Annotated in this window: 37 protein-coding genes, 2 tRNA genes and 1 pseudogene; 15 read left to right on the forward strand and 25 right to left on the reverse strand. The window is 46.0% G+C overall.

What is annotated here, in order from left to right; genetic code table 11:
- Positions 1–75 precede the first annotated feature (75 nt).
- The 3 genes and pseudogenes from QUA13_RS20990 to QUA13_RS21000 form a co-directional block, all read right to left on the reverse strand.
- Positions 76–297, reverse strand: a pseudogene (locus QUA13_RS20990) (DNA/RNA nuclease SfsA); the annotation flags it as partial.
- Between the two features lie 99 nt (positions 298–396).
- The gene (locus tag QUA13_RS20995) at positions 397–1110 is read right to left on the reverse strand and encodes a glutathione S-transferase family protein (protein ID WP_333201581.1); all 714 of its coding nucleotides are present in this window, start codon (positions 1108–1110) and stop codon (positions 397–399) included.
- An 81-nt stretch (positions 1111–1191) separates the two neighbouring features.
- Positions 1192–2370: a DUF3095 domain-containing protein gene (locus QUA13_RS21000; RefSeq protein ID WP_333201583.1), complete on the reverse strand. Its 1179-nt coding sequence runs from the start codon at positions 2368–2370 to the stop codon at positions 1192–1194.
- Positions 2371–2438: 68 nt separating this feature from the next.
- Between QUA13_RS21000 and murJ the strand changes: the two genes are divergently transcribed.
- Positions 2439–4052, forward strand: a complete 1614-nt coding sequence (gene murJ, locus QUA13_RS21005) for a murein biosynthesis integral membrane protein MurJ (RefSeq protein WP_333201585.1) — start codon at positions 2439–2441, stop codon at positions 4050–4052.
- Positions 4053–4162: 110 nt separating this feature from the next.
- Here murJ and QUA13_RS21010 read toward each other — a convergent pair whose 3' ends face one another.
- The 3 genes from QUA13_RS21010 to moaC form a co-directional block, all read right to left on the reverse strand.
- Positions 4163–4465: a DUF3181 family protein gene (locus QUA13_RS21010; protein ID WP_333201587.1), complete on the reverse strand. Its 303-nt coding sequence runs from the start codon at positions 4463–4465 to the stop codon at positions 4163–4165.
- 64 nt (positions 4466–4529) lie between these two features.
- Entirely contained in the window at positions 4530–4787 is a 258-nt protein-coding gene (locus tag QUA13_RS21015) for a 2TM domain-containing protein (protein ID WP_333184177.1), read from the reverse strand.
- Positions 4788–4875: 88 nt separating this feature from the next.
- Positions 4876–5397 carry a cyclic pyranopterin monophosphate synthase MoaC gene (gene moaC, locus QUA13_RS21020; protein ID WP_333201589.1) on the reverse strand — a complete coding sequence of 174 codons (522 nt, stop codon included), beginning with the start codon at positions 5395–5397 and terminating at the stop codon, positions 4876–4878.
- Positions 5398–5475: 78 nt separating this feature from the next.
- On the opposite strand from moaC, the gene QUA13_RS21025 reads away from it, so the two are divergent.
- Positions 5476–5549 (forward strand) — tRNA-Arg (locus tag QUA13_RS21025).
- Between the two features lie 95 nt (positions 5550–5644).
- Here QUA13_RS21025 and QUA13_RS21030 read toward each other — a convergent pair.
- The 3 genes from QUA13_RS21030 to QUA13_RS21040 form a co-directional block, all read right to left on the reverse strand.
- Positions 5645–6889, reverse strand: a complete 1245-nt coding sequence (locus QUA13_RS21030) for an MFS transporter (RefSeq protein WP_333201591.1) — start codon at positions 6887–6889, stop codon at positions 5645–5647.
- 189 nt (positions 6890–7078) lie between these two features.
- On the reverse strand, positions 7079–8266 hold the full coding sequence (locus tag QUA13_RS21035; protein WP_333201593.1) for a glycosyltransferase family 4 protein: 1188 nt from the start codon (positions 8264–8266) through the stop codon (positions 7079–7081).
- A 250-nt stretch (positions 8267–8516) separates the two neighbouring features.
- Positions 8517–10205 carry a DUF2079 domain-containing protein gene (locus tag QUA13_RS21040; protein ID WP_333201595.1) on the reverse strand — a complete coding sequence of 563 codons (1689 nt, stop codon included), beginning with the start codon at positions 10203–10205 and terminating at the stop codon, positions 8517–8519.
- Between the two features lie 88 nt (positions 10206–10293).
- Here QUA13_RS21040 and QUA13_RS21045 point away from each other — a divergent pair, with 88 nt between their 5' ends.
- Entirely contained in the window at positions 10294–11532 is a 1239-nt protein-coding gene (locus tag QUA13_RS21045) for a histidine kinase (protein WP_333201597.1), read from the forward strand.
- Positions 11533–11690: 158 nt separating this feature from the next.
- Here the strand turns inward: QUA13_RS21045 and mutT are convergent, their stop codons facing one another.
- The 6 genes from mutT to ald form a co-directional block, all read right to left on the reverse strand.
- Positions 11691–12095, reverse strand: coding sequence for an 8-oxo-dGTP diphosphatase MutT (mutT, locus tag QUA13_RS21050; RefSeq protein ID WP_172187002.1), 405 nt, complete (start codon positions 12093–12095; stop codon positions 11691–11693).
- A gap of 188 nt (positions 12096–12283) precedes the next feature.
- Complete coding sequence (locus tag QUA13_RS21055; RefSeq protein ID WP_172187001.1) at positions 12284–12625, reverse strand: DUF760 domain-containing protein; 342 nt, start codon at positions 12623–12625, stop codon at positions 12284–12286.
- A gap of 223 nt (positions 12626–12848) precedes the next feature.
- Positions 12849–13808, reverse strand: a complete 960-nt coding sequence (locus QUA13_RS21060) for an RNA polymerase sigma factor, RpoD/SigA family (protein ID WP_333097347.1) — start codon at positions 13806–13808, stop codon at positions 12849–12851.
- 783 nt (positions 13809–14591) lie between these two features.
- Positions 14592–15368 (reverse strand): RNA methyltransferase, encoded by a 777-nt coding sequence (locus QUA13_RS21065; RefSeq protein WP_333201600.1) that lies wholly within the window; start codon positions 15366–15368, stop codon positions 14592–14594.
- Between the two features lie 73 nt (positions 15369–15441).
- Positions 15442–15523 (reverse strand) — tRNA-Leu (locus QUA13_RS21070).
- Positions 15524–15787: 264 nt separating this feature from the next.
- The gene (gene ald / locus QUA13_RS21075) at positions 15788–16876 is read right to left on the reverse strand and encodes an alanine dehydrogenase (RefSeq protein WP_333201602.1); all 1089 of its coding nucleotides are present in this window, start codon (positions 16874–16876) and stop codon (positions 15788–15790) included.
- Positions 16877–17574: 698 nt separating this feature from the next.
- Between ald and QUA13_RS21080 the strand changes: the two genes are divergently transcribed.
- The 6 genes from QUA13_RS21080 to QUA13_RS21105 all read left to right on the forward strand — a co-directional run bounded on the left by QUA13_RS21080 (position 17575) and on the right by QUA13_RS21105 (position 22478).
- Positions 17575–19113 (forward strand): DEAD/DEAH box helicase family protein, encoded by a 1539-nt coding sequence (locus QUA13_RS21080; RefSeq protein ID WP_333201604.1) that lies wholly within the window; start codon positions 17575–17577, stop codon positions 19111–19113.
- A gap of 240 nt (positions 19114–19353) precedes the next feature.
- Positions 19354–19815, forward strand: coding sequence for a DUF3598 family protein (locus QUA13_RS21085; RefSeq protein WP_333184155.1), 462 nt, complete (start codon positions 19354–19356; stop codon positions 19813–19815).
- A 15-nt stretch (positions 19816–19830) separates the two neighbouring features.
- On the forward strand, positions 19831–21048 hold the full coding sequence (locus QUA13_RS21090) for a DUF790 family protein (protein WP_333201606.1): 1218 nt from the start codon (positions 19831–19833) through the stop codon (positions 21046–21048).
- Positions 21049–21230: 182 nt separating this feature from the next.
- Positions 21231–21950, forward strand: a complete 720-nt coding sequence (locus QUA13_RS21095; protein ID WP_333201608.1) for a DUF2786 domain-containing protein — start codon at positions 21231–21233, stop codon at positions 21948–21950.
- Positions 21951–22020: 70 nt separating this feature from the next.
- Positions 22021–22227 (forward strand): DUF433 domain-containing protein, encoded by a 207-nt coding sequence (locus QUA13_RS21100; protein WP_333201610.1) that lies wholly within the window; start codon positions 22021–22023, stop codon positions 22225–22227.
- Between the two features lie 50 nt (positions 22228–22277).
- Positions 22278–22478, forward strand: a complete 201-nt coding sequence (locus tag QUA13_RS21105; RefSeq protein WP_333201612.1) for a DUF2281 domain-containing protein — start codon at positions 22278–22280, stop codon at positions 22476–22478.
- Here the strand turns inward: QUA13_RS21105 and QUA13_RS21110 are convergent.
- Positions 22468–23748, reverse strand: a complete 1281-nt coding sequence (locus QUA13_RS21110; protein WP_333201614.1) for a hypothetical protein — start codon at positions 23746–23748, stop codon at positions 22468–22470. The two genes, QUA13_RS21105 and QUA13_RS21110, sit on opposite strands and share 11 nt — an antisense overlap.
- A gap of 83 nt (positions 23749–23831) precedes the next feature.
- Here QUA13_RS21110 and QUA13_RS21115 point away from each other — a divergent pair, with 83 nt between their 5' ends.
- The gene (locus QUA13_RS21115; protein WP_333201616.1) at positions 23832–26438 is read left to right on the forward strand and encodes a dynamin family protein; all 2607 of its coding nucleotides are present in this window, start codon (positions 23832–23834) and stop codon (positions 26436–26438) included.
- A 158-nt stretch (positions 26439–26596) separates the two neighbouring features.
- Here the strand turns inward: QUA13_RS21115 and QUA13_RS21120 are convergent, their stop codons facing one another.
- The 8 genes from QUA13_RS21120 to QUA13_RS21155 all read right to left on the reverse strand — a co-directional run bounded on the left by QUA13_RS21120 (position 26597) and on the right by QUA13_RS21155 (position 33535).
- Positions 26597–27157, reverse strand: a complete 561-nt coding sequence (locus tag QUA13_RS21120) for a Uma2 family endonuclease (protein ID WP_333201618.1) — start codon at positions 27155–27157, stop codon at positions 26597–26599.
- A 184-nt stretch (positions 27158–27341) separates the two neighbouring features.
- A complete protein-coding gene (gene aroF / locus QUA13_RS21125; RefSeq protein WP_172186988.1) occupies positions 27342–28403 on the reverse strand; it encodes a 3-deoxy-7-phosphoheptulonate synthase in 1062 nt (353 codons plus the stop codon).
- 192 nt (positions 28404–28595) lie between these two features.
- Positions 28596–29069 (reverse strand): PAM68 family protein, encoded by a 474-nt coding sequence (locus QUA13_RS21130; RefSeq protein ID WP_333184135.1) that lies wholly within the window; start codon positions 29067–29069, stop codon positions 28596–28598.
- Positions 29070–29164: 95 nt separating this feature from the next.
- Positions 29165–29434 carry a 30S ribosomal protein S15 gene (gene rpsO / locus QUA13_RS21135; protein ID WP_172186986.1) on the reverse strand — a complete coding sequence of 90 codons (270 nt, stop codon included), beginning with the start codon at positions 29432–29434 and terminating at the stop codon, positions 29165–29167.
- 147 nt (positions 29435–29581) lie between these two features.
- Positions 29582–30205: a Holliday junction branch migration protein RuvA gene (gene ruvA, locus QUA13_RS21140; RefSeq protein ID WP_333201620.1), complete on the reverse strand. Its 624-nt coding sequence runs from the start codon at positions 30203–30205 to the stop codon at positions 29582–29584.
- 18 nt (positions 30206–30223) lie between these two features.
- Positions 30224–30586, reverse strand: coding sequence for a type II toxin-antitoxin system RelE/ParE family toxin (locus QUA13_RS21145; RefSeq protein WP_333201622.1), 363 nt, complete (start codon positions 30584–30586; stop codon positions 30224–30226).
- Positions 30576–30830, reverse strand: a complete 255-nt coding sequence (locus QUA13_RS21150) for a type II toxin-antitoxin system RelN family antitoxin (RefSeq protein ID WP_333201624.1) — start codon at positions 30828–30830, stop codon at positions 30576–30578. The genes QUA13_RS21145 and QUA13_RS21150 overlap by 11 nt, the downstream gene beginning before the upstream one ends.
- Positions 30831–30895: 65 nt before the next feature.
- Positions 30896–33535, reverse strand: a complete 2640-nt coding sequence (locus QUA13_RS21155; protein WP_333201626.1) for an AAA-like domain-containing protein — start codon at positions 33533–33535, stop codon at positions 30896–30898.
- Positions 33536–34502: 967 nt separating this feature from the next.
- On the opposite strand from QUA13_RS21155, the gene QUA13_RS21160 reads away from it, so the two are divergent.
- The 5 genes from QUA13_RS21160 (at position 34503) to QUA13_RS21180 (ending at position 37364) form a co-directional block, all read left to right on the forward strand.
- On the forward strand, positions 34503–34712 hold the full coding sequence (locus QUA13_RS21160) for a hypothetical protein (protein WP_333184120.1): 210 nt from the start codon (positions 34503–34505) through the stop codon (positions 34710–34712).
- A 276-nt stretch (positions 34713–34988) separates the two neighbouring features.
- Positions 34989–35561, forward strand: coding sequence for a hypothetical protein (locus tag QUA13_RS21165; protein ID WP_333184117.1), 573 nt, complete (start codon positions 34989–34991; stop codon positions 35559–35561).
- Between the two features lie 232 nt (positions 35562–35793).
- Positions 35794–36510 (forward strand): GUN4 domain-containing protein, encoded by a 717-nt coding sequence (locus QUA13_RS21170; protein ID WP_172186979.1) that lies wholly within the window; start codon positions 35794–35796, stop codon positions 36508–36510.
- A gap of 485 nt (positions 36511–36995) precedes the next feature.
- Entirely contained in the window at positions 36996–37238 is a 243-nt protein-coding gene (locus QUA13_RS21175) for an exodeoxyribonuclease VII large subunit (protein WP_333201628.1), read from the forward strand.
- Positions 37239–37244: 6 nt separating this feature from the next.
- Positions 37245–37364, forward strand: coding sequence for an exodeoxyribonuclease VII small subunit (locus tag QUA13_RS21180; RefSeq protein ID WP_333201629.1), 120 nt, complete (start codon positions 37245–37247; stop codon positions 37362–37364).
- A 330-nt stretch (positions 37365–37694) separates the two neighbouring features.
- Here QUA13_RS21180 and QUA13_RS21185 read toward each other — a convergent pair.
- On the reverse strand, positions 37695–40409 hold a 2715-nt coding region (locus QUA13_RS21185; protein WP_333201631.1), incomplete at its 5' end, for a CHAT domain-containing protein.

Below are 40409 nucleotides of genomic sequence, written 5' to 3' on the forward strand. Positions count from 1 at the left end.
AATTTACAACTCTAAATGCCTACTTTTCTTTGAATTCAGTTTTATTCTCTCGATCCTTTCCTTCAGGGCACTACCAATTAATTCCCAAGTATAAGCCAACTTGCGTTTGGGATTGTTGCTGCTAGATACCAGCACGGGATTTCCGGGAATGCAAACACCAGTCATCGGGCCGGTATTCGGACAGTGTGCGGTGATGATTTCTCCAGTAGTTAGTTCGATTTCGGCAAAAAATCGCTTGTACCGCTTGATGAGAATTCCGGGTAATAAAGCGGGATATTTGTAAATTAAGTCGGTCATTTGATTTTAGATTTTAGATTTTAGATTTTACCTAGAACAGAATACCAAGATTCCCGACTTCTTCAAAAAATTGGGAATCTAACATATATGAATTCTCTGTTATTTATCTTCTTTTCTCAACTCATTTATCTCCTCATTCAAAGGCTGCTTTTGCTTGCCTTTCATCAACTGTTTCATTTGGGCTTTAAAAGCTTCTACTAATTCGGGACTGGCTTGAGTTTTTTGCCAAGAATCGCGGGAATTTAGCCGATCGCACCAAGCCTGTAACTTGGGATACTCGTCCAAAGACACGCCTAACTCCGGCAGCCACGGCACGGAAACTCCCGCTACAACATCGGCTAAACTAATTCCATCGTTGCTGCCCAAAAAAGTTTTATCGCCCAACAAACCCTCAAGAAAGCCCAGTACAGTAGCTACTTGTTGCTGTGCTTTCTCCAACTGCTGCGGGTCAGCTTCGCCACCGAAAGTCTGGCGTACCAAAGGACTCATCGCCGGTGTCAACTCGTTCACTGTTACCATTTGTACCATTCGGACGATCGCCCTTGCTTTCGCATCCTCCGGTAGCAGTGCAGGCGCGGGATACTTAGCTTCCAGATAATCAAGAATTGCCAGCGTTTCTATTAAATGAAAATCCCCATCAGCTAAAACAGGAACGTGGTGAAAAGGGCTAATTACCAGAAAATCTGGCTGAAATTGATCGCCATTTAATTTCATCGAGACCAATTCAAACGGAATATCTTTTTCGAGCAAGGCGATCCAAACCCGGCGGCTGTTAGTCGAAAGCGGATTGTGATAAAGTTTCAGCACGGTCATTCGATTTTAGATTTTAGATTTTAGATTTTAGATTGAGGCATGATAGCACGAAACGACGGTTTTTAGTTTAGGTAGGCTTACTTATTGATTCATTCTTTGTTTCATATCCTTCGCCGCTAAAGCATAACCACCATCAGCACCATCTATAAAATGCACTTGTTGGCCGTTGCGTTCAAACACCAAACAAGTCATCAACGCTCTGTCAGCAACGTGCAAACCGTAAACCAGCTTGCCTTCTAGGTAATTCCTTTCCAAGTACCGCGTCAATTTTTTTCGTCGCCATTCATTGCCCGAAATTACCATTCTCAACATATCATCAAATTTGCGGTAATCCGTAGCTGCGATCGCAATATCTTTATAAACTCCCCAATCTAACTCTTCTGTCTTAACTTTCAAATTCATTAACAGCGAACCAACCGCCGTCTCTAACTGTATTTTTGATAAATACATCTGGCGGTCTAACCAACTAGCACTGCTCGCCCTAACTAGAGTTTCTTTAATCAGCTTGGCGCTATTCAAGGTCAATTTAAGATTTTCACGATCGATTGGATTTAAAGAATTTTCCTTGCCGTAAATGTATTCAATTTTTTTGATAATTTTTCTATAAAATAGATGGCTCTGCTGACCAAAATCTTCTCGCACCATTACCAGCAGCGTGACTATTTCCCCGTACTTGCTGGGAATATCCTGCCACCGGCACTCCAATCCCGAAAAATCGGCTGTTGGAGAAACGCCATTATTTTTATTTTTAAAAGTGTAAATCTTACCAGCAACAGGGTCTTTAATCAATTCAGTAGCACGGGTTAAGCCGCCGCCGATAAAAATAGCTTGGCTGTAATTTTCCGAAACTTTAAACTTAGCTATTTTAACCGGAAAATTAGCTGCAACCACAACTTTAACCGGCACGGCCCCAACTCGCAAATCCAGGTCAAATTCAGTCTTAGCCATTTGTTTAGTCGCCAGCAAAGCAATCTTAGCAGCGGCTAAAAGGGATCGCCCCACTAACAGAGTAGCGCCGTCGCCGCCAAAGACAAAGGGAATTTCAATTTTGCCCGCTACATTCAAAACAGCAACGATCGAACAAGCCCCCAATAAGTTAACTTCTTTGTATTTTCCAGCTTCAATCGCTTTGGTAGAACCGCGAATATCTGTGACAACAATGTACCAATCATCAGGTACGTCAACAAAATTACCCAGATCGGTAATCTTGATAAAATTGTCCAGTAAAGGTAATTGGGAATAGAAATTTTCTGAATTCATGTTATCATTTTCCAGATTTGCTATTAAACTTAGTGAAGCCTTTTAGCACTAGCGTTTGTAACTATATTGTGTCTGAATTACAGAAGCCCTCTCGTTCCCTAGCAGGGATTGCCGGCATTGTCGCAGTCGCCACTCTGATTAGCAAAGTCTTCGGGTTGGTGCGCCAAATTGCGATCGCCGCAGCCTTTGGAGTCGGTGTCGCCGTCGATGCCTACAACTACGCCTACGTCATCCCTGGTTTCTTATTTATTTTGCTCGGAGGGATTAACGGGCCATTTCACAGCGCCATAGTCAGCGTTTTAGCCCGCCGCGACAAAAAAGAAGCAGCGCCCTTAGTCGAGACTATCACCACCTTAGTTGGCGGCTTGCTGCTGTTGGTAACAGTCGCTTTAATTATTTTTGCCGATCCGCTGATTGATTTGGTGGCACCGGGATTAAATAGAACAGCAGAAGGTTTAGAAATTAAAGCCATTGCCGTCCAGCAATTTCGGATTATGGCGCCGATGGCATTACTTTCAGGCTTAATCGGCATTGGTTTCGGCACTCTCAACGCCGCCGATATGTACTGGTTGCCTTCGATTAGCCCTTTATTTTCCAGCGTTGCACTTGTCGGCGGTTTAGGAATTCTTGCATTGCAACTCGGAGACAAAATTATTCAGCCAGAATACGCATTAATTGGCGGCTTAGTGTTAGCTTGGGGAACGCTAGCGGGAGCAGTTTTGCAGTGGTTGGTGCAACTGGCGACACAGTGGCGAGCAGGCTTGGGAACATTGCGCTTGCGGTTTAATTTTAAACGCCCCGGAGTGCAAGAAGTAATTAAGGTGATGGTTCCTGCTACCTTATCCTCAGGAATGCTGCAAATTAATGTCTATACTGACCTATTTTTCGCCTCCTACATCCCTCAAGCTGCCTCTGCGATGGGTTACAGCGGGTTGTTAGTTATGACTCCTTTAGGCATCATTTCTAATGTAATTTTAGTACCATTTTTGCCGATATTTTCTCGCCTCACCGAACCCAAAGACTGGCCGGAATTAAAAAATAAAATTCGTCAATCTTTAGTTTTGACGGGGATTACGATGCTGCCCCTGAGCGCTTTAATGGTAACACTTGCCGCGCCGATCGTCCGCGTTGTTTACGAACGCTATGCTTTCGATCGGTCAGCCTCGGAGTTTGTCACGCCGATATTGATGGCTTACAGTATTGGAATGTTTGTGTATTTGGGACGCGACGTTGTGGTGCGGGTATTTTACGCTTTGGGAGACGGAGAAACCCCTTTTCGCATCAGTATTATCAATATCTTTTTTAACGGATTGCTGGATTATTTGTTAGTAGGAGCTTATGGCGCGCCCGGATTAGTTTTGGCGACGGTGGGAGTGAATCTTATTTCGATGATTATGCTTTTGTACTTATTAGATAAAAAGTTGGGCGGCCTGCCTTGGGGGGAGTGGAGTTTACCTTTTCTGGGGTTAACTTCTGGCAGTTGTCTAACTGCTTTCGTTACCTTGGCTACTCTGCAAGCCTGTCAAAGAGTTTTGGGTACTGAAGGTTTGGTAATTCAATTAGTGCAGTTGAGTGTAGCAAGTTTTGTAGGGTTAGGAGTTTTTGCCCTGTTTGTCAGTCAGATGAAGTTGCCGGAAGTTGATATGTTTGTCGATCGCATTCGCGGCCGTTTTCGCAAATAAATATCGGAAATTTGCGCCTGATTTAAGGAATCAACAAAAGTGCGATCGCCCCTTCGATCAAAAAAGACCAAAAAAGGCGATCGCCCTTAAATCCAAATCAACAATTGAGATCACATATTCCGCTGAAATTCCTCAAGCACATCCATCAACTGAACTTGACACTGCATCGGAATTAAATCTGCCAGTGGCACTTCTCGCTTGCCGCCTCCCAACTTGACTGGAATTCCTTGCAAAACTTGTCCCACTCTGTCAGCATCTATATTCCCATCTTCCAGCATCGGGTAAAGTTGTTGAGCAACAACGGTATGCAGGTGGGCATCACTGAGATACAAATGCCACTTGGCAATATCAATGTAGACATTTTCGCCGATTTCAGCGGCTAAGGATTCGATCGCCTGTGTAGTATTAGCCATATCAAAAAAGCCGAAAGTTATTTGTTATCAATCAAAAGACTTAACAAATCGCCCACCGCTGCCTTCAGCCAGAATCTTTGGTGAGGGGCGAATAATCGGCGATCGCGAAAATGTAAACCGCGTGGGCCAAAACTACTAGAGCCCATGCACCCGTTACCGAAATTGCCCAAGGCCAATCAGCCTTTTGCAAATTGTGAACAAACCACAAACCAGAATTTGTAGCAGAAAAAAGACCGACGTGGATAGCAAAATTCATCCGGTCATCTAAACGGCGGTACTCTGGATCATTGCGATCGGGTTTGCGGGGCCAACGAGGAGGCATAGTTTTTCACTTGATATTAGTAGTTCTTTGCCTATTTTAATCTTAAGTGCAGCTTTTTGAATTCTGTATCCCTCTCAAGGCAGGAAACTTATGCCTCTAAATTTTCATAGTCTCCTGACTTGCCGCCACTTTTACTCACCAGTCGAATCGATTCAATGGCGATCGACTTTTCCAATCCTTTCGCCATATCGTACAGAGTCAGCGCCGCCACCGAAACAGCCGTCAGCGCCTCCATTTCCACCCCAGTTTCCGCCTTAATTTTCACCGTCGCCCGAATTTGATACCCCGGCAACCCAGCATCCGCTATCACCTGCACTTCCACACTACTCAGCGGTAAAGGGTGGCACAGAGGAATCAAATTCGCCGTCTGTTTCGCCGCCATAATTCCAGCCAACCTGGCAGTGCCCAACACATCACCTTTCGGCGCATTCCCCGCTTCAATCGCCGCAAAAGTCTCCGGTAACATCCGTACCCTCGCAGCGGCCACAGCTTGTCGCACAGTCGGCATTTTCGCCGAAACGTCCACCATTTGGGCTTCCCCGCTGTTGTCGAGGTGAGTTAGCTGTGCCGCATCGGGCAATTTAGAAAAAGTTGGCGAAAGGTCTTGCATTATTTTGGTAATGGTGTTACTGTTAGATTCTGTGAGAAAAGAACTTAATCAATTTTAGATTAAATCTGAACTCAGCAGGGGCTTGTAGCTTAGTTGGATAGAGTGCATGGCTACGAACCATGAGGTCGGGGGTTCGAATCCCTCCAAGCCCATTATCAAAAGTTATGAGTTTTGAGTTATGAGTTTTGAATTAAGAAATTAATTCAACTCACCACTTAAAACTCATAACTTTTTTAATTTGGTACGTTTACTGATTCAAAGCATAAATATCTTTGCCTCGACCGATCGCAAATTTCATCGAATTAGACAAGCCCTTGCTAGACAGAGTAATAAAAACCAGCAAAGCCAAGCCAGCGAGTCCAGCCGCAAAACCAAACATATTTCTGTAGCCAACTTGTTCAGCAACAAAGCCTAAAGTCGGCCCAGCAATAGCAATTCCCAAATCAAATCCGCCAATACAAAGCGAAAACAAGCGGCCCCTTTCATGAGGTTCGCACCTGTCAGACATCAGCGTTACCATCATCGGCAAAACCATACCGCCGGCACAACCTTCAACCAAAGCTGCGATTAAAAAAGCACTGCTGTTGTTAGCAAAATACAACAATAACATAGATACGGCATAACAGATTAAGCCTGCAGAAATAAACAAGCCGCGGCCGTATTTGTCCGAAGCCCGTCCCGTGACTAAGCGAATACCAAAACTGGCGATCGCCGCCGTAGAATAAAATAATCCCGGATTCAAATTAGCCTTGGTTTCTTGGATAAACAAAGGCATAAAAGTGCTCAAAGTTCCAAATACTAAACCAACCACCAATAACACTAAAGCCGGAATCCGCACTCTAGGATTCCAGAGCATTTTCCAGTATTTTTGGCTATTTTTGTCCTCAGATAGCGAGTCCGATTTTGTTAAACCTACAAAATTAGGTTCCGCAATTTTGCTGGTAAAAAATATAGCCGTTGCAGCGAAAGCCGCCGACATCGCAAACAAAGGAATATAACCAACCCAAGCTTGCACAAATCCGCCAATAGCCGGCCCAACTGCTAGACCAATAGGGTTCACCAAGCTCATGTAACCGATTAATTCGCCCCGCTTTCCTGGCGGCGACAAATCTGTTACCAAAGCGCTGTAAGCTGTGGTAAAAGCGGCAATGCTAATGCCGTGAAAAACGCGAATAAGTAAGAGTAAGGGGATAGATTGAGCTAACAGGTAGCCCATCGGGGCGATCGCAGCGACTGCCGCGCCTAGAAGCAAAACTTGTTTTCGCCCCTTGCTGTCGGCTATTTTACCCAACTGCGGCCTCGATAGCAAAAGTCCGATCGCAAATGCACCCATCACAAAGCCAATTTGCTGTTTTGTGCCGCCCACATATTGAACGTACAGCGGCAAAGTTGGCAGCAGCGAAGCCAAACTCGACCAGAATAGCAGGCCTGCGGTGAATAAAGTCAGCAAGCCGCGTCTGGGTTGGGGATCTATGTCCCTAAAAATATTCAAGATGCTAATTCCCTTTAAATTGTCTGAATGCACTCAAAGTAAGGTATACTTCGGCAGTTTTATTTCCTGCCTTTTGATTGCCGAATTCGGTTTAAATACCCCTTTATATTTTAGTCTCTTAGAGAGGGGCAGAAATTTGACTCTCTGCAGCGGTTTCAACTGCCGAGTCTAATTTTCAACCTGGCAGTTTCACCAATCAACCTCAGCCCTTTCTTCCACCACCCGGTCATAAACCCACTGGGTTTCCATCGCCAACTTCTGCCAACTAAACCGGCGTTCCAAATCCTCATAAGCATTGTCAACCAACCACTGCGCGTAACCCGGATTTTTCAGCACCTCCAAAATTCCCCAGGCCAAAGAATCCCGATTGTTGGCCTCAGTAACAACGCCTGTTTTAGTGTGCAGCACCACCTCTGGAAGTCCGCCCGCATCCGAAACCACCACCGGCACCCTTGCAGCAAAGCTTTCTAACGCTACAATCCCAAAAGGTTCGTAAAGACTGGGGAAAACCGCGCAGTCAGCCACCGTCTGGAATTTGTCGAGATGTTCCTCAAACATGAAGCCTGTAAAATAACACTTATTCCAAATTCCTAAATGCCAAGCCAACTGTTTTAGATGGTCTGTATTGCCGCCGCCAACAATCACAATTTTCGCTTTGCCACCCATTTCCCAAATTACTTTAGGTGCAGCATTTAGAAATACAGCAATGCCTTTTTCGTAGCTAATTCTTCCTACATAATATACTATTTTTTCGTCGTCTGTCGCAAACTGTCGGCGGAAGTTCATCGCGTCAAATTCGTGCCAGCGCGGCTTTTTTTCCGACCTGATTCCATTGTAAATTACCTCTATTTTGTTCCACGGAGTTGATAGTACCCGTTCCGCTTCCCGTCGCATATAATCGCTGCAAACAATTATCCGCCAAGCGTTGTAAGCGAGGTCGTTTTCCTTGGCGTTAATGTAGCGCTGCCCCTCATTGTGGATGCCGTTGAAGCGCCCGTATTCGGTGGCGTGGATGGTGGCAATTAGCGGTACTTTAAAGGTATGCTTGAGGGCGATCGCCGCATCTCCCACCAACCAATCGTGAGCGTGGATGATATCAAAGGGGCCTTCCTCCAGCATTAGTTTGCCGCCTTGTTTGCCCATGCTTTGATTGAGGTTCGCTACCCAGTGAAAAAAGTCCCTGGCGTGTCCCACCACCACCCGATGCACCCGTATGCCTTCCACCACTTCATACATCGGCGCGTGGCCGAACTCGACTGTAATTAAGTGAATCGAGTGGCCCAGCTTCACTAATTCTGGATACAGTTCCGCTACGTGGCGGGCGATACCGCCTACGATTCTGGGAGGAAACTCCCATGCCAATACCAAAATTTTCATCTTTCTCCCCTCCAAAGATTTTATATATCTTAATGTTTAGAATTGACAGATTTATTGTATGATAATCAGCCTCAAATTTTAGTCGATCGCAAGTTTATGGCCAATGCCTGACTTGTGGCAGCAACAAGGACGGAAAATCATGCAGAAACCGGGTTTTTGCAGGAAATGGCTCGATCGCCATTGCCTGAAAACACAGGTTTCCTCAAGATTTGTGCCACAGAAGGAAGCAATGGCGATCGCGTCTATCCGCCTACCCTTTCTTCAAAATCGGCTCCAATTCACGGCGAAAACCGGTCCAAGCAGCAGCCGATGCAGAGTTAGAAACAGCACCCTGACGCATCAAAATCGCGCCGTCTTCAAAGCCAACAATTCCGTACTCTCCTGATTTGGACATTCGATCGATCGCCGGTACGATCTCCCGCAACTGTCCCCGTTCACCGCGAAACGCAGCCTGATACTGCTGCAACTGCCAGACATCGGCAATTACATATTCCATCTTCACGGCCTTCCCCGCATCATTGCGCAGTTCAAACATCGGAAACCTGAGAATTTCCCGGCGGCTTGACAAAATCGGCACAATAGTATTCGTAGCTGCCACGCTAGCATCAGCAGGAATTTGAGCCAACAGCGGCCGCACTTGAGATACGTGCTGCCACTGTCTGACGAGAGGAACCTGCACCCAAGGATCGATCGCATCGGGCAAAATCCAAGAAAAAGTCCGATTTGGGTTAGACGTGAAGGTAAAAAATAGCGACAAGCAGATGCAAAACGCCCAAAAGCGGCGAAACTTTGAAGACGAAGGCAGAGGAAATAAAGCAGAAGGAAAACGCAAAAACATTCTTTCCTCTTTCACCATTCTATCTTCTTCCTTTTGACGCTGGGCCCACCACAGAATTGCCCCATAAAAAAGCCCTGGAACCACAGTCATCGCATAGCGAATATTAATCGCCAGCACCGACTCTCCTTTCGCTAAAAATAGCTTCAGCAGCGGAAATCCAGCTATCATCCAAGACGCAGGCGCGAAAGCTGGAACCAAAGCTAATGGCAACCACTGGCCAAGCAGGTATCTAATCTTACCAAAAAACGGCGTAAATAATTGAGCCACCAAGCGCCCGGGATTGCTAACCATTCCCCAAATAATTTCAAGAGTCGAAGCTTCATCTCCATCGGCATATTGACCGAAGCGCTCCATCATAAACCGCTGGGATATATCAGCAGAAAACAAAGGCATAATCAGATTGGTCAGGACGATCATATAACCAAAACTGAGTATGCAGACTGCTAAACCAGTCCGAGGGTAGCGCCGGCTCAAAATCATGTAAACTCCGACGCCAAATAAAACAACTCCCCCATCTTCTCGCACGGCCAAAATTAAAGTTGCCAGAATCCCAAACAAGGGCCACCAGCGCTTCTCCATCGCCAGCAGCAAGCCAAATACATACAGCGGCATTTGACAAATATCGTGAAAATTGCCCAAAGTAGGGCCGATGACCGCGTTAGCGCAGTAATAGCTCACAACAATTGTCGCCGACAGCCTCGGTTCCAGATAGTGTCTGGCGAGAGCCCAGAGCACTCCTCCAGCCACCGTAATTAAAGTCACCTGCAATACAGTCAAAGTGACGGGGGAGGGAAACAGCGAGTAAATTGGCAGCCACAGCATCAGCGCCGGAGTGAAATGTTGTCCCAACCGATAGTAAGATACTTCCGGGAGCTGGTTTTCGTGAACCACATTAGTGGACAAAGCCGAAGATAGGGAACTCTCAAACAAGTGACCCCGAGTGCCGTTCCAAAAAAGTTGATTGAAAATGCCTTGGTCGTAAGTAGCGTAAAAGCTGTAGTAGCGGTGCAGCGTCAGCAACAGGCACAGCACAAAAAAGGCGGCCGCCACTTGAACCACCACCCGCAGCGACTCATTTTTCTTCCATCTCAAAAATATCATCTGCCCGCCGTAATGAAATTATCGGACAATAGCATAAATCTAAAGTAAGTATTAAATTAAAGTAGAAGTGAAATAACTCGGCTCGGCAATGCTCAATTATTTTCACCCGATCGAAAAGCTCAACAACGTCCATCCAACACCAGGCACCAGCGGCACTGACTGTTCTCCCGAACAGCCGGGCAATTCCGCACCGCTTTTACAGCTTTTGCTGTTCGTAGACAAGCGTCCCTCTTCCAGGGAACAGACCAGACACATCCGCAAGTCCCTAAAGGATTTGAAGGCAGAGTGCGACTTTGAGCTTCAAATCATCGACGTAGGAGAACAGCCCGATTTAGCCGAACACTTTAAACTTGTAGCAACTCCTTCGCTGCTCAAAATTCATCCCGAGCCGCGACAAACTCTCGCCGGCAGCAATTTGATAGCCCAACTCGAACACTGGTGGCCCCGCTGGAAGCGTTCTGTAGAGGAATACGCAGCTCAGCAACAGTCTGCCCCAGCTCTTGCTGAAGCCATGACTGACCCAAAACCCATCTATTCGGTTGCTTGCGCCGCCGAAATTGTGCAGCTTTCTGATGAAGTTTTTCGCCTCAAACAGGAAAAAGAACACCTGCAAGAGCAGTTGCAGTTGAAAGACCGAATTATTGCGATGCTAGCCCACGACTTGCGCAATCCCTTGACGGCCGCATCTTTGGCTTTGGAGACTTTGGAGTCTAGTCAGAAGGTGAAACCGGGAGAAAAGTCGCGTTTGACACCGAGTCTGGCGGCTCATTTGATGAAACAAGCCCGCCGCCAAATCCGGATTGTCGATCGTATGATTACAGATATCCTGCAAGCAGCCCGGGGTACAAACGCTCAACTCCACATTGAACCAAAAAGAATCGAACTGGGGGCGATTTGTCAAGATGTAATCTTGCAGTTTCAAGACAAATTTCAGGCGAAAAGTCTCAACTTAGAAACAGACATTCCCGCAGATTTGCCCTTGGTTTATGCCGATCCCGATCGCATCAAACAAGTCATAGTCAACCTGCTTGACAACGCCAGCAAGTACACGCCAGACCGAGGAACTGTTAATCTTTCAATTCTCCACCGCACCGCTTATAAAGTTCAAGTCAGCATTTGCAACAGCGGCCCGGGAATTCCTGAAGAAGATTGCGCGAGCATTTTTGAAGACAGCTTTCGCTTGCAGCGAGATAAATCAACAGACGGTTACGGTATTGGACTGTCTCTGTGTCAAGGCATCATCCGCGCTCACTACGGTCAAATTTGGGTAGACTCCGTACCCGATAGAGGCAGTTGTTTTCACTTTACTCTGCCCGTCCAAAAATAAAAGTTAGCTGTCAATTGTCAGTTAACCGTTGTCAGTTGTCAGTTAACCGTTGTCAGTAGCAACCGAATTTGATATTACAGCAACCGCGCCCGACGGTTAGGACGTTCTTAATTCCTAAAACCCTTGCGGAAGATTGCTTCTTACTTCTGTTATACAGCTCAACTTTTCCGCAGTGCAGCAATAATCTGTGCGTTTGCCTTGGGAAAAGTAAATTGGTCAATTTCGTCGAGTGTCACCCAGCGAATTTCATCGCATTCGATCGTTTGCGGTTCCCCGCTGATGTGGCGGCAGTGGTGCACGTATAGTCTAACTGTGAATTTAGTGTAGTCGTGGTCGATTGTAATCAGGCGATCGCCAACTTCTACGACAATCCCCAATTCCTCCATAATTTCCCGTTCTATGCAAGCTTCGATCGTTTCCCCAGGCTCTATTTTACCGCCCGGAAACTCCCAGAAACCCCCGTGCAGTCCGTGTTGTCGGCGCTTGTCAATCAAAATTTGTTGGCGATCGTTCCAGATTGCAGCAACGCCGATAACTTTGTGGGCAACAGGAGAAAGAGACATATTAATTAGGAATTGGGAATTGGAAATTGCGAATGGCGAATTTAAGAATAATATCAATAATTATTCAATTATTTAATCTAAAATCTAAAATCTAAAATCTAAAATCTAAAATCTAAAATCTAAAATATTAAGCCCCCATCTTGCGAGGGGGGGCTTGACATTTTTAGCACTTAAATGTTAAGAATCTACTAATCGTCTGAGCCGTGTCTCTCACTGGCTTGTATGGACTTTTCAAAAGTCATTCGCTGTTCGGCATTTTTGAGAAAATAACCGCTAATCATAGCGGAGGCGAGTAATCTACCCAAATGTTCGCGACTGGTAGTCACTGTCACCCCGAAGTGTTCCGAAGGCAAATTCCCCAAAAGTCCAACAATATTTCGCTCCATTACTTGAAACACTTCGTGAGAAGTCGGCTTAGACAACTGAGAAACTGTGTCGGGAGCCATGGACTGCACGTATTGCCATAATAAGTTGGCATTTTCTCCGTCTTCTTCAAAGAATTCTGGGGATTTATTAGATGAGTTGCTCACGAGTACCTCCGTTGCAGAGACAGCTTGTTATGTTAGACGCGGGCGGTTAAATTAAATAACCTTTATCCGATCGCTGCTGATCTTTATTACTAAGTAATTACTAATGTAGCAGGACATTTGTAGCAACCAAGTGGGCACAACCGAATTAAAAGCGGCGGTTTTTACGATTTTAGATTGGGGATTGCGAGTGGGCGAAATGTCCGATCGCCAATCCCCAATCTAGCTAGCTGGCGAGATAATCGTTGATATCTTGCTTGCGCTTGCGGAGTTTGGTCAAAGCTTCGCGTTCTATTTGCCGCACTCGTTCCCGACTGATGTTGAGACGATCGCCTATTTTGGCCAAAGTTAGGGTTTGCCCGTCTTCTAAACCGAACCGCAAGGCGAGCACTTCTCGCTGTTGCTGAGTCAGTTCCGCCATCAGGTGGTCTAAGTCAGTCCGCAGGGAAGATTGCAGGGCAAAATCTTCTGGCGTAGTACCCGTATCTTCCAACAAATCGCCCAACTCTGTATCTTGATTGTCTCCCACGCGCAAGTCCAGGGAAAGTGGCAGGCGCGCGCGATCGAGATATTCGCGAATCTGTTTGGGAGTCAACTCTAGCTCTGATGCCAATTCAGCAGCCGTGGCCGCGCGACCGAGCTGTTGAGCAAGTTGGCGCTGAGCCTTTTTAATTTTGTTGAGCTTTTCGGTGATGTGGATCGGTAAGCGGATGGTGCGGCCTTTTTCGGCGATGGCCCGAGTAATTGCCTGACGAATCCACCAATAAGCATAAGTAGAAAATCTGTAACCCTTAGTCGGGTCAAATTTTTCTACTCCCCGCTGCATCCCGATCGTGCCTTCCTGAATTAGATCCAGTAAATCTACGTTGCGCTTGATATATTTTTTGGCAACAGACACTACCAGGCGGAGATTCGCTTCCACCATTTGGCGCTTTGCCCTTTCCCCGTTTTCGATCGTCCGCTGCAACTGTGCCTCAGACAGCCCAACTGCCTGTGCCCATTCAGCCGCCGTCGGGTCGCGGCCTAACTCTTCGGCTAAAATATTTTTCTCCTGATGCAGTGCGGTTGAGCGCTGTACCTGTTTCCCGTAGAGTATTTCTTGCTCATGGGTCAACAAGGGAACGCGGCCGATTTCCCGCAAGTAAGCGCGAACAGAATCTGTATCTGAGGACTTAAGAGTTTTCATGAGCTTTTCCCGCTGAGGATCTGTGCCTCTAAAGGTTTGCGGTAGTCGCAAACCCCTAGCTTTAGCTGGGAAGGAAAGCGGGCGGGGACTTGCGCTTTCCTTCCATTTAAAGAGGCTTAATTTTATGGTAGCTAGCTACTACTCCCAGTCAGCACCGTCTCAGGTTAGGTTTTGGTTGGGGTGTGCACAATACTACGTTATGTTAAGAATCTTAACATTTGTGAGAGCAGTTGCCTACATTTCTTCATATTTATTTCAGGCCAGGCTGGACTGTTGATACGAGAGTATCCGCTTTCCTGGCTTTACAGTTTGCATCAATATAAACAAAATCCGCCACATCTCAGAGGGGGAGATTGGTAGAGGGGGAAGAAACGCTGGGGGCACAGCGAAGTGAAAAATACAATTTAAAGGCCCGGCAGCTTCAGTTGACGATCGCACAAAGTACCCAAAAAACCGGGCTTTTTAACGAATCGGCGCGCTGTAAGGAGGTATTTTGGTTGAAAAACCGGGTTTCAGGCCACCCGTCTGTCCAAGGGTATAAATTTGAAGTTAGAGATATTGATGAACCCGCCCTACAGATAATGACCAATTAACAATTGACCCATAGACTTGAATTGCAAGCATTCGCTCTCCAATCTTGAAATGAATCGGCGTTGCATCTGCATTTATCTGCGGTTTCCCTATCAATCAAAAATTTATGCAATAAGTCTAATCAGTTCTTTGCCGTTGAGCTTCGTAATTTATCTGCGGTTTCCCGATCGATCAAAAATTTATGCAATAAGTCTAATCAGTTCTTTGCCGTTGAGCTTCGTACAAGATGAGGGCTCCGGCGATCGACACATTTAAAGATTCTACGCCACGACTGAGGGGAATTTGAATTTGTCGATCGGCCAAACTCCTCAATTCTTCCGACAAACCAGAGCCTTCGTTGCCCAAAACTATCAGAGTCGGGACTCGCAAATCTACTTCCCAATAACTTAAACTGGCCCCGGCGACGGTTGCTAAAATTTGCATTCCTCGATTTTTATACGCGGAGACTTCGGCGGTTAAATCTGGACTGACTGCCATTGGCAGCTTAAACCAAGCTCCTGCGGAGGCGCGCAGCACTTTGGGATGGTCTAAATCGGCGCTGTCTGCGCTCAGCAGCAAACCGTCGGCATTAGCAGCCGCAGCCGTGCGGACGATCGCCCCCAAGTTGCCGGGATCTTGGATTGTTTCTAGGGCTATTCCTAAAGTTGACAATTTTGCGGGATCTGTTGCGGTGCGGGGTGCGGTGGCGACAATGCCGTCGGGTTGGACTGTCGTGGCGATCGACTCTAACACTTTTGCACTTACTAATTCTGTGCGATCGGCTAAATTACCAACTTGCTCCCAAAGTTTCCCGTGCTCCTCCAGCCATTCGGGAGTGCAGCAAACAGTTGCTAGCGGGTATTTTGCCGCGCAAGCTTCTTCGAGCAAGTGCGTCCCTTCGAGTAAAAATAATTGTTGTTCCCTGCGTCCCTTCGAGCTGTGCAGCTTGCGGATTTCTTTAACTAGGGGATTTTGAATACTTGTCAGCATTGTTTAATTCAGCAGAGCGAATGGGGTTATTGCCTGTATCGGGTTAACCCCAAACTTACTTCTGCCTTTGGAATGCGGAACCCGGGACTTGAACCCGGAAGGCTTGCACCACATGAACCTGAATCATGCGCGTCTACCAATTCCGCCAGTTCCGCATCGGTCACGAATTACTACATTGCCATATGTTCGCCAGTTTGTCAAGTGTTTTGAGGAATTTATTTTTTTTCTGGGCTGCGAGTAATATTTTGCACAAATTACTGTTCGGGTTGAGAAATGCTTTAGTTTCGAGGATTTACTATTAGCCAAACATCGCAAAACGCTGTGTAGTTGAGTAGGGAGCGTCAGATCGCGTTCGGTTATTAATAATCCACAAGCTTTGATCTGACGCACCCTACGAGATTTGCTGAAAAAAGGGGAATCTAATCGGCCAAATCGGGGAAAACCTCGCGCACGGCCGGATGCACCAATCGGTGATTCTGCACGTTCAATCCCTTCGCCAAACTTGGATTCATTTCCAAAGCTTTAATCCCGTTATTTGCCAACTGCAAAACATAAGGCAAAGTGCTGTTATTCAAAGCTTGAGTCGCAGTCCAAGGCACAGCACCGGGCATATTCGGCACGCCGTAGTGCACAACTCCTTCCTCAACATAAGTAGGATTTGTGTGTGAAGTTGCCCGCAAAGTTTCCACGCAGCCGCCTTGGTCAACGGCTACGTCAACAATCACAGAACCGGGGTGCATCTTCGCAACAAATTCGCGAGAAACCAGCACCGGAGCTCTTTTACCTAAGACCAAAACCGCACCGATTAACAAATCAGCATCGGGAACAACTGCTTCAATTTGCAAAGGACTGCTGTAGAGGTATTCTACTCTGGAACCGAACAGAGTTTCTAAATAGGCTAAGCGATCGACATTTACGTCTAATATCTGCACTCTCGCGCCCATTCCTACAGCAATTCGCGCTGCTTCTGTGCCGACAATTCCGCCTCCCAAAATCACAACTTTACCCGGTCTTACCCCCGGTACACCACCCAAAAGTACGCCCCGGCCGCCTTGCTGTCGTTCCAGAAACCGAGCTCCGAACTGCACGGACAAACGCCCTGCAATAATGCTCATCGGCGTTAGCAGCGGCAATTTTCTGTCCGGGAGTTCGACGGTTTCGTAGGCGATGGCCTGGACTCCGCTGCTGATTAAATGCTCGGTTAATGTGCGATCGGCAGCCAAGTGCAAATATGTAAACAGCAACTGCTCTTTTTGAATCAGCGGATACTCAGCAGGCAGCGGTTCTTTAACTTTAACAATTAGTTCGCGATTCCAGACATCTGAAGCCTTTAAAACAATCTTAGCCCCTGCTTCAACGTAGTCCTCGTCCGCAAAACCTGCCCCAGCACCAGCATTCGTTTCTACAAAAACTGTGTGGCCTTTGTCCGAACAAGCCCGGACACTTGTGGGGCTAAGCCCGACTCGAAACTCTAAATCCTTGATTTCCTTGGGGACGCCTATTTCCATCTATAACCTCTAATCTCAGGCATACATAGATCGAATCTAACCTAAAAACCATCCCCAGCGGGACAATACCATTGTAGATTTTAGATTTGGCAATCCGGCTGGGCTAGGAGAATTTTTGTGGGATTTTCAGCCAGTGCGATCGCAATTTCCCAAATAGGTAATTTTGCATAAGGTCGATCGTCTTTTTAGCTTGTTCCTACTTTATTTGATATGCGTGGTCGGCATTGATATACCCTAGGTCAAAATACTCGTAAATAAAGCCACTTAAAATGGTTACTCTACATTTACCTTTTATACCCCTTTTTTTTTATTTTTTTTGTGACTTACTTTTTATTTAAATGACTCCAAATTATAATCAATGAGGGGCGGTTTTTTGGGCTGGTAAGAGAAATTATTTTTTAGGCAAAGCGCCCGTATTGAGTACGCACCTCAGCAACCATACTATCTTTAGATATTCCAACATCTTCGCCAGACTTTCAACTAACTAGGTAGGTGCAAATGAACTTTTGACATTTAGGGAAACTTATATGCTAAAAAAAATGGTAAAAATCTCAACAAACAACCCGAAACGGTATAAAGTAAATGGTGGTTCTAGAGATTTGCTTAAAAAAGAACTAACTTCTAGAGAGTTTGGTGTCAATATATTTGATGGGTCACTTATAATTTAACAGGCATAACTCGCCCCCCTATCTAAACAAATGCCACGCACACCTACCTTAACATTCGATCGCGGAACTCTATTGCTGCACCCGCCGCCCAAAGGCAGAGACTGGGTGGACTTTGCCACTTGGGACGATCGCGTGGAAAAATACCGCATTCGGGCAATTCACTACCGCCCGCTGGTAGAATGCCTCCAAGCCGAGTGCATTCACTTCACCGACGAAGCTAGGGGATACGAACTACTCGAACTCGTACCCAGCGTAGAAATGCAGCCTTACCCACATCAAGAACAAGCCCTCGCAGCTTGGCAGGAAGCAGGCAGCCAAGGAGTAGTCGTCCTCCCTACTGCTTCCGGCAAAACTTATCTGGCACAATTAGCCATGCAAGTCACTGGTCGCAGTACATTAATTGTAGTACCAACTCTCGATTTAATGCACCAGTGGTATGCTAATTTAAAAGCAGCTTTTCCCGACATCGAAATCGGATTGTTGGGCGGAGGTTCGCGGGACAAAACGCCAATTTTAGTCGCTACCTACGACAGTGCAAGTATTCATGCAGAAACCTTGGGAAATAAATACGGTTTGCTGGTTTTTGACGAATGCCACCATTTGCCAACGGACTTTTATCGAGTAATTTCCGAATATGCGATCGCGCCTTTTCGACTCGGGCTGACAGCTACACCCGATCGCACCGACGGCCGCCACAGCGATTTACATTTTCTGATCGGCCCCACAGTATTTAGCAAAAGACCCGAAGATTTGGCAGGCGATGCTTTAGCCGACCATAAAATAGTTCAAATCATGGTAAAACTGTCACAAGAAGAGGGCGATCGCTACGCCGAATTAATCAACATTCGCAACGACTTCTTAAAACAGTCTAACATCAGAATATCCAGTCTCGAAGGTTGGAAACAGTTTATCATGGCAAGCGCGCGATCGCCCCTGGGACGGCGCGCCATGCTAGCCCACCGCCAAGCCAAAGAAATCGCCCTTTGTACCGAAGGAAAACTGCGAATTTTAGCCCAAATACTAGCAGAACACTCTCCCCAGCGCACCCTAATTTTCACCGGAGACAACGCCACAGTTTACCGAATTTCCCAAGAATTTCTCATCCCCACAATTACCCACCAAACCCCAGTCAAAGAACGCCACGAAATCCTCGATCGCTTTCGCAGCGGCGAATACAAAACCCTCGTCGCCTCCCACGTCCTCAACGAAGGAGTGGACGTTCCCGACGCCAGAATTGCTATCATATTGTCAGGAACCGGCAGCGAACGCGAATACATCCAGCGATTGGGTCGAGTTCTCCGCAAAAGCAGCGATGTAAATAAGTTAGCAATTCTCTACGAAGTCGTCACCGAAGACACCAGCGAAGAAAGAACATCCCAGCGCCGCCGAGGAGGAATGCAGCCTCACAAACCCCAACCACAAACACAAATAGAACCGCCACAGCCAGAATATCAGAAATTAGAAACTGTCAAACCGACACCCATTTACGGAGTCAACCGAGAGACAACCAAAAAAGCAGCAGAATCACCCGCCAAATGGGGAGAAGATAATGATGAAATTCCCTGGTAGCAAGCCTAAATAAGTTAGTTGTGGGATGGTAGTCTTAGTGAAAAGATGGCTATATAATTAAATCACTCCTAGGTCTATTAAAAAACTACCATCTACAATCGATTTACGGAGTCAACCGAGAGGCGACTAAAAAGCAGCAGAATCACATAAAAGTGGGTAAAAAATGATGATTTCAAGAAATCTTGAAGGTTGCCCAATGAGTGTATAATCTGAATATTGACTAATTCACAGTACCGGAAAATGATCGATATCACACAAATAAGTAACTTTAAAGTCTTCCCCAAACATACAGGAGTTTGGGAGGGAACTTGGACAATCCTCAATGCTGATTTCCAAGACACCCAGCGTTTTACAGCAGTGTTAACCCAGAAAATTGTTGATAACCAGTGGAGGCAAACTAACGTTCAAACTTATGCCAATGGCAAGAGTGAAACACAAAACTTTGTGGGTCATGTTGTCGGTGAAGGGCAAGTAGAAATTGAAAGTAATGACTCTATCTTTTCTAACTACAAGACACTAGCCACAGAAGTTGGAGATAATTTAATCGTTTTTCAAGTATGGGACAAAGCAACTGGCATTCTCAGGGCTGTAGAAACCATAAATCTGGTCAGTTGCGATCGGCGAATTCGGACTACCCAAAGCTTGACAGAAGAGGGAAAACTCAGGGGAGTTATGGTGATTGTCGAACAAAAGATTGAGTAAAAGTTTTCACTGCTTATGTTACCCACTGATTTATTAAGTCACCGCCAAAACGGAGAATCAATCGTCCCGCTACGCCTCAAGATAGATGCTAAAAACATAGATGCAGCTACAGAAACGATAAACTGCTTCCAAGAGTCGATCGGCAAAACCCAAGGCGAGCTCGACGGACGCTTGCTAGAATTAGAAGGCGACAGCCCCGATTATCGGCTGAAACGGGGATTAGCGCACCTGCTGAAAGGCGGTTTCTGCACCTTGGAAGTCATCAGTCCCCTAGAACCCTCAGAGTTGAGACAGCGGGTTTTTGCCTTGTCTGCGCGATCGACTCCCAGCCCTCAATCTACCCAATTAACCCTGGAAAAAGTAGCAACTGAGCTCAGCCAAGACTTAAACAGAGAAGTTTTGCCTCACGAAATCACTACAGGTTTATACGCGGATTTAAACGAAAACAAAATCCTCACTGAGTTTAATGCACCAACACCCGAAAACTTGCTTCACAAATACAATCTTTCTCAAGTTCAAGGCATATTTTACCGAGCAAGTCAAGTCCAATTAACCGCCCACCGCAACGATCCGGGAGAATACAAACTCTTATTTCGCTATCTGAAACTATTTCAATTAATGACTTACATCGAAGGCGATGCAGACCACGGTTTTACACTGACAATAGACGGCCCTACAAGCTTATTCAAACCCAGCACCCGCTACGGCTTAGCCCTGGCGAAAATGCTGCCCGCACTGCTGCACGTCACTAAATGGAGTATGCACTCGACACTGCACACAAAAGATCCTTTTAGCGGCGTTTTGAAAACAGGTAAATTTACCCTAAATTCTGACTGCGGTTTAGTCAGCCACTATCCCCCTGGCAAGCCTTATGATAGTATGTTAGAAGCCGCATTTGCTGAGAGATGGAATTCCACAAAAACCGAGTGGCAACTAGAGCGAGAAGTTGATTTAATTCCGATTCCAGGTAGCGTGATGATTCCCGACTTTCGGTTGGTGCATCCCGACGGGCGAGTATTTTTATTAGAAATAGTTGGCTATTGGCGGCCGGAGTATTTGCAAAAGAAATTTGCACAAGTACAGAAGTCTGAATGCGATCACTTGATTTTAGCTATTTCCGAACGGTTGAATTTGGAGAAGGCTGGGGTAAATGTAAATGACGTGCCGGCCAAAGTAGTCTGGTTTAAAGATAAATTGTTGCCCAAATCAGTCCTGGAAGTCCTCGAAGAGTAACCAATCCGCGCATCAGTTGCGAACTTATTTCTTTCTCTCTCTGCGCCCTCTGCGGTTCAAAAAAAGCCTATTATATGAATTAAATTATCCTCAAAAAACATCGCAGATTGCACGCTATACTAAAATGGGAATTTACCCAAATCTTTGCCACCGCGTACTCTCACCCTAAAATCGATTGAAAAATGCCAGACACAAGTATTGTTGAAAGAATCAAAAAGCTTTTAGCCCTCGCCACCTCATCCAATGAAAACGAATCGACTGCTGCGGCAGAAAAAGCTTCCCTGTTACTTGCACAGTACAATCTCAGCCTCGCGGATTTAGGGCCAAATCACCAAGAAGAGATTGACGAAAACTCTGTTGAAACAACATCGAAATTTGTTACTTGGAAAATGATGCTGCTTTCGGGAATTGCCGACGCTAACGGTTGCAATGCCATGCGAAACACTTATAATGGCAGTATGTTTTTGGTGGGAACTTCTACAAACCTGATTGTTTGCAAACATCTTTACGAGTATTTGAGTTCCGCGATTGAAAAAAGAGCGAAGTACCGCAAAGGAAATGGGAGGGGATTGGCGTATCTGAATGCTTTTCGGGTTGGATGCGCGACAAGGTTGAGACAAAGATTGTTGGAACAAAAACAGGAGATGGAAGAGTCGGGGATTCCCGGTTCCGGGGATGTGGCGGCGACTCCAGGGATTGTAGTGCGATCGATGTTTGAGAAAAATCAACAGGCGATCGCCGATTATCTAGAGGGCCGAGGGGTTAAAATTAGAACGAGAACAGATTCTCAAGTCAGCAGCGAGGCGGGTTTTAATTCGGGGTATGAAGTGGGCGACAAAATTAGTTTGCACAAGCAAGTGCAGCCGCAAGGGGATCTGAAACAACTTAATGAATGTCTTTGAGTAGGGTGTGCGATCGTGAAAATCAGCTTCCTAGGTTAGAATTAAAAACAGAAACTAACAGCAGAGAGCCATGTCAGACCAAGATATCGCTAATATAATTACGATCGAACCGGGTAAACGAGGTGGTAAACCTTGTATTCGAGGCATGAGAATTACAGTCTATGACGTGCTGGAATATCTCGCTTCTGGGATGACTTATCAAGAAATTCTAGATGATTTTCCCTATCTCACCCAACAGGATATTTTAACTTGCTTGAGTTTCGCGGTTAAACGGTAATTGGAGCGAGAGCGTTATAGTTAACTTAATAAGATACATAGGGTAAAAACATGACAGTTTACGATCTAACTATTGCTAAAATTAGCCAACTGCCGGAGTCACTTGTTCAAGAGGTGAATGATTTCATAGACTTTTTGCTCCTCAAATACAACAGTGAATTGCCACAGCTTACTGAATCAGACTTTTCTGACTATTTAAAGAATTTAGAAGCCTACGAAGAAAAGTTAGCCCGTGGAGAGATTAAAGGGTAGCAGCTTCGTCTTCCGATTCATCCCGGACTCTGAAATAGTAAAACAGATTAGCAACAGCCAAATCAGACGCTTTTTCCAAGTTCGACGATACTAAACTTTTATGACCCGCTATGTTCCCTTGCTCAATGATATAATCTTCGTACTCTTGACGCTGCTGCGGATCGAGCATCAGTTCCAGTTGAGTGCGAAGTGCATAAAAATGAGACTTGGGCCGCAAATTTTCATAAAGTAACTGTTCATCCGGTATTGCTGAAGCAGTTGTTGCTGATTTTTCATCACCGCTTGATAAAAACTTGGCATTAGTAAAATCTTTACTCTGTAAATGTTTTAGCTCACTTTCGGGCAAAGCTTTAGTCCATTCAATCTGATTAAGCCAAATGTCTAAGGCAGCTAAATCGTGATTGTGAATTCGCGTGATTTCTGGGAATAGAAAATCTAGTTCCTCGTCAGAGTCGCAGCCATCAATTACTGTTAAGCCATCTTGACGGATTTGTTGTTGAAGTTGAGAAAGCCGATCGCCCGCAGCACCAAATTCATTTTGCACCTGATACGTGCCGATAATACTTTGCTCGATCGCCCAACTGCACTCTAACCGCCGCAACTGTCCCGCCGCACAAGTTTCTTCTAATAAATGCGGATTTCTGTAGTCTGCTAAAGCTTCAAACAACATCCCCCGCGCTGCATCAATTTCAGCATTGCGGCGGTTAATATCTTGCAGTTGCAAAGCCGATCGCATTCGTTGAATTGCTTGATTAAATAACCCGTAAGCCCGCACTAAGACTAGGCGATGGTTCTCAAATTTTATATCTGCAACGACTTCGGAAATTAATTGTTTAATTTCCGCGCCTTGACCTTTCAAAAGTTGTTCTAAATTGATGAAACCATTTTCTACTTTAACTTCCAGCCTCTCTACCGCTTTTTTTAGTTTCAATGTCTGGTGCAAATTCACCGCTGATAAGGCTACCCCGGCGAAAGTTCCCACACCAATGACGGCTGTTGTCGCTTGCAGCACCCCCAAAGTGGCTTGGACGCCTTGAAAGCCCATGTGCATTTGCTGCATCTGCAAGCCGCCCATGACAAACTGCATAGGAGACACTAAGGGCGATAGTGAGTTGTTGTTGAGGGCTGCGCCAACGGCATGGGCCATAAACTGTCCCGTTGCTGCATCCCTCGCCATGCCGATCGGCACTCCAGCGGATGTAAACACTTGTGCGTACTTGCCAGCCTCGATCGCAGCCTGTACCGCTGGGGAAAATACAAAGTTCATCATAAATTTTTACCCTGCTAGCATCTCACAGAACAACTGATCTATTATGATCCATTTAATAAAAGAAATATTATTAGGCGCTACAAATGAATACTTCGTTAATTAGTTCCCAAACCGTTGAGCTTATTTCGCTGCTGACACGGCAAAAACTCCGAAAAGAAGATATTTCTCCGCCGATGCTTTTCCTGGCGGGGCTGGTGACGGTGTTGGTGGGAGTTATCTATGCCGACGGTACGGTTGGCGCTGAGGAAACGCAGCGACTGAGCACAACTATGACGGCACTCATCCCCGCTAACAACAGTTTGCGCCAATTGGTAAAGCCGATGGTTAAGGCGGTGCGATATCAGGAAGTTTACAAAAAAATGCACGAGTTGCTGGCCCTCACCTCGTGCTTTTCCGAGGAGGAAAAACTGCTGTTAATTAGTTTTGGCTATCAGATGTCGGCAGCAGATGGAACAATGGACGATCGCGAAAAAGGGTATTTGATACTTATCGGTAACACACTGGAAATTGACTCTCGATACTTGGCAGTTTTGGAAGCGAGTTTTAGCAGTCAAGCAATAAGCGATACAGCAGCTTTAGCAGAAGTCCACTCGTTACTAGATCCCGCACGCTTTCAATCTCTCGATTCTTTGTTTGTCCGTGCTGCTAGTCACATTATCGAATATTTACCAGAAAAACCCAAACAACAAAGCAATCCAAAGCATTCAGTTTCCTCCTATCAGGAGTTGCAAAAATTTCAGGAGTATCAAAAACAACTGGATAGAGTTTGTGGCCAACTACATTTAACTCTGCTAGAGGGAAGCGATCGCAGCGTCTTTTCTCGTACATTAACAGAAGAAGTAACAAAAATATCTCGCAACTTGCAATCTCAGCGTTTCCGCGTGGCTGTTGTCGGCGAGTTTAGTAAAGGCAAATCAACTTTACTCAATGCGTTACTCGGGGAGGAAATCCAACCGGTGCGGGATATTCCCTGTAGCGGGACTGTGACTATTTTGAAATATGGTTCGCAGCGCCGGGTTATTTGTCGCTACAAAGATGGACGGGAGGAAGAAATTTCACCGGCACAATATCAAGAGAAAGCTTCCATTTCGGAAGAGGCGGCTTTGGGTTCTTGCGAAGATGAGATAATCAATTCGGAAATTAAAGAAATTGTTTTTGAGCATCCCGAATTAGAGTTGTGCCGCAATGGGGTAGAAATTATTGATTCTCCCGGATTAAACGAACAAGCGGAACGCACAGCGGTAACTCAGCAAGTTCTAAAAACTGCTGATGCAGTGATTTTCTTGACTCATGCTCAAAATGCTTTAACGGAGAAAGAGCGAGAACTGCTTTTGTACTTGAAAAAAGAACTAAATTATGGTAATAAGGAAGGCGCGAGTAATATTTTTATGGTAGTTAATTTTTTCGATTTGCTGCGGCGGGAAGAGAGTCGCCAGCAGGTACGAAAAAGGGTGGAAAGGATTGTTACAAGTCAAAATTTGATTGCTGGTGAAAACCGGATTCATTTTATTTCTGCTCAATCTGCATTGGAAGCGATTTTAGCAGGCAATGAAAATGATGATTATCTAAAATCTTTTCAGGGTTTTACTGATTCGGTTGAGAAGTTTCTGACTGTTGAACGGGGGGCGATCGCACTTCAGCAGTCGGCATCGGGAATGAAGCAAATCATTGACACTGGCTGCGATGAATTGACTCAATATAGGGAAATGCTAGAAGGAAAGTTGACAGTTTCTGAAGCAGATAAGGCGAAGATTTTTGAACAAATAGCGGAAGTAAGCGGCCGCGATGTTAAGATTAGACTTTTAGCTAATAAACTGAGAGAGGAATCCGTAGGAGAAGCTATTGAATCTTGGAATGAATGGGTGAAAATATTGCCCCATCGCCTCGCTACAAAAAGTAATAAATGGACTTCTAAGTATTCGCATATTTGGAGCCAAGACAAGTTAATCCGAGATTATGCCAATCAATTTGTCTTGGAATTAACACAAGAAATTGATGTCTGGAGCGACCAAAAATTGCACTTTATATTGAAAGAAAAAATAGAAACTTTAGACTTCAAAATTAAGGAAGAGTTTTATGCAATCCGACAAGAGTTTCAAGAGTTCGATCGGCGACTTAACACTAGCCTTGTTACTCAATTCAATAACTTAGGAATAGCAAAAAATATGGGTGGAATTGGCATAGGTGGAAGCGGTATCGCTTCATCAATCAATCCCGATATTGGAGGTCCTGGAGGTTTTCTTGGCGGTTTAGGCCTTGGTGGATTAGTAGCGGCGGGATTGCTGTTTTTCGCAGGACTTGGTATTATTCCAGTTATTTTGGGTGGCTTAGCTGCTGGTGGGGGTGGCGCATTTGGATTGGGAATGCTAGATGTGGATGGAATTCATAACCAAATTAAGCAAAAAATTTGTGAGTTAGGCTTTGAGAAATTTGGCGAATCGGCAGAGTCTATTTTTGAGAAGGTACAACAAAGAATTATTGCAGTATTTGCCGATCGCGCTGATGCGAATAGCGATGCGATGTCAAAAGCGATCTCGCTGTGGGAGAGTTTATTAGAACAGCAGGAAAAGCGCGATCGACAAAATCAAGCAGAATGCGAAGCCCAAAAAGTTTGGCTGGCTGAAAAACGTCGGGAACTCGAACAAGTACAAAATCAAATTGAAGCAATCTTAAATCAGAGCGATCGCTAATTCAATGAGTAACGGGTAAGCGCAAAAAAACCATCGTACCTTGTAAATACTATTGACTGTCGCGGTGCGTGACAGTCAATAGTCCCACCGCCGCGAGTTAAACTTTTCCCGCTGTCACGCACCCTACGACTGATATCTTGCCCAGAGTACGATCGCACTTAATCAATTAATTCCGCTTCTTCAAAAATCTGCCGAGTCGTTAACTCCAAACCAGGCAGCAACTCATCCACAATCGGTGTATTATCCGTATAAACTTGACTCGAACCATCGGGGAAAAAGCTTCTGATTAAAATAGCTTCTGGATCGATTACCCAAACTCGCGGAACACCCGCAGCCAAATAATCTTTCGCCTTCTCTTCAAATTCCTTCATCGTTTGATCGGGAGAGATAATCTCAATCACCAGTTCAGGAATTGCGGGACAAGCTTGATTCCGCCGATAACTCCGCGGTAAACGTTCATAAGAAATATACAGTAAATCTGGTACAGGAGCCCAGTTTCGATCCTGACGCTTTAATAAAACCGCTAATTCTGGAAAGACTCTACCTTTTCCCCGACTCCATAGACGCAATAGGAAATTTAAAGCTCCCTGTAAACTGGAATGAAAAATTTTTGGAGACACTTTAGGAACTGCTTGACCATCTACAAACTCATAATATACATCTCCGTCGGGCAAAGCTAGAAATTCTTCTAAAGTGAGTTTGGTTCCGATGCCTACCATGACTCCTAGCCCTCTCGCTAATTAATTCATATATCTATTATACAAAATTTCCCAACTTTCCTAGAAGTACGATCGCCCCTGGGCCTCTATTCCAAAAACACAATAACAAAATCCCCGACTTCTTAAAGAAATCGGGGATTTATTTAACGGCGATCGCATTTTAGGTTAGGCCTTTCGCCTGTTTTTATGCCAAAACTGGCACTGGCTGCGGCCAACGTCCCATGACTTTACCAATCACCGCCAATTCTTCCATCAACTTGTCGAACTGATCCGGTGTTAAAGATTGCGGCCCGTCAGACAAAGCTTTTTTCGGATTCGGGTGCACTTCAATCATCAGCGAATCTGTACCAGAGGCGATCGAAGCAAACGCCATTGACGGTACAAACTGCGCCCAACCGGTGCCGTGACTCGGGTCAACCATCACCGGTAAGTGAGTCAGGGTTCGCAATACTGGTACTGCGGACAAATCTAGCGTATTGCGCGTATATTGCCTGTCATACCCGCGAATTCCGCGCTCGCACAAAATCACGTTCGGATTGCCAGAAGCCATGATATACTCAGCAGCCATCAACCATTCTTCAATGGTGGCGGAGATGCCGCGCTTCAGCAGAACGGGTTTGTCTTGAGCTCCAACTTTCTTCAACAGTGAGAAATTCTGCATATTTCTCGCCCCGACTTGGATTACGTCGGCTACTTCTACGATCGCACTTAAGTCCGCCGCATCCATAACTTCGGTGATAATTCCCAAACCGCTAGCTTCCCGGGCCGCAGCTAGCAATCCCAAAGCACTCTCGCCGTGGCCTTGGAAAGCGTAGGGGGAAGTTCTCGGTTTGTACGCGCCACCGCGCAGAAAATGAGCTCCTGCTGCTTTGACGCGCATTGCCGTTTCGACAATCATTTCTTCGTTTTCGACCGAGCAAGGGCCTGCTACGATCGCGATCGGGTGATTTAGGCCGATCGTCACAGTTCCTAAAGGAGTAGAAACTTTTACTGCGCTGGGTTCTCCTTGGCGGTACTCCAGAGAAGCGCGCTTGTAGGGTTTTTCCACGCGCAGCACTTCTTCAATCCAGGTGCTCATTTCGCGCAGTTGCAGAGGTTCGAGATCGACGGTATCGCCTACCAAACCCATGACGGTTTTGTAACGGCCGACTATTTTTTCTGGGATCAAACCCCATGTAGTGCGGAGGTCTTCGTCTAGTCGATCGATCTCGGCTTCTGGAGTGCCGGCTTTCATTACAATAATCATATTTTTTTTGCCTTTTCTGTTGGGCTAGACACGGATTATGACACGGATGAACTGAGAAAAATAGATGCAATGGGCGATCGAGAATCTATTTATATCAGTATGATTAGCAATTTTGTGGGGCGGGTTCTTGTTCCCTCCCCAAGGACAAACTCTAGATGGTTAACAGCTTAGTTTTTAGCTAATGACTAATGACTAACTTTTTGGCTTGGCGGCGCGCCACGCTTCTCGCATCCTGCCAAAATTGGTATTAAATTCTTCCCACCCCAGAGTGCTTCCTGAAACTTCTTCATCCCAGGAAGCCGAGAGGACTCCGTAACTCAATCCCAGAACCCCTAGACCAAAACAGCCCATGCTTACCAGCAATACTGCTGTATTGGGCAGGTCAAACAAGCCGTTGCTGACTACCAAATAGCTTACAAAAAATGTGGAAATTCCCAGGAGGGTCGGTATGCCGCAGAATACCGCTATGCGGGATATCATGCGTTTGCTAACTGCTTCTGGGATGGATTGCGCCTGTTTTCCGGTTTTGTTAGCTTTGGGCTGCTTCTCGGCAGAATCAGACTCTAAGGCTGCGTTTGCTTGTGGTTCTGGGGGCTTTTTAGGCGTTTTTTTACGATTTGTTGCCGGTTCAAAGGGCAAGCGCTGGCGGGGTGGTTCGGAGGACATATTTTATCTCTAACCTGAAATCTCGAACATTTTTCAATAAGTCTTGGTGTTTGTCCAAGATTAAAGAATATTGTCGCAAATTTTGGCTTTGGTGTTTAGCCGCGAATGCCTAGACGGGCAATCAATGCTTTGTAGCGATCGGCATTTTGCTTTTGGATGTAGGCCAGCAGGCGCTTGCGGCGGCTGATCATCATCATCAAACCGCGCCGGGAGGCGAAGTCTTTTTGGTTGATTTTCAGGTGGGCGCTGAGTTTGGTGATGCGATCGGTCAGCATGGCGACTTGGACATCTGCTGAGCCGGTATCGGTTTCATGGGTTTGGTAATCGCCCATGATTTCTAGTTTGCGCTGTTGTGTAAGTGGCATGAATTGATTTTATGTTTTTTTGTACGATGTCACAATCTCCAATGATATCACAGGGAAAGCGTTAAGCATAAAATTTGTGCCAGGGATTGGTTTGTTGGCCCGGCATAATTTTGGTTTTGATTCCCGTTTGCTTGATTGGCTGGCAGATTATCGGCTCAAATAGGCGATCGCCTCACGTATCCAATCATCGGCATTACCTTTGGCGCACAAAGTGCTGTCTTGACTGAGGGTTTGCAGCGCTTGCAAGACTTCAGCCGCAGTGTATCCCATCGCCAGCAGGATCATCTCGACTTCTTCTTGAATAGCTGGGGGGACTCCAGCGGCGACTGAAGTTGTCAAACCTGCTTGCTGTCGCCATTCCGAGAGTTTGCTTTTGAGTTCGAGGGCGAGACGTTCTGCGGTTTTTGTACCCACGCCCGGAGTTTTGGCGAGGATGCGGGTGTTACCGCCGACGATCGCCTGGACTAAATCTTGCAATCCTAAAGTATCCAGAAGTGCGATCGCCAGTTGAGCACCGACACCGCTGACACTCGTCAACTGCCGAAACAAATCGCGTTCTGCCGCGCTGCCAAAACCGTACAATACGATTTGGTCTTCCTTAACTTGCTGGTGGGTGAAAATTTGGGCGACTTCGCCGGAGGCTGGCAATTGACCGGTCACGCGGGGCAAAATTTGGATTTCATAGCCAATATGATTGACTTCGAGAGTCAATATGACGCGGTTGCTGCCTTTGGCGATATCGGCGACTGTGCCTTTGAGATAGCTAATCATAGAGTTTATAATACACCGCTATTCGTTTTCATCAAACTCGGCTATTATGCTGCGGATTTCGTTGAGGCTGATATCTGTGCGATCGGATTTTGAGTAAATGGTTAACAAAAGTACGATCGACGGCGATTCGACTTGATAAATCATGCGATATCCTGCACTTTTTCCTTTTTGGATGTTGCTGTTTTTCACCCGGACTTTTAAGATGATATAATCTTCGCCCATTCCGGGAATGCGATCGCCAATAAAATTGCCAGCCTGTATTTGTTCAATTACGGGCTGGACATCTTTGCGGATACTGCGATATCTTTTCGCAAGGGCATACAAATTTGCTTCAAAGTCATCCGCAAATCTGATCGTGATTGCTTCGGCTTCATTCGGCATCGATTCTCTCCCACAGTTCAGAGATTGGTCGGGTTTGTCCGGCTTTGGCTTGCTGCAACGCTCTTCTGAGACTAGCTTTTACTTCTTCAACTGGAGTATCGTCGGGGTCGTCTTCAGCTTCATCTGTAAGTTCGGGAAGAAGGACGATAATTCGCACGGGGCCCGGAGTGTCTAGTGTTAAAGGTCGATCGAGCAATAATTGACCTTTTTCGTCGATCGTTCCTGTGACTTCAAAGGCTTTCATGTGTTTTACCTTGATTTTTTGAAATTAATACTATTATATAACCCTGCACTAGGGAGTTTGTTTTTTTAATTCAAAATAAGATGATGTTTAACCAAAGACAAATCCGTCTTGCCAAAATTCACAACCAAAGCCACATTGAAATTTTCCAACGATTTAACAAACCACATAATTTCATTAGAAGCTTTACCTTCATAGTGATTAAACAAAATAGAAAATCGCTTTTCCAACTCTGGTTTAACTTTGCCCGAAAGTAGAACGAGTTTGAACATTAAACCCATAGTCCGGCTGGCGCCGAGGTTGTACACCAAGTCGTAAAAAACGTAGTGGCTGGGATGTTGGGAATTTTCCACTACTAAGAAGTTGAACAACTGGTGGCAAGTCCGAACTAACAATATATTATTGAATTTCACCGAGTCATTTTCTCGCAATGTATTTTTGATTTGCTTGTACAAACGGTCATTAAATTGACGCCCGCCGTATTCTGGTTCGACCGACGATATTAAATATTCATATAAATCCACTTTAAATGAACCGTAAGATGGAGTTTTTCTGGAATCTCTCAGGAAAAATTGAGCCGCTTCTTTGTAGCTGCGATCGCCTGCTACTACTTTTCCCGCAAATTCTCTGACCGCTAAGTGCAGTTCTGCATCGTTCAAAAGTGTGGGATTAGCTGCCCGCTGCACAATGCCTATTTCTGTATTTCTCGGCTCAACCAAATAATTTAAATATTGAGACAAATGTATTTCAAATTGTCGCTGTCTTTGAAATGCCAGTTTTTTGATAGTTTGTTGGTCTTCCTCAATGCTGTCCTTGCTCAGTAGAGAATGGCCGTACAAATAAGGATACCTACAGATCAATTCGCCCAAAGGAGAATCTGTATCTTGTTTCTGCTGTTCCGCCTCTCTATCTAAGGCTTTTACTAAGCGCTCTATGGTCTGGAATTCTTCACTTTGAGTAAAGAAAGCTATTTGTTCTTGCAAGCGCTTGACTATGTAAAATTCCATCCCGAATCTGGGAGAAGTCTGCTTAAATAAAGCTACCAACTTGGCGATCGCCAAGTGGTTTTGGGAATGCAATTGCCAGCGGTTAATCGGGATGTAGCAGCAGCGGTGGAGGATATATTTAAAGTCGTAATTTGCTCGCTTGACGGAGACTATACTGTACAAAGTTGCTTCAATCTCTCGATCGGGATAGCCCATGCCGTCGATAAATAGCTTTCGGAACCGTTCGATCACCTGTGCGGGGGATTCTGTTTCCACGCAGGAGACGATGTGATCGTACAATCTCTGTTCGTTGCTGCCAGTTGGAACACTCTCTGAGGGCGGGGTGAGGATGCTGCTGCCTGCATCGGTGTCTGGGCTGCTGTCTGCAACTTGTGCGACAACGACTGTCGGTTTTTCTTCAAAAGTTCGATCGGGATTCAAGAACCAATAGTGTTCTTGGCTTAATTGTTTGTTCGCAGCCCAATCCAAAGCTGACTGCAAACTTTCCCCTGTCAATAACAGCGATTCATCTTCACGGTCTGAAGCCAGCCATGCTGCTAGCGCGGAGCGGTACGGAGCCAATTTCCCCAGCTCTTTTTCTACCCAGAACCGATTAAAAACTGACTGATAAATTAGGTTGGCAACTATTAATTTACCGTGAGATTTAACAACCAGTCCTGACAGTTGCAATTCGATTTTTTCGGGAGAGTAATCTGCTGCTACTCCCTGCGATTCCCCCGGTTTTGTTGGCTGGGGCGGTTGCAAAACTTGCTGGTACAGCGTTAACAGCCGTGTGAGGTCGCAGTGGCTGTGGAAAATGCGATCGCGAATTGGTGTCAAATGTTGGGGTTCGTCTTCTTCTTCCCAATTTTTAATAATTCTGTGTTTGACCAGTTTTTCAACCTGATGAGCTTCGGAATTTCTGCCAATAAAAGGCCCGTATTCAAGTACCAACTGGCAAACTTTTTGAGTTAGAAACGGTTGCCCGCCCGTCCAAGCTAATATTTCTTGGAGCACTTTTTGGGGGCGAAAAGCTTTGAGAGCCAATCCTTTTGCTAGCGGCAAACTTTCGTGCAGTTGGAATCGACTTAAATGAATCTGCCGTCCAATATTAAAAGGGTTGCAGCTTGGATCTCGGATCAATGCTGAGGGGGCTACTACTCCCATAACAGCAAAAGTCAGGCGATCGTATTCCGGTTGCTCTGCCCGCTTGGAGTAACAAGCCCGGATCAAAGCAAAAAAATCGCTGGTACTGAAATTTAGGCTGCTGATGCTGTCAATGTCATCTATGAAAATTACCAGATTTTGCTGAAGTGACTTGAGCAAAACTTTTTCGATAAATATCTCCAATCGCTGCACCGGCGATAGCAGTTCGCGATCGTTCCACCACTTGATGGCATCAAACCTGTTTGTGAGGTGCAAACTGCTTGCCATGCGGTACATGATTGCGGCATACCACTTTTGGGGGGAAATATTTGGGCTGCTGATGCTTCTCAAGTTGACGGCGGCAAAAGCTGTACCTTCTGCTTGCAAAATTTTGGCCGTTTGCACTAGCAGGCTGGACTTGCCCATTTGTGGCGAACTCAATACGTAGCAGAAGTCTCCGGCTTTGATCCCTTCGTAGAGTTCGCTGTCGGCCGATCGCCTGACATAGGTGGGCGCACCTGCAGGCAAATATCCTCCGACTTGATATTGGTAGGTGGAGTTGACTTCTGCTGTCATCTGGGAATTCATCAAGATGCTACGCCCCTATGCTGTGTGATCGAAAGGTTACAAAATTCCAATTATTGCCAGCTTAATATTGTTTAAAATTTTTGTTCCTCTTTCTCTATTATCTACTAGCTCAGCTTTCTCCTGGTCAATCTTTACCGTATCTTTGCAAGCGTTCGCCGCAAATCCTACGATCGGCTGAATTGTACCCCGGCAATTGATTCTTTACGCTCGTTCACATAATTGATGAATTTTCACCCGATCGGATTGAAAACGCTAAAATGCCCTTTTTTTCACATTTTTTTACAATAATACTTTAAAAATCACTCGGTGGTATGATGTTGCCAGGGAAACTCATAACCGCAGCGCCGTCAACCTTCTGCCTTCAGCTCCGCCTGCCGGATGCCGGAGGCAAACGCTGAGCAAGGCTGCCAATAAAAAACCCCAGCGTTTTGCTGAGGACTGCTTGAGTGGGAGATATCGTTAATCTGCGTTTTTTTTAGTTGACTTAGATTGCATGGAATTCCATGCTGCTGACTTTCCCCGGGCTTTCGCGTTCGGGGATTCCTAAGAACAAACTTTTCAGGATGAATCCACAAAAAGTTTAATTCTTAAAGGCGTTGTCAGAGCCCGGCAAACCACTCGCTCAACTATAAAAGTTAAGTCTGTGGCTAATTGTAGAAGATGCGCCCTGATGGCTTAACTACCCGATGGATTAGCACCCTGATGGCATAACTCCCTGATGGATCGGCGCCCTGATGGCTTTCGCTCCACTACCCAAAAGATTCGGGTTGGTAGATGATCGTGGACGTTAGTAACACGTCACTTCCGGCGTTTCCGATCGCAAGCGGGTGTGCCTGTCTGAATTGATTATGGCAGGCAGATTTATCAGAAGACAAGTGGGTTATTGCATCAACCCATTTCTGACAGATCGGGTTAGCCAAAAAGTGTCAATCTACGAAAATCAGGGTCATCGAACATGAAAAACAGCATCTTAGTATTAGGGGTAATTGCCTCGGCTGGCTTCGGCTTTTTCGAGGCAGGCAGCGCCAGCGCTTCTGCGATCGCCCCACAACCTTCATCAACCAGCAGTTTGACGGCTTGGGAGAGTCGTCCCGACTTTAACTACACTGGAACGAATGAGGATGGGGAGCAAGAAGAGGTAAAAACGGGTAAAAACAGGAAATAATTGGCGCTATAGTGTGGTTCGCTGTTGTGCGGTTGTGGTTGTGGTTGTGGTGGCGTTTGTTGTCGCAACCGCCTCGGATCGAGGCGGTTAAAACTCGATCCCAATAATCAGTCTACCTAATCCCGGGGGTGGGGGTCAGTTTCTGAGAACCGTGGATGGGAAAATAAACAGGTAAGGCAAGTCTGTCGGTGCAGTTTCCCCGCCTATAAACTTCCTTACCTTCTGATGTTCGGGATTCGGATCTGGCAAAATCGTATTTCATCTCGTAAAAACCCAATGGAAAATACTCTCGAAACTACCCGCAGACAGCGCGTATTGACAAGAACCCAGGAACGGCGTCAGGCGACACCCAAAGAAAAACAGTTGATTCACCTGCTAGCCAATATGGCTTGCAGTTTGATTAAATACGACTACAAACACGCAGCCGGGAAGGGAACCCTCCCGCCTTCGGAAAGCAAGCGTTTAGCGGAATGGCACTACCTGCGAGTTCAGCAAATCCGCCGGATCGAACGCTCGTTGGAGCCCGTAGCGACCCTCAAGCGCGTTTACTACAAGAGCATCCTCAGTCCGAGGGATTTGAAGTCTTTGAAACTTCTGTGGCTTGAGGACGACAAGAACCGGGTCAAACGGGTCGATCCTGACTTGGACGACATCCTCAGCGAAGCTTTGGATCGGGGAGATACTTTAAAACAGCTCTTTCACTCGATCGAAGTCAAAGAACGCACGTTTGCTCCAACTCCTCGCCCCGGCGCCGTGCCGCTTTGGGTCAAAGAGTGGGAAGACTCGGAATATGACATAAACTTTTTTCCGCCTTCGTTCTCTGCATGGGTTTCGATCGTGGACGACTAGCTTCCAGACAAACTCTTTGACATGGCATCGATGGTAAATTTTAGATGGTAGACTTATTTGCTATTGCTGCCATTGGCCAAGAGTGTGCGGGCGTGAGGCTAAACTAGCCGGCGTTGCGCGCAGGCATCCGAGTATAGAGAAGTGAATCGGAGTCAGTACCATTGTACAATGGGGGAAAACCAGGGCTTCAGCTAATAGCTGATAGCTGATAGCTGATAGCTGATAGTTTCTCATGACTGACTCGATTTCAACTTCTCCTCTAGACTCGGCAGCCGATACAGCCGAACTCCGCTCTCAGTTGAGGTCGGGTTCGGAAAAAGCTCAACTGCAACTGCTGCAACAACAAATAGCAGATTCCGGTTGGGATGTATTGATGGAATTTTTATTAGAGCGCAAGTCAGAGGCACCGACTGCGGTAATGGGTAAGGCTTACCAAATTCTTTACAGTGCTAATTCTCCGAGAGCGGCGGAGTTTTTGCAAGCGAATTTTCCGACTGGGCTCGTGCCGCTGCGATCGGACTCTAACATTGATTACACTCCGCTGCAACAATTATTGGCGTTACAAGAATTTCAAGAAGCCGATCGCTTAACTTTAGATAAGCTTTGTGAATTGGCGGGTGATACAGCTTTGCAGAGAAAGTGGCTGTATTTTACGCAAGTTGAGAGTTTGCCCGTGGCGGATTTGCAAACAATTAATACGCTGTGGAAAGTTCATTCCGAAGGCAAATTTGGCTTTTCGGTGCAGCGGGAAATTTGGCTGAGTTCGGGCAAGAATTGGGATAAGTTGTGGCCGCTAATTGGCTGGAAGAAGGGAAATAATTGGACGCGGTATCCGCAAGAATTTATTTGGGATTTGAGCGCGCCTAGGGGTCATTTGCCGCTGTCGAATCAGTTGCGAGGAGTGCAGCCGTTTTCGGCTTTGATGGCTCATCCGGCTTGGGTGAAGTGAATGGTTTGGCGCCTTTTGGAGAATGTGGGGCGGGCTGGATGTTCAGCCGCACATTTGTTGGTGAGGCAGTGTTGGATTGAACCACACGGATTCACACACGTTCCCCCTGTTCCACTGTTGTGCAGGAATTCACAGGCCGGACTCCTGTTCCACAGAGGAAGAGAGGGCATAGGAGCGGGCTTTAGGAAAGTTGGGAAATTCTCTATAATAGACTTCTCCCATCGTTCAAATCCCTTCCCCCGCTTGGTTGCTGGCGGACGTTTCCGGAGGGGACTGTCAGGCAGCAACCAACGCTTAAATAAAGATTTTAACGGTTTGTCTAATAAGAACTACCCAATTTTATGACCTAATTTTTACTGTTTTTTGTCAGCTTGTAGCGACTTTTATTGACACATAACAATCGCCTGCGCGATCGCCCGCGTAGAATTGGACGGTAGGGCGGATGCCATCGTTTTAAGGGGCGGGGCGGCGGTTCTGCGGAAGATTTGGCTTGTTTTAATCATGAAAGAGTTGTCAGGGCGATCGCGAATTGTGCGATTCCAATTATTACAGGCATCGGGCACGAAAGAGACGAACCTCTCGCCGATTTAGCAGCAGATAAACGAGCCCGCACTCCGACTGCGGCGGCAGTTCAAGCTGTACCAATTTTAGCAGATCTTTACTTTGAACACAAGCAGCGAATGGTCAATTTAGCAAACGCTGTGCGGGCAATATTTCAGACAGAATAAGAGCATTTGCAACTGTTACAAAATCGATTTGAAGCAATTATCGATCTGGTGGAATCGGGAGATTTGCCTCTAGAAGAGGTTTTCGAGCAGCTTGCGGTGGCTGTGGAGTGTTGGCAGGAGTGCTAAAAATTTTTGGCGGGAAGGAACAGATGGATTTGTCTATCGAGCTTTTGGCTGCGGAACCCGATTTTTAAGCGCAGGTAAACGGGGATTAATGTAGGTGAAATATGTTGATTCGTTATTGGATAATTTGTGCGATCGTCTCATTGAGGAATGGAGGACACGGCAATGCCGTTTCCCTACCCCAAAACAATCAATCTTCCTCGTTTTTTATGTAACCATCGCCCGATTAATTGTAGGGACACGGCACTGCCGTGTCCTGACTGTGGGTAATATCAATTCCGATATCACCGGACATGATATAACGTGTTTTTTGACACAATCAAAGACCACAAATCAATGCAAACCCTGACAAATAAACCCCGACCAATAAATCAAAACATCAAAAGGATTTGACATAGTGTAAAGATTTTTTGCCAGACTTTCATATCCTTTCTTCCGTTCCTGAATCTGATTCTCCTGCTTCACTATTTCCTTCAACTTCTTATCCAACTCCTTAAACTCATCCGTCCCCTTACTGTAGGATTTCTGCCGCAATCTTAACTCCTTCCTTTCCTGTTGAACCGCAGCCAATTCCCCCTCTAACTTCCCAATAATTTTCTGAAGCAACGGATCGATTTGCGGTTGATAAAGCTCTTTCAACTCCGCCCCCGAAATTGTCCGCAACCTCACCTGTGCCCGTCGCAAAGCCTCTGGACGACTCAAACCTTCCTTGGGACTGCGATACTGATAGTAAAAAATTGAAAACAACGAAGTAGCAAAATCATCCACCGCCCACAAAGTGCTGACCACACTCCGAGCTCCCGCACACAAAAAGCCCGTTCCCAAACTAAGAAGATTATCGGTAATTTCCGTCCCTCCTAAATTAGTTTCGCAGCAGGACATAAACACATCGGATAACTGCGGGAAGCGCCAACCAGGTGTCATCAATTCCCCTAACGTGATACTGCCATCTCCTAAAAACAATCGCGATTCTAAAGGATTGTCCAAACGCGAGACAGCGTGGTGACTGGAGTGGATTACATTCACATTTTGGGCGAGGTTTCGATAGGCTGCGACTGTTGCTTCTTGACTTCCTTTTAAGCGCTCAGGTTTGCTCACAATTTCGGCAATTTGTTCGCACTCAAAAGGAGTGAAGTACAAATCATCAGTGGCATTTTCCACAATCCCATATTTGGGCGATTCGATGGTTTCGTCTTTACTGCAATACTCCAAAATTCTGCAACTGGGAACGTAACGAATCAGGAAATAATCGCTAAGAACTACCCCCGGCCCCCCCTTGCTAAGGGGGGGAGAAAGAAGAGATTCTTGTTCCTTAGCAAGCGCAGAATCCAGATTCTTAAGCCCCCCCTTAGCAAGGGTGGAGTGGGGGGGTTCTATCGGCAATGCCGCCAGCGGAATCTGATGCAAAAACAGATGCGGAATCACAATCAATTCCTCAATCCCATCCAAACAATTACCAATCAACTCATCAACTTTCAACCGCTGCGACAACTGAGACAAAAACTCACCCATCCCCTGTTGCCAAATTTTCCGATCCTGCAAATAAGGAAACAACCAACTCTCGCAAATCCACTTCTGAAAATTTCCCAAACCCTCTCCCTGACAAGTGTGAATCTGCGGCGCTTTATCCTTGTAAATCACAAAAACATGAGTGTCATCATCCGTCGTGTAAAAACAGAGAATCGCCGTCTGGGAATTATCAATGAGTTTCTGCATCGCCGCAAACTCCATCGGATGGACTTGAACTTGTCCCGCTAAAACTGGATCTAAACGGCGGATTTTTTCCCAGATTTGCTGTTTCTCCCCTTCCAATTCTTGAATCTTTTCTGTGTAAGCAGACAAATCTGCCCGACTGCGCGACTGACTCCCCACACCTGCTAATTCTTTATTGCCTTCAGAAGGTTTGCGGAGTTGTTCAACTTCTGCGTCAATTTCCCGCTGCTTCGCCTCAAATTCCTGCAAATATTTTTGCACTGCGGGCGGAATTTCGCCACTAGCATACAAATCATTGCTGTGCATTAAATCGACTAACCGCTGAGCACGAGCTCTGTCACAATATTCTATAGCTTTTTCTAGTTGGTTGCTGTTGACGCAAGCTTGAATTGCCTTTTCGTAAACACCTATAGATTCAGCTAAAATCTGTTGGCGAATATTATCTGAAGTGGCATAACTTCTGATTTTTTCCACCGCTTTAATTGCTTTCTCGAATCCTTCCAGGGCGATGTCCCAAAAACCAGAAGTGAAAGCGGTATTGCCGAGGTTTCTACCCCATTGCAAGCAGTCTAAAGGGAAAGCAGTAGGAGTGCGAATTTCTAATGCTAAGCGCAAACAAGTGAGCGCCTCTTCTATATTATTTGCCCTGACTCCTTCTATTCTGTTACTATAGGCACCCCCCAAATTGTTTTGAGTGGTTGCCCAATATGCGGGATAATTCTCACGGGTATAGACTTTTAAAGCCTCGCTATAACAGGCGAGCGCCTCTTCTATATTATTTGCCCTGACTCCTTCTATTCTGTTACTATAGGCAGGGCCCAAATTGTTGTGAATCGCTGCCCACTTTTCGGGATAATTCTCGCGGGTATAGACTTTTAAAGCTTCCCGATAACAGGCGAGCGCCTCTTCAATATTTTCCGCCCTGACTCCTTCTATTCTGCCTTGGTAGGCATTCCCCAAACCATTTTTAGCCTCTGCCCACTTTTCGGGATAATTCTCGCGGGTATAGACTTTTAAAGCTTCCCGATAACAGGCGAGCGCCTCTTCTATATTCGCCGCCCTGACTCCTTCTATTCTGTCACTATAGGCATTCCCCAAACCATTTTTAGCTGCTGCCCACTTTTCGGGATAATTCTCGCGGGTATAGACTTTTAAAGCCTCGCTATAACAGGCGAGCGCCTCTTCTATATTCGCCGCCCTGACTCCTTCTATTCTGTCACTATAGGCAGCCCCCAAATTGTTTTGAGTCATTGCCCAATTTTCGGGATAATTCTCGCGGGTATAGACTTTTAAAGCCTCGCTATAACAGGCGAGCGCCTCTTCTATATTCGCCGC

The sequence above is a fragment of the Microcoleus sp. S28C3 genome, assembly GCF_036700785.1.
In the GTDB taxonomy this organism is placed as follows: Bacteria; Cyanobacteriota; Cyanobacteriia; order Cyanobacteriales; family Microcoleaceae; genus Microcoleus; species Microcoleus asticus.

What these genes read in the sequence shown, in the direction of transcription:
- QUA13_RS20995 (WP_333201581.1), bottom strand. Translation starts at nt 1,110, where the DNA reads ATGACCGTGCTGAAACTTTATCACAATCCGCTTTCGACTAACAGCCGC.
- QUA13_RS21000 (WP_333201583.1), bottom strand. Translation starts at nt 2,370, where the DNA reads ATGAATTCAGAAAATTTCTATTCCCAATTACCTTTACTGGACAATTTT.
- QUA13_RS21010 (WP_333201587.1), bottom strand. Translation starts at nt 4,465, where the DNA reads ATGGCTAATACTACACAGGCGATCGAATCCTTAGCCGCTGAAATCGGC.
- QUA13_RS21015 (WP_333184177.1), bottom strand. Translation starts at nt 4,787, where the DNA reads ATGCCTCCTCGTTGGCCCCGCAAACCCGATCGCAATGATCCAGAGTAC.
- moaC (WP_333201589.1), bottom strand. Translation starts at nt 5,397, where the DNA reads ATGCAAGACCTTTCGCCAACTTTTTCTAAATTGCCCGATGCGGCACAG.
- QUA13_RS21035 (WP_333201593.1), bottom strand. Translation starts at nt 8,266, where the DNA reads ATGAAAATTTTGGTATTGGCATGGGAGTTTCCTCCCAGAATCGTAGGC.
- QUA13_RS21040 (WP_333201595.1), bottom strand. Translation starts at nt 10,205, where the DNA reads ATGATATTTTTGAGATGGAAGAAAAATGAGTCGCTGCGGGTGGTGGTT.
- QUA13_RS21045 (WP_333201597.1), top strand. Translation starts at nt 10,294, where the DNA reads ATGCTCAATTATTTTCACCCGATCGAAAAGCTCAACAACGTCCATCCA.
- mutT (WP_172187002.1), bottom strand. Translation starts at nt 12,095, where the DNA reads ATGTCTCTTTCTCCTGTTGCCCACAAAGTTATCGGCGTTGCTGCAATC.
- QUA13_RS21060 (WP_333097347.1), bottom strand. Translation starts at nt 13,808, where the DNA reads ATGAAAACTCTTAAGTCCTCAGATACAGATTCTGTTCGCGCTTACTTG.
- QUA13_RS21065 (WP_333201600.1), bottom strand. Translation starts at nt 15,368, where the DNA reads ATGCTGACAAGTATTCAAAATCCCCTAGTTAAAGAAATCCGCAAGCTG.
- ald (WP_333201602.1), bottom strand. Translation starts at nt 16,876, where the DNA reads ATGGAAATAGGCGTCCCCAAGGAAATCAAGGATTTAGAGTTTCGAGTC.
- QUA13_RS21080 (WP_333201604.1), top strand. Translation starts at nt 17,575, where the DNA reads ATGCCACGCACACCTACCTTAACATTCGATCGCGGAACTCTATTGCTG.
- QUA13_RS21085 (WP_333184155.1), top strand. Translation starts at nt 19,354, where the DNA reads ATGATCGATATCACACAAATAAGTAACTTTAAAGTCTTCCCCAAACAT.
- QUA13_RS21090 (WP_333201606.1), top strand. Translation starts at nt 19,831, where the DNA reads ATGTTACCCACTGATTTATTAAGTCACCGCCAAAACGGAGAATCAATC.
- QUA13_RS21095 (WP_333201608.1), top strand. Translation starts at nt 21,231, where the DNA reads ATGCCAGACACAAGTATTGTTGAAAGAATCAAAAAGCTTTTAGCCCTC.
- QUA13_RS21100 (WP_333201610.1), top strand. Translation starts at nt 22,021, where the DNA reads ATGTCAGACCAAGATATCGCTAATATAATTACGATCGAACCGGGTAAA.
- QUA13_RS21105 (WP_333201612.1), top strand. Translation starts at nt 22,278, where the DNA reads ATGACAGTTTACGATCTAACTATTGCTAAAATTAGCCAACTGCCGGAG.
- QUA13_RS21110 (WP_333201614.1), bottom strand. Translation starts at nt 23,748, where the DNA reads ATGATGAACTTTGTATTTTCCCCAGCGGTACAGGCTGCGATCGAGGCT.
- QUA13_RS21115 (WP_333201616.1), top strand. Translation starts at nt 23,832, where the DNA reads ATGAATACTTCGTTAATTAGTTCCCAAACCGTTGAGCTTATTTCGCTG.
- QUA13_RS21120 (WP_333201618.1), bottom strand. Translation starts at nt 27,157, where the DNA reads ATGGTAGGCATCGGAACCAAACTCACTTTAGAAGAATTTCTAGCTTTG.
- aroF (WP_172186988.1), bottom strand. Translation starts at nt 28,403, where the DNA reads ATGATTATTGTAATGAAAGCCGGCACTCCAGAAGCCGAGATCGATCGA.
- QUA13_RS21130 (WP_333184135.1), bottom strand. Translation starts at nt 29,069, where the DNA reads ATGTCCTCCGAACCACCCCGCCAGCGCTTGCCCTTTGAACCGGCAACA.
- rpsO (WP_172186986.1), bottom strand. Translation starts at nt 29,434, where the DNA reads ATGCCACTTACACAACAGCGCAAACTAGAAATCATGGGCGATTACCAA.
- ruvA (WP_333201620.1), bottom strand. Translation starts at nt 30,205, where the DNA reads ATGATTAGCTATCTCAAAGGCACAGTCGCCGATATCGCCAAAGGCAGC.
- QUA13_RS21145 (WP_333201622.1), bottom strand. Translation starts at nt 30,586, where the DNA reads ATGCCGAATGAAGCCGAAGCAATCACGATCAGATTTGCGGATGACTTT.
- QUA13_RS21150 (WP_333201624.1), bottom strand. Translation starts at nt 30,830, where the DNA reads ATGAAAGCCTTTGAAGTCACAGGAACGATCGACGAAAAAGGTCAATTA.
- QUA13_RS21155 (WP_333201626.1), bottom strand. Translation starts at nt 33,535, where the DNA reads ATGACAGCAGAAGTCAACTCCACCTACCAATATCAAGTCGGAGGATAT.
- QUA13_RS21160 (WP_333184120.1), top strand. Translation starts at nt 34,503, where the DNA reads ATGAAAAACAGCATCTTAGTATTAGGGGTAATTGCCTCGGCTGGCTTC.
- QUA13_RS21165 (WP_333184117.1), top strand. Translation starts at nt 34,989, where the DNA reads ATGGAAAATACTCTCGAAACTACCCGCAGACAGCGCGTATTGACAAGA.
- QUA13_RS21170 (WP_172186979.1), top strand. Translation starts at nt 35,794, where the DNA reads ATGACTGACTCGATTTCAACTTCTCCTCTAGACTCGGCAGCCGATACA.